Source organism: Gemmatimonadaceae bacterium (assembly GCA_020846935.1).
Classification (GTDB): domain Bacteria; phylum Gemmatimonadota; class Gemmatimonadetes; order Gemmatimonadales; family Gemmatimonadaceae; genus RBC101.
This window is the reverse complement of the sequence record JADLCY010000006.1, coordinates 57,672-115,342: the sequence shown is the minus strand read 5'-3', so window position 1 is coordinate 115,342 and position 57,671 is coordinate 57,672. Positions and strand designations below refer to the sequence as shown.

At 68.2% G+C, this 57,671-nt stretch carries 43 protein-coding genes and 1 pseudogene (2 of these 44 cut by a window edge); 16 read left to right on the top strand and 28 right to left on the bottom strand.

Features of this window, described 5'->3' with window-relative positions:
* Together IT361_08010 and paaZ are read right to left on the bottom strand one after the other, a co-directional pair.
* A protein-coding gene (locus IT361_08010) for an aminotransferase class I/II-fold pyridoxal phosphate-dependent enzyme (protein MCC6317620.1) crosses the window boundary here: on the bottom strand, positions 1–487 show its start. Its footprint begins 689 nt before the window's first position; the window shows 487 of its 1,176 coding nt (coding positions 1–487); it begins with the start codon at positions 485–487; its stop codon lies off the left edge, out of view.
* 43 nt (positions 488–530) lie between these two features.
* A complete protein-coding gene (gene paaZ / locus IT361_08005) occupies positions 531–2,576 on the bottom strand; it encodes a phenylacetic acid degradation bifunctional protein PaaZ (protein ID MCC6317619.1) in 2,046 nt (681 codons plus the stop codon).
* Between the two features lie 218 nt (positions 2,577–2,794).
* On the opposite strand from paaZ, the gene IT361_08000 reads away from it, so the two are divergent.
* The 3 genes from IT361_08000 to ggt all read left to right on the top strand — a co-directional run bounded on the left by IT361_08000 (position 2,795) and on the right by ggt (position 8,014).
* Complete coding sequence (locus tag IT361_08000) at positions 2,795–3,304, top strand: hypothetical protein (GenBank protein MCC6317618.1); 510 nt, start codon at positions 2,795–2,797, stop codon at positions 3,302–3,304.
* A 281-nt stretch (positions 3,305–3,585) separates the two neighbouring features.
* Positions 3,586–6,264 carry a carbohydrate binding family 9 domain-containing protein gene (locus IT361_07995; protein ID MCC6317617.1) on the top strand — a complete coding sequence of 893 codons (2,679 nt, stop codon included), beginning with the start codon at positions 3,586–3,588 and terminating at the stop codon, positions 6,262–6,264.
* A 40-nt stretch (positions 6,265–6,304) separates the two neighbouring features.
* Complete coding sequence (gene ggt / locus IT361_07990; protein ID MCC6317616.1) at positions 6,305–8,014, top strand: gamma-glutamyltransferase; 1,710 nt, start codon at positions 6,305–6,307, stop codon at positions 8,012–8,014.
* Between the two features lie 252 nt (positions 8,015–8,266).
* Here ggt and IT361_07985 read toward each other — a convergent pair whose 3' ends face one another.
* Genes IT361_07985 through IT361_07955 form a run of 7 tightly spaced genes read right to left on the bottom strand, consistent with a single transcriptional unit; the run spans position 8,267 to position 15,177 of the window.
* Positions 8,267–8,812, bottom strand: a complete 546-nt coding sequence (locus IT361_07985) for a GNAT family N-acetyltransferase (protein ID MCC6317615.1) — start codon at positions 8,810–8,812, stop codon at positions 8,267–8,269.
* Positions 8,809–9,414, bottom strand: coding sequence for a gamma carbonic anhydrase family protein (locus tag IT361_07980; GenBank protein MCC6317614.1), 606 nt, complete (start codon positions 9,412–9,414; stop codon positions 8,809–8,811). Before IT361_07980 ends, IT361_07985 begins: the two co-directional genes overlap by 4 nt.
* A gap of 2 nt (positions 9,415–9,416) precedes the next feature.
* On the bottom strand, positions 9,417–10,631 hold the full coding sequence (pcaF, locus tag IT361_07975) for a 3-oxoadipyl-CoA thiolase (GenBank protein ID MCC6317613.1): 1,215 nt from the start codon (positions 10,629–10,631) through the stop codon (positions 9,417–9,419).
* Positions 10,632–10,633: 2 nt separating this feature from the next.
* On the bottom strand, positions 10,634–11,071 hold the full coding sequence (gene paaI, locus IT361_07970) for a hydroxyphenylacetyl-CoA thioesterase PaaI (protein ID MCC6317612.1): 438 nt from the start codon (positions 11,069–11,071) through the stop codon (positions 10,634–10,636).
* Complete coding sequence (locus IT361_07965; GenBank protein ID MCC6317611.1) at positions 11,071–12,234, bottom strand: 3-hydroxybutyryl-CoA dehydrogenase; 1,164 nt, start codon at positions 12,232–12,234, stop codon at positions 11,071–11,073. The genes paaI and IT361_07965 overlap by 1 nt, the downstream gene beginning before the upstream one ends.
* A 17-nt stretch (positions 12,235–12,251) precedes the next feature.
* On the bottom strand, positions 12,252–13,031 hold the full coding sequence (locus tag IT361_07960) for a 2-(1,2-epoxy-1,2-dihydrophenyl)acetyl-CoA isomerase (GenBank protein MCC6317610.1): 780 nt from the start codon (positions 13,029–13,031) through the stop codon (positions 12,252–12,254).
* Positions 13,032–13,047: 16 nt separating this feature from the next.
* Entirely contained in the window at positions 13,048–15,177 is a 2,130-nt protein-coding gene (locus IT361_07955) for a peptidylprolyl isomerase (GenBank protein ID MCC6317609.1), read from the bottom strand.
* 163 nt (positions 15,178–15,340) lie between these two features.
* On the opposite strand from IT361_07955, the gene IT361_07950 reads away from it, so the two are divergent.
* The gene (locus tag IT361_07950) at positions 15,341–17,470 is read left to right on the top strand and encodes a pyruvate dehydrogenase (protein ID MCC6317608.1); all 2,130 of its coding nucleotides are present in this window, start codon (positions 15,341–15,343) and stop codon (positions 17,468–17,470) included.
* On the opposite strand, the gene IT361_07945 is transcribed toward IT361_07950, so the two are convergent.
* The 3 genes from IT361_07945 to IT361_07935 all read right to left on the bottom strand — a co-directional run bounded on the left by IT361_07945 (position 17,467) and on the right by IT361_07935 (position 19,407).
* Positions 17,467–17,949, bottom strand: coding sequence for a GxxExxY protein (locus tag IT361_07945; GenBank protein MCC6317607.1), 483 nt, complete (start codon positions 17,947–17,949; stop codon positions 17,467–17,469). The genes IT361_07950 and IT361_07945 overlap by 4 nt on opposite strands.
* A gap of 158 nt (positions 17,950–18,107) precedes the next feature.
* Complete coding sequence (locus IT361_07940) at positions 18,108–18,641, bottom strand: DUF4331 family protein (protein ID MCC6317606.1); 534 nt, start codon at positions 18,639–18,641, stop codon at positions 18,108–18,110.
* 31 nt (positions 18,642–18,672) lie between these two features.
* Positions 18,673–19,407, bottom strand: a complete 735-nt coding sequence (locus IT361_07935) for a DUF4331 family protein (GenBank protein ID MCC6317605.1) — start codon at positions 19,405–19,407, stop codon at positions 18,673–18,675.
* Positions 19,408–19,600: 193 nt separating this feature from the next.
* On the opposite strand from IT361_07935, the gene IT361_07930 reads away from it, so the two are divergent.
* Positions 19,601–21,133 carry a glycerol-3-phosphate dehydrogenase/oxidase gene (locus tag IT361_07930; GenBank protein ID MCC6317604.1) on the top strand — a complete coding sequence of 511 codons (1,533 nt, stop codon included), beginning with the start codon at positions 19,601–19,603 and terminating at the stop codon, positions 21,131–21,133.
* Positions 21,134–21,344: 211 nt separating this feature from the next.
* Here IT361_07930 and paaJ read toward each other — a convergent pair whose 3' ends face one another.
* From paaJ to paaA, 4 genes are read right to left on the bottom strand one after another with little or no spacing between them, the layout of a single operon-like run.
* On the bottom strand, positions 21,345–21,842 hold the full coding sequence (paaJ, locus tag IT361_07925; GenBank protein ID MCC6317603.1) for a phenylacetate-CoA oxygenase subunit PaaJ: 498 nt from the start codon (positions 21,840–21,842) through the stop codon (positions 21,345–21,347).
* A gap of 2 nt (positions 21,843–21,844) precedes the next feature.
* Positions 21,845–22,678, bottom strand: a complete 834-nt coding sequence (paaC, locus tag IT361_07920) for a phenylacetate-CoA oxygenase subunit PaaC (protein MCC6317602.1) — start codon at positions 22,676–22,678, stop codon at positions 21,845–21,847.
* A complete protein-coding gene (gene paaB, locus IT361_07915; protein ID MCC6317601.1) occupies positions 22,678–22,965 on the bottom strand; it encodes a 1,2-phenylacetyl-CoA epoxidase subunit B in 288 nt (95 codons plus the stop codon). Before paaB ends, paaC begins: the two co-directional genes overlap by 1 nt.
* Positions 22,966–22,998: 33 nt before the next feature.
* Positions 22,999–23,946, bottom strand: coding sequence for a 1,2-phenylacetyl-CoA epoxidase subunit A (gene paaA / locus IT361_07910; GenBank protein MCC6317600.1), 948 nt, complete (start codon positions 23,944–23,946; stop codon positions 22,999–23,001).
* A gap of 195 nt (positions 23,947–24,141) precedes the next feature.
* Here paaA and IT361_07905 point away from each other — a divergent pair, with 195 nt between their 5' ends.
* Together IT361_07905 and IT361_07900 are read left to right on the top strand one after the other, a co-directional pair.
* A complete protein-coding gene (locus IT361_07905) occupies positions 24,142–24,912 on the top strand; it encodes an enoyl-CoA hydratase/isomerase family protein (protein MCC6317599.1) in 771 nt (256 codons plus the stop codon).
* 93 nt (positions 24,913–25,005) lie between these two features.
* Positions 25,006–27,192 carry a cation:proton antiporter gene (locus tag IT361_07900; GenBank protein MCC6317598.1) on the top strand — a complete coding sequence of 729 codons (2,187 nt, stop codon included), beginning with the start codon at positions 25,006–25,008 and terminating at the stop codon, positions 27,190–27,192.
* Positions 27,193–27,283: 91 nt separating this feature from the next.
* On the opposite strand, the gene IT361_07895 is transcribed toward IT361_07900, so the two are convergent.
* From IT361_07895 to hppD, 5 genes are all read right to left on the bottom strand, one after another.
* Positions 27,284–28,351 (bottom strand): LptF/LptG family permease, encoded by a 1,068-nt coding sequence (locus IT361_07895; protein MCC6317597.1) that lies wholly within the window; start codon positions 28,349–28,351, stop codon positions 27,284–27,286.
* 2 nt (positions 28,352–28,353) lie between these two features.
* Positions 28,354–28,635, bottom strand: a complete 282-nt coding sequence (locus tag IT361_07890; protein ID MCC6317596.1) for a helix-turn-helix transcriptional regulator — start codon at positions 28,633–28,635, stop codon at positions 28,354–28,356.
* Between the two features lie 331 nt (positions 28,636–28,966).
* Positions 28,967–30,226 carry a dipeptidase gene (locus IT361_07885; protein ID MCC6317595.1) on the bottom strand — a complete coding sequence of 420 codons (1,260 nt, stop codon included), beginning with the start codon at positions 30,224–30,226 and terminating at the stop codon, positions 28,967–28,969.
* Positions 30,227–30,278: 52 nt separating this feature from the next.
* On the bottom strand, positions 30,279–31,469 hold the full coding sequence (locus IT361_07880) for a homogentisate 1,2-dioxygenase (GenBank protein ID MCC6317594.1): 1,191 nt from the start codon (positions 31,467–31,469) through the stop codon (positions 30,279–30,281).
* A 115-nt stretch (positions 31,470–31,584) separates the two neighbouring features.
* Positions 31,585–32,706 carry a 4-hydroxyphenylpyruvate dioxygenase gene (gene hppD, locus IT361_07875; protein MCC6317593.1) on the bottom strand — a complete coding sequence of 374 codons (1,122 nt, stop codon included), beginning with the start codon at positions 32,704–32,706 and terminating at the stop codon, positions 31,585–31,587.
* 98 nt (positions 32,707–32,804) lie between these two features.
* Between hppD and IT361_07870 the strand changes: the two genes are divergently transcribed.
* Together IT361_07870 and IT361_07865 are read left to right on the top strand one after the other, a co-directional pair.
* Positions 32,805–33,728 carry a LysR family transcriptional regulator gene (locus IT361_07870; GenBank protein MCC6317592.1) on the top strand — a complete coding sequence of 308 codons (924 nt, stop codon included), beginning with the start codon at positions 32,805–32,807 and terminating at the stop codon, positions 33,726–33,728.
* Positions 33,729–33,775: 47 nt separating this feature from the next.
* On the top strand, positions 33,776–35,458 hold the full coding sequence (locus tag IT361_07865) for a serine/threonine protein kinase (GenBank protein ID MCC6317591.1): 1,683 nt from the start codon (positions 33,776–33,778) through the stop codon (positions 35,456–35,458).
* A gap of 110 nt (positions 35,459–35,568) precedes the next feature.
* Here the strand turns inward: IT361_07865 and IT361_07860 are convergent, their stop codons facing one another.
* The 3 genes from IT361_07860 to IT361_07850 form a co-directional block, all read right to left on the bottom strand.
* On the bottom strand, positions 35,569–37,653 hold the full coding sequence (locus IT361_07860) for an acetoacetate--CoA ligase (GenBank protein MCC6317590.1): 2,085 nt from the start codon (positions 37,651–37,653) through the stop codon (positions 35,569–35,571).
* 7 nt (positions 37,654–37,660) lie between these two features.
* On the bottom strand, positions 37,661–38,005 hold the full coding sequence (locus IT361_07855) for an FKBP-type peptidyl-prolyl cis-trans isomerase (protein ID MCC6317589.1): 345 nt from the start codon (positions 38,003–38,005) through the stop codon (positions 37,661–37,663).
* A 198-nt stretch (positions 38,006–38,203) separates the two neighbouring features.
* A complete protein-coding gene (locus tag IT361_07850; GenBank protein ID MCC6317588.1) occupies positions 38,204–39,274 on the bottom strand; it encodes an alpha-hydroxy-acid oxidizing protein in 1,071 nt (356 codons plus the stop codon).
* Between the two features lie 217 nt (positions 39,275–39,491).
* Between IT361_07850 and IT361_07845 the strand changes: the two genes are divergently transcribed.
* From IT361_07845 to IT361_07835, 3 genes are all read left to right on the top strand, one after another.
* On the top strand, positions 39,492–40,721 hold the full coding sequence (locus IT361_07845; protein ID MCC6317587.1) for a M20/M25/M40 family metallo-hydrolase: 1,230 nt from the start codon (positions 39,492–39,494) through the stop codon (positions 40,719–40,721).
* A 181-nt stretch (positions 40,722–40,902) separates the two neighbouring features.
* A complete protein-coding gene (locus IT361_07840) occupies positions 40,903–41,982 on the top strand; it encodes a hypothetical protein (GenBank protein ID MCC6317586.1) in 1,080 nt (359 codons plus the stop codon).
* Positions 41,983–42,317: 335 nt separating this feature from the next.
* The gene (locus IT361_07835; GenBank protein MCC6317585.1) at positions 42,318–43,571 is read left to right on the top strand and encodes a hypothetical protein; all 1,254 of its coding nucleotides are present in this window, start codon (positions 42,318–42,320) and stop codon (positions 43,569–43,571) included.
* Positions 43,572–43,675: 104 nt separating this feature from the next.
* Here the strand turns inward: IT361_07835 and IT361_07830 are convergent, their stop codons facing one another.
* Positions 43,676–46,498 (bottom strand): peptidase, encoded by a 2,823-nt coding sequence (locus IT361_07830; protein ID MCC6317584.1) that lies wholly within the window; start codon positions 46,496–46,498, stop codon positions 43,676–43,678.
* A gap of 154 nt (positions 46,499–46,652) precedes the next feature.
* Between IT361_07830 and thrA the strand changes: the two genes are divergently transcribed.
* From thrA to IT361_07810, 4 genes are all read left to right on the top strand, one after another.
* Positions 46,653–49,151 (top strand): bifunctional aspartate kinase/homoserine dehydrogenase I, encoded by a 2,499-nt coding sequence (gene thrA, locus IT361_07825; GenBank protein MCC6317583.1) that lies wholly within the window; start codon positions 46,653–46,655, stop codon positions 49,149–49,151.
* Between the two features lie 78 nt (positions 49,152–49,229).
* Positions 49,230–50,195 (top strand): homoserine kinase, encoded by a 966-nt coding sequence (locus IT361_07820; protein MCC6317582.1) that lies wholly within the window; start codon positions 49,230–49,232, stop codon positions 50,193–50,195.
* 2 nt (positions 50,196–50,197) lie between these two features.
* Entirely contained in the window at positions 50,198–51,466 is a 1,269-nt protein-coding gene (gene thrC, locus IT361_07815) for a threonine synthase (protein ID MCC6317581.1), read from the top strand.
* Positions 51,467–51,725: 259 nt separating this feature from the next.
* Entirely contained in the window at positions 51,726–53,309 is a 1,584-nt protein-coding gene (locus tag IT361_07810) for an Ig-like domain-containing protein (GenBank protein ID MCC6317580.1), read from the top strand.
* Positions 53,310–53,370: 61 nt separating this feature from the next.
* Here IT361_07810 and pdeM read toward each other — a convergent pair whose 3' ends face one another.
* The 3 genes and pseudogenes from pdeM to IT361_07795 form a co-directional block, all read right to left on the bottom strand.
* A complete protein-coding gene (gene pdeM / locus IT361_07805) occupies positions 53,371–54,027 on the bottom strand; it encodes a ligase-associated DNA damage response endonuclease PdeM (GenBank protein MCC6317579.1) in 657 nt (218 codons plus the stop codon).
* Positions 54,015–56,558, bottom strand: a pseudogene (locus IT361_07800) (ligase-associated DNA damage response DEXH box helicase). The gene pdeM and the pseudogene IT361_07800 overlap by 13 nt, the downstream one beginning before the upstream one ends.
* A 91-nt stretch (positions 56,559–56,649) precedes the next feature.
* A protein-coding gene (locus IT361_07795) for an MFS transporter (protein MCC6317578.1) crosses the window boundary here: on the bottom strand, positions 56,650–57,671 show its 3' portion. 184 nt of this gene lie beyond the right edge of the window; 1,022 of the gene's 1,206 nt are visible here — the last part of the coding sequence; its start codon lies beyond the right edge, outside the window; its stop codon occupies positions 56,650–56,652.

The window sequence follows — 57,671 nt, the reverse complement described above, 5'->3', positions numbered from 1 at the left end:
CGTTGGCGGGCAGCTCTTCGAGCTCGAGCAGGAAGTTCGTGCGCGGCCGCAGCGGATAGACGTGCGGCGTGGCGTCGGACAGGAGCGTGCCCCCGAGGTACGCCTGGTACGCCGGCTCGGGAATCACCGCGATGTCGCCGGGTCCGAGGAACGCAAAGGCGACGTGCGCCAGCCCCTCCTTTGATCCGATGAGCGGCACCACCTCGGTGAGCGGGTCAAACGACTGACCAAAGCGAGTGTGCATCCAGCCGGCGATGGCTTCGCGGTAAGGAACGAAGCCGAGGCCGAATCCATACCGGCTCATCGACGGCGTCGCTGCGGCGCGCTGCAGGGCCTCGATCGCCCGGGCCGGTGGATCGAGGTCGGCGTCGCCGGCGCCCAGATCGATCACGTCGACGCCGCGCTGCAGCAGTTCCCGCTTGCGACCCGGGATATGCGCCAGCGGATAGACGGGGAGCGTGTCGAAGCGCGAGGCAAGACGCGGCATACAGGAGCCCTGAAGTAATGAGGGAAACGGGGGCGCGGAGGGCTCAGGTCGGATCCTGGCACCGAACGAGGGTGAGGATCACGTAGGTGGCGACGAGTTCGCCGTCCTGGTTCCGCACCGCGACGTCCCACGCCACCACGCCCTGCGGCGGCCCGTCGGGCGGAGTCTCCTTCCTCGTCTTGGTCTTGCAGGTGAGCGTGACCTGCAGTGTGTCGCCCGCGTACACCGGCTTGGTGAACCGCAGGTTCTCCATGCCGTAGTTGGCGAGCACGGGGCCCGGCGCCGGATGCACGAACAGCCCGGCAGCGGCCGCGAGCACGAAGTATCCGTGGGCCACGCGGCGTCCAAAGATGGACGCCTTGGCCGCCACGTCATCCATGTGCGCGTAGAAGTGATCGCCGGAGAGGCACGCGAAGTTCACGATGTCCGCCTCGGTGACGGTGCGCCGATGCGTGACCAGCGCTTCGCCGATCTCCAGCTCCTCGAAGTGCTTCCGGAAGGGATGCACGCGGTCCTCACGCTGCGCGGCGCCGCTCGTCCAGTCGTTCGTGATGCGCGTGAGCGTCGTGGGGGACGCCTGCACGGCCGTGCGTTGCAGGTAGTGCATCACTCCGCGCGCGCCGCCCATTTCCTCACCGCCCCCTGCGCGTCCCGGGCCACCATGGACCAGGTGCGGCAAGGGCGAACCGTGCCCGGTCGCTTCCTTTGCGCTGTGTCGGTTGAGCACATACACCCGCCCGTGGTAGGGCGCCACGCCAAAGACGACGTCGCGCGCAACCGTGTCGTCCGCAGTGAACACGGAGCCGACGAGCGACCCGCTGCCAAGACGTGCCAGCGCGACCGCATCGGCAACTTTTGTGTAGGGCATGACCGTGTTCACCGGCCCGAAGGCCTCGACCTCGTGCGGCTGCCGACGGTCGTGCGGGGCGTTGCTCGCGAGCAATGTGATCGGGAAGAAGGCGCCCATCGCACGATCGGCCCCGATCACGTCGAAGTCATCGCGCCCGCCAAAAGCGATCTCGGCGCCACCCCGGATCACGTCGAGCGATCGCTGCACCTCGCCCACCTGCTGCCGTCCGGCGAGGGGGCCCATCTTCACACCGTCGACCGCAGGATTGCCGACCTTCACGTCGCCGAGCCGCGCCGCGAGCGCACGCAGAACGTCGGGCATCATCACGTCGGGCACGATCGTCCGGCGGATCGCCGTGCATTTCTGCCCCGCCTTGGAGGTCATCTCGCGCGTGACCTCCTTGATGAAGAGGTCGAACTCCTCGGTGCCCGGCGACGCGTCCGGACCGAGGATGGCGCAGTTGAGCGAGTCGGCTTCCATGTTGAAGCGGACCGCGTTGGTCACGATGGCGGGATGCGCCTTGAGCGCGCGCCCGGTCGCCGCGGAACCGGTGAACGCCACCACGTCCTGCAGCGTGAGGTGATCGAGCAGGTCGCCGGCACTGCCGCAGATCAGCTGAATGGATCCGGCCGGGAAGATCTGCGACTCCACCATCAGGCGGAACATCGCTTCGGTCAGGAACGACGTGAGCGTCGCGGGCTTCACGATCGCCGGCACGCCGGCGAGCAGCGAAGGCGCAAGCTTCTCCAACATGCCCCAGCAGGGGAAGTTGAACGCGTTGATGTGGACCGCGACGCCCTCCAGCGGCACGCAGACGTGGCGACCGACGAACGTGCCCGTCTTCGAAAGGTTCTCCATCGGTCCGTCGACGTGAAACGACTCGTCGGGGAACTCGCGCCGGCCCTTGCTCGCGTAGACAAACAGCGTGGAGATCCCGCCATCGATATCGATCCACGAATCGGCCTTCGTCGCTCCGGTCGCGGCGGAGATCGCGTACAGCGCGTCCTTCCGCTCCGTGAGGTACTTCGCCATCGCCTTGAGCATGCGCGCACGCTCGTGAAACGTCATGCGACGCAGCGCCGGACCACCCACCGTTCGCGCATGGTGCGCCATGGCACCGAAGTCGAGACCGGCCGACGAGGCTTCGGCGATCTTTTCGCCAGTAACCGCGTGAAAGAGATCCGTGGCGGAGCCGGTGCCGAGCACCCACTCGCCCATGGCGTGGTTCTTCAGTCGCATGACGAAGGCGATGTCCGGGACGACGCGAGCGCGTGCTCCACGCCCGCCGCAGTGCAGCATGGTAAACAAACGAAACGCGCGCCGTCCGGCGAGTCCGGAACAGTCCGCTTGCGTTTTTTCACGAATCATCCCAACTAGAAGCACGACGTGTCCGCGATGGGTGATGACCGGGTTGCGTTGAGACTGTCGCGGGCACGACCCTACGCGGAGGAGGCCCCATGGTCAGTCGGCATCCACTGAAAGAGGGACTGGTCGCCGGAGCGCTCGGTGCCTGTGTCATTGCGGCGTGGACAATGGCCGCGGATGCGCTGACCGATCGCATCGGGATCACGCCCGCCCTGGTCGGCGCGTGGCTGTTCAGTTCGTTCGGCGCCCGGGGGTTCGCCATCAATGTGGCGGGCTATCTGGTGAGTCTCTTCGCCGGTGTGATCACCATCGGCATTGTCGCGAGCTATGTCTACAATGCGTCGGAGGCGCGACCGTCGCGCTGGACCGCGTTCATCGGGCTGGCGATCGTGCTCGAGGTGGTGTTCCTGCTGGTCATCCTGCTCGCGGCCCGCAGTGAGTTGTTCGGCGCGGCGGCGTGGGTGTACGGCCTCGTTGGAAACGCCTTGGGCGCACTCGTCATGGGGCGCTACCTCTGGCGACGGCATCATCCGGAAGCCAACTGGGACTGGGAGCGGGCCAACGATTCGCACTTTCACACCGGTCGCCCACCGGCGACCTGAGCGGGAGCAGCTCACGGGGTACCCAACACGTCGGATCTTTCGCTGATCGCGCCGCGCGGACACACGCGACGCCTTCACGGGCGCCGAACTCGTTTCGGAGCAGCAGTCCCGCGTCGATTGGCCGAAGTCCGACCCCCGTGGGCATCCGCCGTTCCTGCGCCCCCCATCCTCGGGGTCGCTCCTGTCCGATCGATCAGCCACTACCTTGAACGCTGGCACCCGCCCGCGCGTAATTTCAGGGTCGGGAACCTGATCCCGCTCTGAACTCGCGAGCCAGCCACTTGAACGAAACCCGACGACGGATCGCCCTCGCGGCGGTCGCCGCCACTTGCTCGTTTGCGACCCCCAACCTGGCCCGGGCTCAGCCCTCGTCAAAGGTCGCCAAGGCCGTCCGCATCTCCGGCGCTTCGCCGGAAGTGGACGGACGGCTCGACGACGCCGCATGGGCGCAGGCACGCCCGATCGACGAGTTCACCCAACTCCGGCCAAACGAGGGGAGCCCCGTCTCCGAGAAGACCGTCGTCTACCTGCTGTACGACGACGAGGCCCTGTACGTCGGCGCGCGGCTCCAGCGCGCTGAGCCGGATCGCATCTCGCGCACCTTCACTCGGCGAGACGGGATGGGGAACGCCGAGTACCTCGCCGTGGTCCTTGACCCACAGCTGGATCGCCGCACCGGAGTTTCGTTCATCATCTCCGCGGCCGGCGTGCGATCGGACTATCGTCACACGATGGATGCGCGTGACTGGGGCCGCGAGTCCCAATTCGATCCCGTCTGGAGCGCGGACGCGGAAATGTCCAGCGAGGGGTGGACGGCCGAGATGCGGATTCCGTTCTCGCAGCTCCGCTTTCCGGTCGCGCCACGCCAGCGATGGGGCTTGCAGCTCGAGCGCCGCATGCCTGATCGCAACGAAGACGCCTACTGGGTTCATGTACCACAGAACGAGACAGGGTTCATCTCGCGCTTCGGCACGCTCGAGGGCATCGAAGGGATCCGGAGTGCGCGACCGGTCGAGCTGGTGCCCTACGTCGCGGGCGACGCCACGCGACGTTCGACGGCGATGTCCGGGAACCCGTTCAATCAGCCCTACACGGGCCGTATCGGTCTGGACGCCAAGTTCGCCGTTTCGAGTCTCACGCTGGACGCCACGGTCAATCCGGACTTTGGGCAGGTCGAGGCCGATCCCGCCGAGGTGAACCTGAGCGGTTTCGAGACCTTCTTTGAAGAGCGCCGACCGTTCTTCACGGAGGGAAGCGAGCTGCTCCGCGGCAGCGGTGGTGGTGGCGGTGGCGGTGGTGGTGGTGGTGGTGGTGGCGGTGGTGGAGGCGGCTCGGCGTACTTCTATTCGCGGCGCGTCGGCGCGGCCCCGCACGTGGGCGTCAGCGGCGACTTCGTCGACGTCCCGCGGGCCAGCACCATCCTGGGCGCGGCAAAGCTCACCGGCCGGCTTCCGTCCCGCCTGTCGGTGGGCGGACTGGTCGCCGTGACGGCTGCCGAGACAGGACGCGCGTATTTCGTCGACTCATCGGTCACGCAGCGGCACGCGGTGGAACCCCGCACGGCGTACGCAGTGCTTCGCCTGCAACAGGAAGTTGGGAGTCAGGCGTCGACGGTCGGCGCCGCGGTGACGGCGGTGCGTCGCGACTTTGGCGGCGAAGACCGCCTGTCCTCGGCGCTCACGCGCGAGGCGTACTATGCGGGATCAGATTGGCGGCTCCGGTTCCAGCAGGGCCGCTACGCGATCAGCGGCATGGTGGCCGCGAGCCACGTGGCCGGTGACACGGGTGCGATCGGTCGGCTCCAGCGCAGCAGCGCGCGCTTCTTCCAGCGACCGGATGCCGACCACGTCTCCTACGACTCGAGCCGCACCTCGATGTCCGGGTACACGGCCTCACTGCGAGCAGACAAGGATGCCGGACGGCACATCCTGTGGGGCGCGCAGGTCAGCACCAAGTCGCCGGGGTACGAAGTGAACGACCTGGGTCGTCTCACCTCGACGGACGACATCGACTACAACGCCGACATCCAGTTCCGCAATACGGAGCCCGGGCGCCTGTTCCAGAACTGGCGCATCGGCCTGGAAACCCGTGGTGGGTGGAACTACGCGGGCATCAGGCAGGCCCACTCCTGGGAAACGAACACCTCGCTCACGCTGCGGAACTTCTGGAACCTGAACGCCAGCACCGAGGTGGAGTTGCCGGTGCTGAGCGACGGCCTGACGCGCGGTGGCCCCTACATGGCGACGGGGCAACGCTGGCGCCAGGAGCTGCGGCTCAGCTCGCAATTCGGCGCGCGCACGTTCTGGCGCCTTGGCGGGTCACTTGGCGGCGACGTGTTTGGCGCCCGTCGGTCCACCTTTGGTGGCCAGATCTCGATCCGGCCACAGCCGCGCTGGCAGCTGAGCGTGGAGCCCAACGTGCAAAAGCAGGAGGACGCAAGGCAATACGTCACGCAGATCACCGGTGGCGATCGCACGTTTGGTACGCGTTACGTCTTTGCCTGGATCGACCGCACCACGATCTCCACGCGCCTCAGGCTCAACTACGCGTTCTCTCCGACGATGACGCTCGAGGGATACGCCGAGCCGTTCGTCGCCAGTGGCGTCTACTCGCAGTTTGGTGAACTTGAAGCACCCCGCAGTCGCGACCTGCGCTTGTATGGCAGCAGCGGCACGTCGGTCGCGATCGACGAGGACGGCGAGCGAACGATCCGGGACGGGTCCGAGACCTTCACGCTCTCCAACCCGGACTTCCACGTGCGTTCGTTCCGGTCCAACGTCGTGCTGCGCTGGGAGTGGAACCCGGGAAGCACGCTCTTCCTGGTGTGGCAGCAGAACCGCCGGGCGAGCGAAGCCATGGGCGACGTGGTGCGGTTCCGAGAACTCTTCCGAACCACACGAGCCGCAGGCGATAATTTCCTGTCGCTCAAGGTGTCCTACTGGTTGCCGGTGCGCCTGTAGATCGGGCGTGCGGCGCCTCGTCCCGCCGCGGAGAACCACCATGTCCGTCCTGAAGCCTGCACTGCTCGCGCTGCTGGTCCACTCGGCGGGCGCGGTCGGCGCGCAGTCGGCCGATCCGGCATCAACGCGTGGGGTGGTGGTCTCCACATCCGACCTCGCGTCCGACGTGGGCGCGGCGGTGCTTGCCAGGGGCGGCAATGCAGTGGATGCGGCGGTGGCCACCGGATTCGCCCTCGCCGTGACGCACCCGAGTGCCGGCAACATCGGCGGTGGCGGCTTCATGATCGTGCGACTCGCCGATGGGCGGACCACGAGCTTTGACTACCGCGAGAAAGCGCCGCTCCGTGCGACGCGCACCATGTACCTGGGTGCGGACGGAAAGATCAACCGCCAGCTCACCGCCACCGGCTGGCTCGCACCTGGTGTACCAGGCACGGTGCGAGGTCTGTACATGGCGCATCGCAAGTTCGGCAAGCTGCCGTGGGCCGATGTCGTGCAGCCGGCGGCGGATCTCGCCACCAACGGGTTTCGACTCTCCAGGGACCTGAGCGCCAGCCTCAACAGCGCGCTGACACGGCAGCTCAATCGCTACCCGTCGTCCGCGGCCGCCTACGGGAAACCGGGTGGCGGTGCCTGGCAGGAAGGAGACACGCTCAAGCTGCGCGACCTTGGTCGGGCACTCGGCGACATCGCGCGACTGGGGCCGGACGTGTTCTACACCGGCTGGATCGCCGACTCGATCGCGCGGCAGATGCGCGCACACGGCGGCATCATCACGCGCCGCGATTTGGCGGCATACCGCGCCGTGGAGCGCGCGCCGGTGCGAGGCACGTTCCTTGGCCACGAGATCATCGGCATGGCGCCCCCAAGCTCGGGCGGAACCGTGGTCATCGAGACGCTGAACATGCTGGAGGCGCTGGGCGTGCAGCGGTTCTCGAGTGCCAATGACCATGCGCTGCTCCACCTGCGGATCGAAGCCGCACGGCGCGCCTATCGCGATCGTGCCCAGTGGATGGGCGACCCCGACTTCGTGCGTGTGCCCGTTGCGCGACTCACGTCAAAGGCCTACGCCCGCACGCTGGCCGCGCGAATCGACACCGCCCGCGCCACCACATCGCTGGAACTGGGCGCCGGCATCGTCTCGTCCTCCGTCGCGGAATCCGATGAGACGACGCATTTCTCCGTGGTGGACGCCGAGGGCAATGCCGTTTCCAATACCTACACGCTCGAAGGCGGATACGGGTCCGGCGTCGTGGTGCAGGGCGCCGGCTTCATCCTCAACAACGAGATGGGCGACTTCAACAAGAAGCCGGGCGAGACCAACACGACCGGCGACATCGGCACGAAGCCCAACCTGATTGCGCCCGGAAAGCGGATGCTGAGCTCCATGTCCCCGGTGATCGTCACGCGGGACGGTCAGCTGCGCCTGGTGACTGGATCACCCGGCGGCCGAACCATCCCAAACACGGTCCTGAGCGTGGTGCTCGGCGTCACGGCGTTCAACCTTTCGGCGCGTGACGCGGTCGATCTTCCGCGCCTGCACCACCAGTGGTTCCCGGACGTCGCGAGTCTCGAGCCTGGCGCCGTGGATTCGCTCGGCCTCGCCGCACTCAAGGCGAAGGGCCAGTCCGTGCGCGTGGGGGGCCGTCAGGGCGACGCGCACTCCATCGTGTGGGACGCCTCGACAAAGACGGCGTACGGCGCCGCGGATCGCCGCACACCGGACGCGAAGGCCAGCGTGCCACGCTAGCGGCGGAGAGTTTGGGATCCGGGCGCGCGGCTGCAGTTCCGTGCGGCAGACCTTCATGGCAGGATCATCGTGGTCCGGATACGAACCGGATCGCGTTCATGCGCGCGCGGCGGGCCACCGAGCACGCGCCGCCTCGCAGGTCGGGCATTCGTCGGACGCACCACGCGGATCGGGAACTGGCTCTGTCACATCGGGCCCGTGCCCGCCTATCGAGCCCGCGTTGACGGTCCGGCACGCACCCGAGGTGCGGGATCACCCCGCGGGTGGTCGCACACCAGACCCCACGTCGTCCCGTCCCCGACCGTAGATCCTGACCGGCGCAGCGCCGTCGGTGAGCGCCGCGTCGCGCTCCCACGTAAAGCCAAGACGCTCCAGAACGTTGATCGAGCGCGTGTTGGCGGGATCGGTGATGGCCTGCACGCGAGCCAGCCCGATGTCGTGCCAGGCGTGTGCAAGGACGGCCACTCCGGCTTCGGTGGCATAGCCCTGGGCCCGGTGAGCCGGCAGGAAGGCATACCCGAGGTCGGGGTGGTCGAGGGTGTCGCGCCTGACGAGTCCGCACATGCCGACTCTCGTCCCGTCATGACGGGCCGCCATGTAGAGGCCAAAGCCGTTCGCGGTATAGCTGGCGCACGGGCCTGCGCGCAGGTAGGCCACCGCATCGGCAAGCGTGCGCACGCCGCGATCGCCGATGAACCGCAGCCACGCGTCGTCGTTGAGCAGCTCCAGGATGAAGGGCGCATCGTCGCTCGTGAACTGCCGCAGCTCGAGCCGTCCGGTCCTGGCGACGGTCGTCATGGGGCTTCGCGCGTCGCCTTCCACGGGCGAAGGCCCGCGGAAGGCACACGCCGGTTGATGGGCACCTCGCGGAGCGGCTCGACGGGCACGAGCGTCTCGCGGAGCGCCTGCGGCAGCCGTTGATAGAGCTTCGTACCTTCGGTCTTCCACTCGAGCATCTCGTCGGTCACGTCCTTCACGACTTTCGCCGGGTTGCCCACCGCGACCTTGCGTTCGGGGATGACCATGCCGGTCGGCACAAAGCAGAGCGCGCCCACGACGGCGCCCGCGCCGACCACGGCATTGTCCATGATGACCGCGTTCATGCCGACGAGGGCATTGCGACCGACGCGCGCGCCATGCACGATGGCCCCGTGCCCGATGTGCGCGGACTCCTCGAGCACCACCGTGACGCCGGGGAACATGTGGATCGTGCAGTTCTCCTGCACGTTGCAACCATCGTGGATCTCGATGGCGCCCCAGTCGCCGCGGATGGCGGCGCCCGGCCCGATGTACACGTCCCGTCCGATCGTGACATGCCCCGTCACGGTGGCATTCGGGTGGATCCACGCGCTCTCGTGGATCACCGGGATCATGCCGTCGAAGGCGAAGATGTTGGCCATCGTCAGGCGCGCTCGATCACCATGGCCATCCCCTGCCCCACGCCGATGCACATGGTGCAGAGGGCATACCGACCAGCGCGGCGGTGCAACTCGTGCGTGGCCGTCAACACGAGCCGTGCGCCGGACATACCGAGCGGATGGCCCAGGGCGATCGCGCCGCCATTCGGGTTCACGCGCACGTCGTCGTCCGCGATCCCGAGTTCGCGGGTACAGGCGATGGCCTGGGCAGCAAACGCTTCATTCAGCTCGATGACCGCCATGTCGCCCAGGGCGAGCCCAGCGCGCTTGAGCGCGAGCCTGGTCGCCGGCACCGGGCCGAGCCCCATCAGCCGCGGCTCGACGCCCGCGGCCGCCGTCGCGACAATCCGGGCCTTTGGCGTGAGATGATGCGCACGGAGGGCAGACTCCGATGCCACCAGCAATGCGCAGGCTCCGTCGTTGATACCTGACGAGTTCCCGGCCGTCACCGACCCTTCGCCGTCGCTACGGAAGGCGGGGCGCAGCCTGGCCAGTCCCTCGAGCGTGGAGTCGGTGCGAATGAACTCGTCGGTCGCGAACTCAACGGAGCTACCGCGTTTCGGGCCGGGGATCGTCACCGGTACGATCTCGGGCGCCAGGCGACCCGCGTCCCGCGCCGCCGCGGCCCGCTGCTGCGAACGCAACGCGAATGCGTCCTGGTCCGCGCGGCTGATGGTCATGAGTGCCGCGACGTTTTCGGCCGTTTGTCCCATGGAGTCGATCCCATGTAGCGCCTGGATCCGCGGATTGACAAACCGCCAGCCGAGGCTCGTGTCGAACAGCTGTGCGTCGCGCGCCCACGCCGAGCCGGCCTTGGACATGACGTACGGCGCGCGGGTCATGTGCTCCACGCCGCCGGCCACAAACAGGTCGCCTTCCCCGCTGCGAATGCTTCGCGCGGCAGACGCCACCGCGCTCAATCCCGACGCGCACAGGCGATTCACCGTCTCGCCCGGGACGGTGACCGGCAGCCCGGCCAGGAGCAGCGCCATGCGGGCCACGTTGCGGTTGTCTTCGCCCGCCTGGTTCGCACACCCCAGCACCACGTCCGTCACGGCGGCGAGATCGAGCGTGGGATGGCGGCCGACCAGCTGTGCGATCGCGTGCGCGGCGAGATCGTCCGTGCGTACGCCGGACAGCGAGCCACCGAACGACCCGATCGGCGTGCGCACGCCGTCCACGATGTATGCCTGCTCCATGCTCAGCCTTCCGGAAAGTGAGGGCGGGACGTTCGATACGCCGTCCCGCGGAACGCGGCGACGAGCGCCGCATCCTGGTTGCGCACGTCGACGCGGTAATACGCCAGTCGATTGGAGCCCGCCTCTTCGTCGGCAACCGCCGTGAGCACGTCGCCCGGCCGTACCGGTGCCGGATACGTGACCGAGTTCCCGACGCTGACCGTCACGCGACCGTGCGTGTTGCACGCGAATGCAAACGCGGAATCGGCCAGCGAAAAGACAATGCCCCCGTGCGCAACCCCGAAGCCGTTGACCATGTCATCCCGCACGGTCATGCGGCACGTCGCGTGACGCGGGGCAATGCGCAACACCTCGAGTCCCAGCCAGCGCGACAGGGCGTCCCGGGCCAGCATCGCCGCCACGACCCGCTCGGCCAGCCCCTGCTCCTCGGCTTCCGTCATCATGTGGGCAGGGGCAGTCCATCGCGCACACAACGGCGCAGCAGCGCGCTCGGCCGATAGCGATCGTCGCCCGAGTCGGACTGGAGACGTTCCAGTTCCTCCAGGATCGCCCCAACGCCGATCGCATTGCCCCACGCGAGGAGTCCACGCGGGTAGTTCACGCCGCGCGTCATGGCCACTTCGACGTCTCGCGCAGACGCGATCCGCAGGTTCACGGCATCGGCCGCTTCGTTGACCAGCAGCGCGACGATCCGACGCACCAGGCGATCCGCCAGGGCGGCGTCCTGCACAGGATCGGGCCGAGTGGCGCCTTCGCCGTAGTCGTAAAACCCGCGACCGGCCTTGCGGCCGAGCAGTCCCGCCTCGAGCAGGCGCTTCTGCGTGAGCGAGGGACGGTAGCGCGGATCGTAGTACATCGCGGTCCAGACCGACTCGGTCACGAGGTAGTTCACGTCATGGCCGATGAAGTCCATGAGCTCAAACGGCCCCATGCGAAAGCCGCCACGCTCGCGCATCGCCCAGTCGATCGTCGCGACGTCGGCTTCGCCTTCCTCGAGCACGCGCAGCGCCTCGCCATAGTACGGACGCGCGATGCGGTTCACGATGAATCCCGGCGTGTCCGCCGCGCGCACGGTGACTTTTCCCCACCCATCGATGAGGGCGCGTGCATCGTCGGTAACCCCCTCGGTGGTGCGAACCCCCGGCACGATCTCGACCAGGGGCATCACCGGGGCGGGGTTGAAGAAATGGATCCCGATCACGCGATGTGGCGCGTCGCACGCGGCGCCGATGGACGCGATCGACAGCGACGACGTGTTGGTCGCGAGGATGCAGTCGCGCCCGACGACGGACTCGAGAGCGCGGAACACCTCGCGTTTGGCCTCCAGGCGCTCGACGATCGCCTCGAACACGAGGCTACACGTGGCCAGGTCGTCGAACCCCGTGTCGGCGTCGGCGATCCGGAGACGCTCGATGGCCAGGGCCATCGCGTCAGCCGTGAGGCGCCCCCGTTCCATCTCGCGTGAGAGCGCACGCTCGATCGTCTCCTGTGCCTTCGTCAGCGTGGGAGCGTGTGCGTCAGCGAGCACGACGGGATGCCCATGGGCCAGCGCGACCTGTGCGATGCCGGCCCCCATCGCGCCGGCGCCCACCACGCCAATCATTGCCTCAGGCCCGATCACTATCGACCCTCGAACACGGGGGCGCGCTTCTGGCGGAAGGCCTGCACGCCCTCCACAAAGTCCGCGGTATGGCCCGCCTCACGCTGCAACGACTCTTCCATGTTCAGCTGTGTAGCAAGGTCGTGGTCAAACGACGCGTTGAGGAGCCGCTTGGTGAGGGCGAACGCTCGCGTGGGTTGCGTGGCGAGCTGCCCGGCGAGGGCCATCGCGTCGTCAAGCAACGTGTCCGCCGCGCACACCTTCCAGACCAGCCCGAGGTCGCGCGCCTGCGCCGCGGTGATCTTCTCTCCCAGCAGCATCAGCGAGGAGGCACGCGCGAGCCCCACAAGGCGCGGGAGCAGCCACGTGCCGCCACTGTCGGGCACGAGGCCGATCTTCGTGAACGACTGAATGAACGACGCCTCGGACGACGCGAGCACGATGTCGCAGGCAAAGGCGATGTTGGCCCCCGCACCTGCCGCGACGCCGTTGACCGCGCAGACGACGGGCTTTTCCAGGGCGCGCAGTCGAGTGACGATCGGGTTGTATTGCGCCTTCACCACGTCGCCGAGGTCCGGGCGAGGTTGGCCTTCGCCCATGGGCACCGACGCGAGGTCCTGGCCGGCGCAGAACCCGCGGCCGCTGCCGGTCAGCACCACCGCGCGTATCGTCGCATCGGCCGCGGCGTCGTCGAGTGCCGCCTGCAGCGCACGTGCCATGTCGAGGTTGAACGCGTTCAGGACGTCGGGACGGTCCAGCGTAAGGCGTAGGACGCCACCATGTCGTTCGGTACGCAGCATGGTCAGGGGAGAGCGGTCAGCGGGGCACGCGGACGATCTCGATGCGCTCGATCACATCGGCTTCGAGAACGCCCTCCGCCACCTCGCGCCCGCGCGTGATGGCAGCAAACGGTGTGTAGTCGTGATCGAGCCGGAAGTTGTCCGTCAGGTTCACGTAGATCTGCGCGTCGCCCGTGTCGCGGCCCCGGGTGGAGATGCCAAGCGTGCCGCGGGTCAGGCTCCGGAGGCCGAGTTCGTCGCGCAGGTACGCGGCGTCGCCGACGTATTCGTTCGCTGCCGGGCTCCCGCCCTGGATCACGAACCCCGGTTCCACCCGATGGAACGTGAGGCCGTTGTAGTAGCCCGCGCGGGCGAGGCGGATGAACCTGGCGACGGTATACGGGGCTTCGCGGCCGAACAGTTCGATCTCGAAAGTGCCGCCACCCGTGGCGGCGGCCATGGTGATCCGCGCGCGCCAGCGATCACGCAGCAGCGTCGCGATATCCTCCCTCGGGAGTGGGAGCGGGCTCGGCGCTGCGGTCACGGGGCGGCCGGACCAGTGCGACAGGACGGCCGCGGCCTTCCGGGCCACCGTGGAGTCGAAGTCGCTTCGGAGGGGCTCGATGCGCGGCACCAGCGCTGAGGATCCGAGTTCATCCAGGCGATCGAGGATCGCCACACGCGCATCGTGGGAGTTCTCGCGCCGCTCGGCGGTGATGCGATCGAGTGCGGCGAGGAGGGCGGCAACGGCCGCGTCGCGCCCCGGCGACCCCTTCAGGTGTGCAGCCGCGTCCATCACCACGTGATTCTCCGGCGCGCTGAGCGCTTCGATGAAGCGCGCATCGTCCGCATGGCCGGTGGTGGCGGCAAGGCCGCCTAACGCTGCCTGTTTTACGTTGCCGTTGCGGTCAGCGGCGAGTGCGCGCAGGGTGGCGGTGTCACGGAGCACGGTGGCCGCCCGTGCAATCCACGTGCGCAGCGGCCAGGGCGCCGGGGCCGCGGCGTCACGACGAACGATCGGCAAGGCCCGGTCCGGAGCCGTGCGCGCGAGCGCCATGAGCGCGTGGGCGTGAACGTGCCACCCCGGGCGGCCCGACGAGCGCGACGGACTGTCGCTTCGGTGCGTATCGATCAGCCCGAGGAGCACGCCGACCACGCGATCGCGATCGACGCACGTCGACGAGAGGCCATCGATCGCCGCCAGCATCACGTGCGCATTGTCGTCCCCGATGGCCGTCGTGATGACGCCGCACCCCTCCGTGCCAGCGAGCGTCCGCGCCGCGCGGACGGCTTCCACGCGCACCATCGGCGAGGCATCGCGCAGACCCAGCGCCAGCGTGGGCCGCCGTGTGGCGGCATCGAGCAGCGGCAACGCGAGCTGCGCGAGACGGCGGACCTGTTCATCACGATCCTTCTGGGCCTGCTGCACGTCGGCAGCATTGGCGACCCGCGCTGTCGTCAGGCCGAGCATCGCGAGGCGTCGTACGCGGGCCGGCGCTTCGGCAAACCCGCCAGCATCAAGTCGAAGGCCGCGGCGCATCACCTCCACCGCGGCGGCTCCCGGAGCGCCCGTCGTGCGCGCCTGACGTGCGAGGGTATACAAACCGTGAAGGCTCCCTTCGAGGCGCGCGGGCGCACGGCGCCCCTCCCCTCGTGGCGAGGCGATCACGACGATGGCCGCTTCGCCGCGGCGTGCGAGCGCCGAGTCTCCGTATGGGAGCCGACCAATCGTGCGAGCGGCAACGCCGGCTTCTGCGTCGGAGGCGCGGGGACCGGCGGCGCGTGCGAGTGAGTCCACGGCCGCGAGCAAGTTCGGTCGCGCGAGGCTCGCCGATGGTCCGCGCCGTCCCTGCAATGCCTGCCCGACGGCATTCATGGCCTCCATGCGCACGGCGGGCGACGCGTCACGCAGCAACGGATAGATCGCCGGCAACCATCGTTCGGATTGCTGGCGGCCGAGCGCGCGGACCGCGGCAGCGCGCAGCGTAGCGTCCGGGCGCGTCAGGTACGTGGTGAGCGCGGACAGGTCGTGGCCCTGCGTCCCGCGCGAGTCCTCGAGCAACGCGATGCGGGCAAGGTCCGTCGCCAGTGACTGGGAGACCGATGACTGGGCTCCTGCCACGTGAGGCGCGAGCCCGAGCCAGGCTGCGAACATCGCGGTTCGCATGAGCGCCGCTCCGCCAATCGAAGCATCCCCTGACATGCACCCTCTCTGGCTAGATTTCACGAACCCGACCCGCCGACGAGGGTGAAACTTACCGACTCCTCCGGCAGTCGATCAGTCGGTTCGGCGCCGCGCGCGGCCCTGACCTGCCTCTCATCCCGAGTCGATGCCTGTTCAGCCCAGGGAAAAGCGCCGCCGCTCATCGGACCCCAAGGTCCACCCTGACTTCGACTGGCGGCGCATTGCCTACCTCACGCTCGCGTCCCGTGCCCTGGACGATATCGAGGAGGACACGAACCGGAACCGCGCGAGCATCCCGAAGGACCATGTCGTGCTCTACCAGTTTTCGGCGCGGGGCCACGACATGGCACAGGCGATCCTGGGCTCGCTCATTACGCACCCTCACGATGGCGTTGGTGCGTACTATCGGTCGCGACCCACGCTGCTCGCCCTCGGCCTGACGCTCGACGACGCCTTTGGCAGTCCACTCGGCCGCGCGGGCGGATTCAGCGACGGGCGCGACATCGGCATCGTCTGCAATCTTCCGAATCGCGGGGGCCCGACAGTGCTGCCAATGTCCGGCGACGTGGGCTCACAGTACACCCCCACGGCCGGCTGGGCGCAGTCCATCTGCTATCATCGCGATACGCTCGCCGATCCGACCTGGCGCGGCGCGATTGGCATCGCCCTGGGCGGCGACGCCTCGGTGGCCACGAGCGGTTTCTGGTCGGCGCTCACGATCGCGACGACGCTCGAGCTCCCGATGCTGTTCTACATCGAGGACAATGACCTCGGCATCTCGGTGCGTGGGGACATGCAGACGCCCGGCGGCAACATTGCGCGCAATCTCGCGTCGTTCGCCAACCTCTTCGTGCGCGATGGAGACGGGACGGACCCGCACCAGAGCGCGCTCCTGCTCGCCGAGTGCGTGGAGCACGTGCGCGAAGGTCGCGGACCGGCACTCGTCAGACTCACCGTTCCGCGACTGTCGAGCCATTCGGGGCCGGACAACCAGAAGGGCTACCGGAGCGACGCCGAAATCGCCGGCGACTGGGCGCGCGATCCCCTGCCGCGTCTGAAGAACTATCTCGTGCCCGCGTTCATGGCGGCGAGCGAGTGGTCCGCGCTGGAGGCGGAGGTGACGCGCGACGTGAACGCCGCACTCGATCGGGCGCGCCAGCGATCCGCGCCCGATCCGGCCGATGTTGCGCGGTTCGTGTACGAGGAGGCGGACCTGCGCGGCGGCATCGACGCGTTTGGCGGCCTGCCGCGCGAAGTGACCGACGCGCTCCCTGCGACCACGGAGCCGGACCTCGACGGCCCGATGGTGCGGTTCGCGGAGGGCGTGCGCCGCACGCTGCGCCACGAACTGACCGTGAACCCCCGGGTGCTCGTGTTTGGCGAAGACGTGGGCTTGAAGGGAGGTGTCCACCTCGTGTCGGAGGGCCTGCAGAAGCAGTTCGGCGAGTCGCGGGTGTTTGACACGAGTCTTTCCGAAGAAGGCATCATCGGCCGATCAGTCGGGCTCGCGATTTCGGGGCTCATGCCGGTGGCGGAGATCCAGTTCCGGAAGTATGCCGACCCGGCCACGGAGCAGCTGAACAACTGCGGTACGATGCGATGGCGCACGGCCAACCGCTTTTGCGCGCCCATCGTTGTGCGCATGCCGGGTGGCTTTGGGAAGGACGTCGGCGATCCGTGGCATTCATTGAGCGCCGAGGTGGTGTTTGCGCACGCCGTGGGCTGGCAGGTGATCATGCCCTCCAACGCGGCCGATGCGGTCGGGCTCCTGCGGACCGCGATGCGTTCGCGCAATCCGAGCATCTTCTTTGAGCATCGTTCGTTGCTCATGACCTCGGACGGGAGCTCGCGGTACCCGGGTGACGCGTACGCACTGCCGTTGGGCGTTGGCCGCACCGTGCGTGAGGGAACGGACGTGACGCTCGTCAGCTGGGGCGCGATGGTGCACCGCTGCGTTGCAGCGGCGGCGCGCTCGAGCGCGTCGCTCGAGGTGATCGACCTGCGCACGATCGCGCCCTGGGACCGTGAGCTGGTGCTCGCTTCGGTGCGGCGCACGGGCCGCTGTCTCGTGGTGCACGAGGACACGATCACGGCGGGTTTTGGTGCGGAAATCGCCGCCACGCTGGCCAGGGAAGCGTTCTGGCACCTGGACGCCCCGGTGGAGCGCTTGGCCGTCGCGGACGTCCCGATGCCGTACCATCCGACGCTCCTCGCGGCGGTGCTGCCTTCGGTGGAGCAGATCGCCGCAGCAGCGGACCGGATCGCCACGACCTAACTCGCACCAACAGGCCGGCGCGTCGGCAGACATGACGCGCCCGTGGCTCCATCCCGTTCGATGTGTCGGAACGTCGCCGCGGGACCGAAAAGCAGCAGGAGCCCGGCCTCACACGCCGTCGCGCGCAGCCCCTGGGCGAGCAGACGCTCGTCGAGCGGGTCGAGTCGGTGGCCCGCGCGCAGGTCGACGACGACGCGCCGCTCGACGATGAACGGGACGCGGTGCTGCCCGACGCGCGTGCCCTTGTAGAACACGCCGATGCTGGCGTCCTGCTCCACGTCGACGCGGCGAGTGGCCAGCTCGAGGGCGAGTGCGCGCTGGTAGATGGGCTCCGTGAACCCGTGGCCCAGTTCGCGGTGGACGGCGAAGAACGCGGCCACGACGATCCCGATTGCGCGATCGTGCAGTACGCGCGGAATGCGTGCGCCGGCAGCCGTGTCGGCGTGTGCCGGGTCTGGAGCGGTAAGCGGAGAGAGCACGGGATCGCCTCCGAAGGGTGGAGGCACACGATGCACGATGCGGGGCGCGTTCCCGTCATCGAAACCTTGCGGCCTGGACCGAAATGTCGCCACGACGCGCGATGGCGGACGAACGCGCAGTGTTCACGCGTTCGTCCGCCATCGGGTCACGCTCGGGACTAGAGCGACGGAGCCGCCAGGTACGGGAAGGTCGTCCCGAATGGCTTGTCGTTCGCGTTCACGTTGTCGGTCGACAGCGCCGGCGAAACGTTTGCCGGGCTGAGGAGCGGGCCAAAGATCGCGGCGAGCCCCGCATCGACGACGTCGTCGGCGAGCTTGCGACCGCCGTAGCCGTCGGCGAGCGCCCAGGTGAGCCAGCCGGCGGTATTGGCCGGCTTGTTGGTCTGGACGATGAGCATGTCGGGCAGGAGGACCGCGGCGAGCGTGTTCGCCACGGTGTCGTTGCGACCGGCCACGGTCTTCACGAATGCGCGGACCTCGGCGCTGTGGTTGGCGACGTCGGTCGACGGCTTGCCGACGTTGTGGAAGGCGTGGTTCCGCTTGGCGAGGAGCACTTCGCTCACGAGCGGGTTGCCGAGTCGCTCCACCTGATTGTACACCCGGGGGGTGTTGCCCGGGCCGGTGGTGTCGTCATCGGAACCGCACGCGGAGAGCGCGCCAACGGCGGCGAGACTGAGGATGAGGCGGCGCATGGATGGAGTCGAGTGGGTGGGAAGCATGGCGTCAGCGGGAGATCGTGGCCCACAGGCCGATCTTGCCCGTGCCGGCGCCCGTGAGCTGATTCGCCGGCAGTTCCACGACGAAGGCCAGGGTGTTGAGCCCTCGGAGGTAGTCCGCAGCTTGTCCGGCCGGGCGGAACCCGGTGGCAGTTGGTGTGTCCGGGAGCTGGGAGAGCGGGCCACTCACTGGCTTGCGATCCGGCACGATGCGGAAGAACTGCTCCAGATCGAGGAAGAACGGATCGTCGCGAATGCCGGCGAACAGCTGCACGCCGCCGGCGCTGCCTAACGTGACATTGGTGGCACCCGTGAGCGTCGGACCCGACGTTACCAGGGTGGAGGTCGCACCGGTCATGGCCGGGGCCACCGGCCCGCGCATGGTCACGCGCTGGTTCGTGCCGCTGCCGTCGAAGGTGAATTGCAGCACGCGATCCTCGACGCCATCGCCGGTATTGTCGACCTTGATCTGGTAGAGAAGATCGGGGTCGAAGGCCGCGGTCGCGGCGCCAGCCGGCGTGATCGGGGACGAGGTGGTCAGGACGAGCGCGATGCGATCGGGAGCCGAGCCGGGGAACGCATACACGTCGTTGATGTCCATGCGCGGACTCAGTTCGACGTCGGGCGTATCCTGGTGATCTGACGCCAGGACGACGCCGGCCGACGCCACGGCGGCGAACGCGGCCACCGCAAGTACACGCCGCGGCGAAACGAGCCGTCGCAACGTCGAGGGGGACCTCATGGAACCTCCTTGGGAGTAGCAGGTTGGAGCCGCCCACGCAGGCGCGCGCTGGGCGTCACGCCTCGATTACGCCGGCGGGTGCTCCGTGGATTGCCCGGCTTCGTGCACGCGGCCAAGTTCACGAGTCACTTTCCATTCTCCCCTGCAGCGCTCCCTCGAGGCGTTCGAGTCGTCCGTCTTCGACCTCGCGATCGTGGGCGGCGGCATCACCGGATGCTGCATCGCCCGCGACGCGGCGCGCCGGGGACTCACGGTCGCGCTCGTCGAGCGCAACGACTTCTCGTGCGGGACGAGCGCCGCGACATCGAAGATGGTCCACGGCGGCCTTCGCTACCTGCAGTCGCTCGACGTCGGCGTGGTGCGTGAATCGCTGCGGGAGCGGCGTGCCTGGCAACACGTGGCGCCGCACCTGGTACAGCCGCTCACCTTTCTCCTGCCCACACGCACCCGTCGGGAGGACTGGACCTACCGCCTCGCGCTCTCGGTGTACGATGGTCTGTCGTGGGATCGCGACCGTCTCCCCGCGTCGGCTCGTCACCTGCGACCCACGTCGCACGTCGCCGCCCGCGACCTGATCGACCTCGAGCCGGTGCTCGACCAACCGCTGCGAGGCGGCCTCCGGTACGACGACTGCCACGCCTTCGCGCCCGAGCGCGCGGCCCTCGGGTGCGTCATGGATGCCGTCGCACATGGCGCGTGTGTGGCAAACCACGTAGAGGTTGTCGGCCTCACCGGAGACGCGCCGCAACAGCTCCAGGTGCTCGATCGCCTGACGCACACCCGCCTGACGATACGTGCCCGGCACATCGTCAACGCCACGGGCCCGTGGAGCGACCTCATCGCCGATCGGCTCGGCGTCGCCGCGCCGCGACGACTGGTGCGATCGAAGGGCATCCACCTCGTGACCCGCGCGATCACCGGTCGGCACGCGCTCACCGTTCCGGTGGGCGGGCGACACTTTTTTGTGATCCCGTGGCGCGACCACTCCCTCATCGGCACGACGGACGTCCCGTACGACGGATCCCCCGATGACGTCGGAGTGAGTGAGACGGACATCGACGACTTCCTCGGAACGATCAACCGCGGTTTGCCGGCCGCGCGCCTCACGCGCGCCGACGTGCGGTGGGCCTACGCCGGCCTGCGGCCGCTGATCGCGCCGCGCCGTGGCGGCACATATCGGGCAAGCCGTCGCGCCGACATCGTTCGCGAGCGTCCCGGCCTCCATTCAGCCATTGGCGGCAAGTGGACGACCTCGCGGGCGCTCGCGGAAGGTTGCGTGGACGCCGTCATCGGATCCCTCGGCATCGCCGCGCGTCCGTGTGACACCGCGACAGCGCCACTTCCCGGTGCGTCGCTGGACGATGGACCCCTCGTGCCCGACGCGCTCGATCGGCGCGCCGCCGACGAGACCCGGCGACTGCTCGGTTCGCACGCGGAACGGGTCTTCGCGCTCGCCCGAGGCACGCCAGCGTTAGGCGCCGTCATCGCCGCTCGCACGTTTGCCGCCGCCATCGTCGTCGCGGTGCGAGACGAGATGGCCTGCACGCTGGGCGACATCGTCTTCCGGCGCACGGGACTGTCGACCCTGGCGCCGCTCCCACGCGCCACGTTATCCCACGTCGCGCGACTCGCCCAGTCTGAGCTGGGCTGGAGCGACGCACGATGTTCCGCGGAAGTCGCGGACGTCGAAGCCGCCTACGCGCGCGTGTCGATGGCTCCTTCGTGACCCCGATCGCGATCGACGCGATCGCCACGACCGATGGCCTTCCGGCCTGCACGAATGGCGTAACGACCTGGGCACTGTTGCGACCACGTACTCGGCGCACTTGCGGTCCCGGTGCCTGTCTCGCGTGGCCACCAGCTTCCGCTCGAACCCCGCGATACTCGGCGGCCCACGGTTGGGGCACCGCCCAACGGTCCGGGCCCTGAGGCGCCGATCAGATCGCCTTGAAATGGTCGAACGGCTGTCGACAGTCGCTGCACACATGGATCGACTTGCACGCCGTCGATCCGAACTCGCTCTTGAGCACCGTTCGCGGTGAACCGCAATGTGGACAAGCGACGGTGTGCTGCCGACGCAGCGCCACGAGCCCGGGCGCCGCGATCGCTTCGGGCTCCGGCGGTGCAATGCCGTACGCGCGCAGCTTCTCGCGCGAGGCGTCCGACATCCACGCCGTGGTCCATGGCTCGCGAAACACGAGGCGCACCTGCGCGATGATGCCGTGGGCGCCGAGTGCCGCGCGAATCTCGTCTTCCATCACGTGCATCGCCGGACACCCCGAGTACGTGGGTGTGATCTCCACGATGACGCTCTCGTCGCCGATGATCACGTCGCGCACCACGCCGAGTTCCACGACGCTCAGCACCGGGATCTCGGGATCCTTCACCACGTCCAGCCAGGCGAGCACCTGCTCGCGCGTGAGCGGCGCCGCCATGACTACCAGCTGGCGCCCGGGTGCGAACGGGGGAGGATCTGCATTTCGGCGAGCATGTGGCCAAGGAACTCCGAATGCCGTCCGCGACGCCCGCCGGTTACGACGCGCGGATCGGCGGGCACCACGAGTGTTGCCTGAGCCATCGTTTCGCGCACGGCGAGTTCCCACGGCGCACGCAGCGCGGGCAGGTCGACGCCAATGCCCTGCTCCATCATCGTCGCATCCACCGCGTCGCCCTCGAACAGCTCGCCGGCAAAGGCCCAGAGGCGATCGACGGCGTCCTGCATGCGCTGGCGGCTCTCGTCGGTACCGTCGCCCAGCCGCACGACCCACGCCGCGCTGTGCCGCACGTGATACGTCGCTTCCTTGAGCGCCTTGGCGGCGATCCCCGCCATCACCGGATGGCGCGAGCTGGCCAGGCGCGCCATGAACAGGACGTCGAACGCGTCGAACAGGTACTGCCTGACGATGGTGAACGCGAAGTCGCCGATTGGCAGCTCGACGAGTTGTGCGTTGCGGAAGTGAAACTCGTCGCGCAGGAATGCCAGCGCGTCCGCGTCCCGCCCTGCGCCCTCGGCTTCGCCCGCCAGGCCAAGGAAGGCAGACGCCTGCCCAATGAAGTCGAGCGCGAAGTTGGCGAGCGCGATGTCCTCTTCGAGGATCGGCGCGTGGCCGCACCACTGCGAAAGCCGGTGTCCCAGCACGAGCCGGTCGTCGCCGATACGGCAGCAGTATTCGAAGAGCGGATGCTGCGCCGTCCCGGACGTGGGCCCTCGCGGCACCGTCCCCGCGACGTCGGTCGGCGCTCCCGTCACGCGCGTTGGCTCGACGGTCATCAGAAGACCTTCACGCCGCGCGGCGACTTGTAGAACTGCGGGTGGCGATAGGCCTTGTCGCTGCCTGGGTCAAAGAAGGGGCCCGCGTCACCAGGGCTCGACGCGACGATCGATTCGGTCGGCACGACCCACAGGCTCTGGACCTTGCCGCGACGCGCATACACGTCGCGAGCGTTCTGCATCGCGTGCTCGGCGTCGACGGCGTGTACGCTCCCGGCGTGTTCGTGGGGCGCCCCTTCACCCTCCTGGGTGAAGACTTCCCACAGCGGCCATTGCGTATCGGACATGCGGGTCACGGAGAAAGTGAATGGCGATGTGAGTCAGGCGGCGGACTCGCGCGCGCGTGCGGCCTGCTTTTCCGCGTGCGCCGCGGCGGCCTCGCGCACCCAGCCCCCGTCTTCGTGCGCTTTGCGACGCGCCGCCATGCGTTCGCGGTTGCACGGGCCGTTGCCGGCAATCACCTGCTGAAACTCCGCCCAGTCGATCGCGCCGAAACTCCAGCGCTCGGCGGCCTCGTCCCAGCGCAGGTCAGGGTCCGGTACCGTCACGCCAATGGCCCGGGCCTGGGGGATCGTGAGATCCACGAATCGCTGTCGCAACACGTCGTTTGTTTCCCGCTTCACCCGCCATCGCAGGAGTTCGGCCGAGTTGGGCGACACCGCGTCGCTCGGCCCGAACATCATCAGGGACGGCCACCACCAGCGATTCACCGCGTCCTGCAGCATTTCCCGCTGGGCCGGCGTCCCCCTGGAGAGAACGGTGCAGATCTCGTAGCCCTGTCGCTTGTGGAAGTTCTCCTCCTTGCAGATGCGCACCATCGCGCGCGCGTACGGACCATACGAGGTCTTGGCGAGCATCGTCTGGTTCACGATCGCCGCGCCATCCACAAACCATCCGATGACGCCGATATCCGCCCAGGTGAGCGTCGGATAGTTGAAGATGCTCGAGTACTTCGCCTTGCCGGTCAGGAACTGGTCGACCAGTTCTTCACGCGAGATGTCGAGCGTCTCGGTTCCGCAGTAGATGTACAGGCCATGGCCCGCCTCGTCCTGCACCTTGGCGATCAGCACCATCTTTCGGCGCAGGCTTGGTGCACGCGTGATCCAGTTGCCCTCGGGCAGCATGCCCACGATCTCCGAATGGGCGTGCTGGGACATCATACGGATCAGTTGCCGGCGATAGCGCTCCGGCATCCAGTCTTTGGGTTCGATGCTCTCGCCGCGATTGAGTCTTGCCTCGAACTCGGCGAGCTTGACCGGGTCTTCCATGGGAGGGGTCCCGACGGACATGACAGGCTCCGGACTGCGGGGGGCTCGGCGCCCAACTCTCGACGCCACAACAGCTTCCCCAATGTAATACCTGCGTCGCGTCGGCGGGCAAACCCGCCGCGGAGAGGGGGCGCAACCCGGTTGCCGCCCTTCGCCCCCGCCGCTTGATTGGCCAGCACCCTCCCCAAGGTCGCCATGTCCACCACCGCTCCCGACGCCGGTCATGTCAGTCTCGATGTAGCCGACAGCATCGGTACCATCACCTTCGGCCACCCACGCGGCAACTCCCTGCCCGGCCAGCTCCTGCGAAAGCTCGCGGCCACGATCGAGGAGGCGGGACATCGGCACGACGTACAGGTCGTGCGGCTCCAGAGCAGCGGCACGGGGCCGTTCTGCGCCGGGGCCTCGTTCGACGAACTCCAGGCGATCGCCACGCCCGACCAGGGACAGGTCTTCTTTTCCGGATTCGCCAGCGTAATCCTCGCGATGCGGGCCTGCCCGCGCTTTGTCGTCACGCGTGTCCACGGCAAGGCGGCCGGAGGAGCCGTCGGGCTGATCGCCGCGTCCGACTACTGCATCGCCCATGAGAGCGCGTCCGTGCGGCTCAGCGAACTCGCGATCGGCATCGGACCGTTTGTCGTTGGACCGCCGATCGCGCACAGGATTGGCCTGGCGCACTACACCGCCCTGACGGTGGACCACGACTGGCGGGATGCCGCGTGGGCGCATCGCGTGGGCCTCTATGCGCGCACCTGCGACACGATCCCGGCGCTCGACGACGCGGTCACGAGCCTGGTGCGGCGGCTGGCGCGCTGTCACCCCGCAGCGATGGCGCGGCTCAAGCAGGTGTTCTGGGAAGGCACCGACCACTGGCCGGAACTTCTCGAAGAACGCGCGGCGATGAGCGGCGCCCTCGTGCTGTCCGAGTTCACCCGGGATGCCATCGCCGCCTTTGGCACGCGCTGAGGCCGGGCGAACGCTCGCCAGGTCGCCGGCAGGTCGCGTGGACGTGCCCGACCGCCGACGACACCTTGATCACGAACCCGCTCGCCGACCCTGATGAGTCAGTTCCTCGCGCACCTCGGCCAGGAGTTCCAGCTCCCGCTCCAGAACCCGGTGCTGGTGTTCGCGCTGATCCTTTCGATCATCCTCCTCGCGCCCATCGTCCTCAAGCGGCTGAACATCCCCGGAATCATCGGGCTCATCATCTCCGGGGTCATCATCGGCCCGCACGCGCTGAACCTGCTCGACAACAACGCGGCCATCAATCTGTTCTCCACGATCGGCCTGCTGTACATCATGTTCATCGCCGGACTCGAACTCGACCTCAATGAGTTCAGGGCGCACCGCAACAAGAGCCTGCTCTTCGGGCTGTTCACGTTCGCCATCCCGCTCGCGATCGGGTATCCGGTGTGCCGGTACCTGCTGGGCTACGACTTCAATGCGAGCCTCCTGACCGCCAGCATGTTCGCGACGCACACGCTGGTGGCGTACCCGATCGTGAGCCGGCTCGGCGTCTCCAAGAACCAGGCCGTTGCCGTCACCGTGGGCGGTACGATCCTGACGGATACCGCGGTCATGATCGTGCTTGCGGTGATCGCGGGCAACAACCGCGGCACGCTGGATTCGCAGTTCTGGGTGCGGCTCGTCCTGTCACTCGCGGCGTTCTCGGCGGTCATGTTCCTCGTGGCGCCGCGCGTGGCCAAGTGGTTCTTCCGCACACTCGAGAACGAGAAGCACTCGCACTACATCTTCGTGCTCACGGTGGTCTTTCTCGCCGCGTTCATGGCCGAACTGATCGGCATCGAAGCCATCATTGGCGCCTTCGTGGCCGGCCTGGCGCTCAATCGGCTGATCCCGCATTCGTCGGCGCTCATGAACCGCATCGAGTTCATCGGCAACGCGCTCTTCATCCCGTTCTTCCTCATCAGCGTGGGCATGCTGGTGGATGTCGGTGTGCTCGCCAGCGGCAATCGCGCGCTCATCATCGCGGCGGTGCTGACCGTCGTGGCGATCGCCGGCAAGTGGCTGGCGGCCTGGCTCACGCAGGTCGTGTTCAGCTACAGCCGGTCGCAGCGCGGCCTGATCTTCGGTCTGAGCGGCGCACACGCCGCGGCCACGCTGGCCGTAATCCTCGTGGGGTACCGGGAGAACATCCTCGACGAAAACATCCTCAACGGCACCATCCTGCTGATCCTGGTCACCTGCACGGTCGCCTCCTTTGCGACCGAGCGCGCGGCACGACGCGTGGTGGTGGAATCACCCGAGGACGGCAGCGACCTGCTCCCGGCGACCACGCAGCCCGGGGAGCGCATCCTGCTCCCCAGCGCCGCCATCGCGACCATCGAGAAGCAGCTGGAGTTCGCAATCCTGCTCAAGGACAAGGCGTCCACGGAACCGCTGTCGATCCTCACCGTGGTCTCCAACGACAGCGAAGCCGAGCTCAACATCCTCAAGGTACGCAACAAGCTGGACGAGTTCGTCAGGCAGGCGGCGGCGTCCGAGGTGAAGCTGAACGTCGTGACCACGATCGACCACAACATCGCCAGCGGCATCGTGCGCACCTCGCGCGAAGCGATGGTGGATCTGATCGTCCTGCGCTGGCCCAAGCGTACGGGGTTTCTCGATCGCCTGCTGGGCGAAACGAAGCTCGGCGCGATCCTGCAGAACGTGGATAAGGCGGTGTTCGTGGCCCATATCGCCGAGCCGTTGGTGACGCACAAGCGACTCGTGTGCGTGGTGCCGCCGCTCGCTGAATACGAGCAGGGCTTTGAGCAATGGACGGGGAAGCTCTGGAAGCTGGCGCAGGAGCTGTCATTGCCGGTGGTGGTGCACTGCAACGCAGCGACCGGCGAGGCGGTGACAAAAGCGATGGAGCGCGCCAGGTCGACCGTGGCGCTCGGCGTCATTCCCTTCGAGGACTGGGAGGACTTCCTGATTCTCGCGCGCGACGTGCGCCCGTCGGACCTCCTCGTGCTCGTGTCGGCACGAAAGGGATCCACGTCCTACCTCGGCGTGCTGGACAACCTACCGGCGAAGCTGGAGAAGTACTTTGCCTCGAACAACCGCGTGGTCATCTATCCGCATCAGCCCATCGGGCGACACGGCATCGAGGACTACTCGGACTTCAACGCCGAGCCACTGCAGATGGGCATCGATGCCGTGCAGCGGATCGGGAAGACCATCGGCAGTGTCTTCAGGAAGGAGTCACGGGACGATACACCGCGGCGAGGCGGCGAGCACTGACCGCCGCCGACTGCATGACGCTCGGGGAACGCGCCGACGTCCACCGTGCGGTCGCCGTTCTCCCGTGCGCGCGGGATCGTTCGCGCGACGGTCACGCGGATGGCGATCGCGACGGCCTGAGCACGGTGGCCGCAACAAGGAGCAGCACCACGTTCGCGAACCACATACCCATTGCCGGCGGCAACCTCCGCGCATCGACGAGTTGCTCGCCGGCTACGAGGCACACGTAGTAGCCCACGAATACCACGAGGCTCGAGGCGGCCACACGCACGGGGCCGGCGCCGGGGAACCGCACGCCGAACGCGGCAGCTGCCAGTGCCAGCACCATGCACGCAGCCGCCAGCGCGTACTTCTTGTGAATCTCCACCTCATACGCGGGCGCCATGGCGCGCGCGCTCGGGTGTACTGATGCGCGCGCGTCACGGGCCGCCGCGCGCAGCTCGCCGACGGTCATCTCGCGATCACTTTTGAACTGCGCCGTCGGGGCTGTGGATGGCCGCGGCGACATCGCAAGACGAAGCTGGTGGTTCGCGTAGGGAAGGACCTGCGTGTTGGAGATGAGCGCCAGCAGCGAGAGCGCAGCCGCCGCAGAAAGCACTGGAGCGAGCAGGCGTCGCAGTCGGCCACGGCCTCGTGTGGCGTCAGCACCAGGCTCTGTGTCACCGAGTCGCGTGAACACCCATGCGACCGCCAGGTAGACGCCCATCGGGAGGGTCATCGCCAGGATGAACGGCACCGAGAGCATGAGCAGTCTGGCCATCGCGCCGGGCCCCGCCACGCCGCCACCCAGCTGAGGTACGGCGCGCGTCGCGTAGTTCGTGAGCTGGAGCGCCGTGAGCACACCCAGCGACGCAACGAACGGACTCACGTGCCGCCTCAGAAGCTCCCTCGGTGCAAGGGTCGGGTTCACCCCGCCCCGCGCGACGCCGCTCACCTCCGGGGCGAACACGCCGATATCGACCAGCAGAGCGGTCGCCTGCGCGCTTACCGCCAGTCGCAAGACGGTGAACAGGACGCCCACGCGAAAGCGCCGCCGTTCGGCCTCATCGGGAATCGCGGCCGACTCGGCGAGCATCCCTCGAACGAGATCCTCGTGGCGAGGGTCCACCAGCCCGGCCAGGCGGCGCGTCGCACGCTCCATCGGAGTGAATGCGTTCATGCTCAGGTCTCGCGCGCTGAGGGAGCCGGCAACCAGGATGCGTGCGCCCGTTCCAGCGCCCGGCGTGCCTGTGCCCGGCCGGTCGCTGTGAGCCGGTAGAGCTGTCGCGGCGGCTTGCCCGGGAACTCGGACTCTTCCCATCGCGACTCGAGCCATCCGTCTTCGGTCAGGCGCGCCAGGAGCGGGTACAGCGTGCCTGACGAGAGGTCGGCGACCTTCATGAGGTCGTAGCCGTACCGCCAGCCCCTCGGGGCCTCAAGGAATGCGGCAAGCGCGCGCGTCATCGTGCGGGTGAGTCGCTGCACGGTCGTTATTCTACATATGCCGGTTACTGTACGCAAGTACCCCTCGGCTCGGCGTGCGCTTCACGAGGATCCGTGCGGCAGGGAACCGTATCCGGGTGAGCGAACGCGACCTGGTGGACCAGGGCACGCGCACGGCGCGCATCCAAGGCGTGGGCCAGCGCCCCCTCGCCAGGCGTCGTGCCCGCACCACGCAGTGGGGCCCGGTGGAGAGCTGCCGCTCGAGACGACGCTCACGGAGCCACCGAGCCGCCTGGTGCGCACGATTTCGGGCCCCCGGCTCCGTTCGGCGGTCCATGTCCCGAGCGTCGGCCTACGGAACGACGCCTGACCCCTCGAGGCGAGTCGTCAGTGGCTTGCCGGTGCGCTGGAGGCGACGCGCGGTCGCTTCCGTCTTCCGCATCACGCGCAGCAGGTTTCCACCCATCACCCGCTTCACCTGTGCATCCGTGTACCCGCGGCGGAGCAGCTCCGCGACCACGTTCGGGAACATCGAGATGTCGTCGAGGCCCCTGGGGTGCTGCTCGAGGGCGCCGAGATCGGCGCCGATGCCCACGTGGTCGATCCCGATGAACCGGATGATGTACTCGATGTGGTCGACGTAACGCTCGAGGGTGGTTCCGGGCACGTTGTTGATGTAGACGCCGAACGCCGAGTCGGCCTTCGCCTGATCGTCTGCGAACTCCGCGCGCAGGCGTCGCTCCACCTCGAACACGTCACGCATGAGCCGCGCGCCCGTGGAGTCCACGAACGCGGGATAGGCGTTGACCATGACCACGCCGTCCTTCTGTTTCACGAGCCGAAGGATCGAGTCGGGCACGTTTCTCGGGTGGTCGGCGAGGGCGCGGACGGAGGAATGGCTGAAGAAGAGCGGCGCTTCGCTGATCCGCGCGACATCGCTCATCACGCCGTCCGAGACGTGCGAGAGGTCGACCATCATGCCCAGCCGATTCATCTCGCGGACGACGTCCTCGCCGAACGCACTGAGTCCGCTGTGCCGGGGCGCATCGGTGGACGCGTCCGCCCACGCGGTCGTCGACCCGTGGGTGAGCGTCATGTAGCGCACGCCTAACGCGTAGCTCTGCCGCAGCACCCCGAGCGAGTTGTCGATGGCGTGGCCGCCCTCGATGCCGATGAGGGACGCGATCTTCCGGCGCCGGTGGATGCGCACGACCTCGTCCGCGGTCGACGCGAACGCGAGTCGCGGCGACCGCGCGATCATCCGGTGGATCATGTCGATCTGTTCGAGCACCATGGTCCCGGCGCCTTTTCCCTCGTAGGCAGAAGGCACGAACGCCGCCCAGAACTGTCCGCCAACGCCCCCTTTCACGGCGCGTGGCAGGTCCGTGTCGAGGTCAGGCAATGGCCGATCGGGATCGTAGCGCTCGAGGTCGTACCGTGACCGCTGGTACGACATCCACGGCAGGTCGTTGTGCGTGTCGATGAACGGTGCCTCACGCATCAGGCGGCGAGCGCGCGGGAGAAATGCATCTCGCCCCTGCGCCGCGAGGGCAACAGGGGCGAGGAGCGCCAGGATGATCGGAACGCGGACGCACCGCGAGGCAAGGCGCATGGGAGTCTCAGCGACGCTGCGGGAGGATGGGCCGTGGAGCCGGGAGTCGAGGCTACGACGTTGGCGGGTTGAACGCGGCGTGCTGCTGTTCCAGCCAGCTCTGATGGTACGCGTGATCCTCGAACTCCATGGCAAGCTTCGCGACCTTGAGCGGCCGGAAGGAGTCCATCATGACCGCCAGCTCGTTGGTATACGTCGCACCGATGCTCGCTTCGGCGCGGCCGGGGTGCGGGCCGTGCGGCAGGCCGTCCGGGTGGTGTGTGACCGATCCGTACTCGATGCCCTTGCGACTCATGAACTCACTCGACGCGTAGAACAGCACCTCGTCGGAATCGACGTTCGAGTGGTTGTACGGCGCGGGCACTGCCTGCGGATCAAAGTCGTACGGCCGCGGGCAGAACGAGCAGATGACGAAACCATCGCCCTGGAACGTCTGGTGCACCGGCGGCGGCTGGTGAATGCGCCCGACGATCGGCTCGAAGTCGTGGATGTTGAACGCCCAGGGATAGAAATGGCCATCCCATCCGACGACATCGATCGGATGGTGGTCGAGGATCAGCTCGTTGAGCGCGCCATACTGCTTCACGAGGAGCGGGAAGTCGCCGCGCTCATCGTGCGGCGCGAGCGCCGACGGACGGCGGATGTCACGCTCGGAGAACGGCGCGCCTTCGACGAGCTGGCCGACGTCGTTGAGATAGCGCCGCGGCCACCGCACGTGCCCCGCGCTCTCAAACACCACGAACTTCTGCGCCACGCCCGGATCGAGCCGCCACCGGTGGAGGATGTTGCGGTGGATGACGACGTAGTCCCCCGGCTGGTACGGCAGATCGCCAAACACGGACTCGAGCACCCCCGACCCCTCGGCGACGTACACGACTTCGTCAGCCTGTGAGTTGCGGTAGTGGTGCGCATCGACGATGGTCGGCTCGACATAGAGCATCGCGATGTCCTTGTTGAAGAGCATCGGGATGCGGTCGAGCGTTGGGCTGCCCCCCTTGGCCGAACGGGCGGTGCGAAAGTGGCGGTGTCGAAGCGACGTGGACTCATCAGCCTCCCATACCACGTCGCGCACCCTGCGCGCCGACTTCACGGTGGTCGGAGGATGGACGTGATACAGGAGGGACGACGTCCCGGTGAACCCCTCGTGCCCCATCAACTCCTCGGCGTACAGCCCACCGTCCGGGCGACGGAAGACGATGTGGCGCTTGCGGGGGATGGTGCCTAACGTGTGGTAGATCGGCATCCTGATGGACGAGTGAACGTGTGGACGGATCGACGGACGGGCGGACGCCTGGACAGAGGGTCGGGCGAAGGTCGCGGCGGCTGGGCCCCTCCGTCCGCGCGTCCTGCGTCCGCCGCTACAGGTTTCCTCTCAGTGCCTGCTCCCGCTCGATCGACTCGAAGAGCGCCTTGAAGTTGCCCTTGCCAAAGCTCTTCGCACCCTTTCGCTGGATGATCTCGTAGAACAGCGTGGGACGATCCTGCACCGGCTTGGTGAAGATCTGCAGCAGGTACCCCTCATCGTCGCGGTCCACGAGGATGCCCAGCTCGCGCAGTGGAGCGACGTTCTCGTCGATCGTTCCGACGCGATCGAGCAGGTCGTGATAGTAGGTCTCGGGTGTCCGCAGGAACTCGATCCCGCGCGCCTTGAGCGCCCGAACGGTACCGATGATGTCGTCGGTGGCGACGGCGATGTGCTGGACGCCCGGACCACCGTAGAAGTCGAGGTACTCGTCGATCTGTGACTTCTTCTTGCCCGCCGCCGGTTCGTTGATCGGGAACTTGATCCGCCCGTTCCCATTCGACATCACCTTCGACATCAGCGCCGAATACTCGGTGGAGATGTCCTTGTCGTCGAACGTGAGCAGGTTGTGGAACCCGAGGACCGAGGCGTAGAAGTCCACCCAGACGTTCATCTTGCCCAACTCGACGTTGCCGACGCAGTGGTCGACGTACTTGAGGCCCACCGGTGACGGCGCATAAGGCGAGCTCACCGGCACGAAGCCCGGCATGAACAGACCGCGGTAGTTCCGGCGTTCGACGATCGAGTGCACGGTGTCGCCGTACGTGCAGATCCCGGCGACCACGACCTCGCCGTGTTCGTCGCGGCTCGCCACCGGCTCCTGGGCCGAGCGGGCGCCGCGCGCGATCGCCGTCGCGTAGGCCTCCCGCGCATCGTCGACCCAGAACGCAATGTCGCGCACGCCGTCGCCGTGTCGTCGCACGTGGTCGGCGATCGCGCCGTCCGTGGTGAGCGGCGTCGTGAAGACGAAGCGCAGCTTGTCCTGCACGAGCAGGTAGCTCGCGCGATCGCGCACACCGGTCTCCGGGCCGCGATAGGCCACCAGTTCGAACCCGAAGGCCGAGCGGTAGAAGTGCGAGACCTGCTTGGCGTTGCCGACCCAGAACTCGACATAGTCGGTCCCGTTGATCGGGAAGGCGTCATGCACCGTCTCGGGCGAAGGCAGGGTCGAAGTCATGGACGGGGTCAGGGGTCAGCGGGATGCCTTCATGATTCACGCGGCATCAATGAATGTCCAATATATCGCCAGGCATTGTGTGATATCGTTCGCGTATCATGAGCTTCGAACTCCGACACCTCCGATACTTCGTCGCGGTCGCCGAAGAACTCCACTTCGGACGGGCCGCCAGCCGGCTCGGCATCGCCCAGCCGCCGCTCAGCCAGCAGATCCAGGCGCTCGAGAAGGCCCTCGGCGTGCGCCTGCTCGAGCGATCCCGCCGGCACGTCGCCCTCACCCCCGCCGGCGCCCAACTCCTCGGCGACGCCCGTCGCGTCCTGCGCGACGTCCGTGAGGCCGCGACCGCCGCGCGCCGCGCCGCACGTGGGGAGACCGGAACCCTGTCGGTCGCGTTCGCCGCGTCCGTCATGTTTCTCGCCCTGCCGCGCATCATCCGCCGGTTCCGCGAACAGTTCCCCGGCGTGCATCTCGAACTGCGCGAACTGGCGACCGGGCCACAACTCGCCGCCCTCCGCAGCGGCGAACTCGACGTCGGCTTCCTCCGGCAGCCCCCGCCGGACCCCATGCTCGTGACCGAAACCGTCATGACCGAGCCCCTCATGATCGCCGTCAGTCGCCGACACCCGCTCGCGACCCGGCGGCGCCTGGTGCTCAAGGAACTTGCCACGCAGGACTTTGTGCTTTTCCCGAGCGACCTGGCCCCCGGGCTCCACGCGCAGGTGCTGTCCCTGTGCACCGCGGCCGGTTTCACGCCCGGCATTCGGCAGGTCAGCCGCGAGCTCTACACCACCGTGTCCCTGGTCGAGGCCGGAATGGGGGTCACGATCATTCCGTCGTCGGTGCGCAAGATGGGCTGGCGCGGCGTGCGCTACTTTCCGATTGCCGGGCCGGGCGCGACCACGCACATCGACGCCGCACGTCGGGCAGACAACAGCAATCCCGTGGTGCGGGCCTTCCTTGACCTCGTTCGCGCCGCTGTCCGGACCGCTCGAAGCGAATCAGTGGGTGCCGGACTGCCGTAGTTCCGTTGCGCCGTTCCGCCGCCGATTCGTCACGCTACCGTCCCGCCATGTCGCACACCTGGGAATTGACCCGTCTTCGAGAAGCGTTGGCAGGCCAGTACGAAGTCGAGCGCGAGATCGGCCGCGGCGGGATGGGCATGGTGTTCCTGGCCCGCGACATCACGCTCGATCGACGGGTCGCGATCAAGACACTCCCGGCGCACCTCGCGTTCGACGACGTGGTGCGTGAACGCTTCCTGCGCGAGGCGCGCACCGCGGCCTCGCTTTCGCATCCGAACATCGTCCCGATCCACCGCGCCGAGCAGGCACAGGAGATCGTGTACTTCGTCATGGGGTTGGTTGATGGTCCGTCCGTGGCTCAACGGATGCGTCAGGGACCATTCTCGCCCGCGGAGACGATCGCGATCCTTGCCGACGTTGCGGACGCGCTCGGCTATGCGCACGGGCGAGGGGTGATCCACCGCGACGTGAAGGCAGAGAACATCCTGCTCGACCCGCATCAGGGCCGAGCGATGGTGACCGATTTCGGGATCGCGCGCCTCGCCGAGGCGGCGCCGATGACCGCCACGGGGACAGTGCTGGGGACGGTGCACTACATGAGCCCGGAACAGGTGGCCGGCCAAACGATCGATGGCCGCAGCGACCTGTATTCGCTGGGCGTCCTGGCGTTCTACATGCTCTCCGGTCGCTTTCCCTTCGAACACGCGGCGCCATCGGCTGTGCTGGTGGCTCACGTGATGTCTCACGCGCCGGCGCTGTCCACCGTGGCGCCCGACGTGCCGGCATCGCTCGCCGCGGTCGTCGATCGGTTGCTGGCGCGCGATCCGCATCGCCGGTACGAGTCCGCCGCGCAGGCCGGCCTGGCACTGAGCGGCGCCCTGGCCGGGATCGGTACGCAGGTCTCAGCCGCGCAGCCGCGTCTTTCGAGTGCAGCGGCCGCCGCGGTGTGGGAGCGCGCGGCGCTGCTGCAGGAGTACACGGGACGCGAGGCGCCGCCGCCAGTGCCCATGCGGAGCGAGGCCGACGCCAGCGCCGGGACGACGGGCTACCGACTCGACCAGGTGCGCGAAGCCGCCGAGCAGGCGGGCATCGATGCGCGCTATGTGGAGCGTGCTCTCGCCGAGCGCGCTGGTCGGCCTGAGACCACCTTGCGCGTGCGACCCGGGGCGATGATGTCGGAGCCGGTCAACCGCTGGCTCGGCGCGCGCACGAAGCTCGAATACGAGGCGGTGCTCGAGGGCGATCTCACCGAGGAGGAACTCGAGGAGATCGTCGACGAGATGCGGCGGAGCCTCGGCGTCTTCGGGAGCGTGAGCACGGTGGGTCGCACCCTCACGTTCACGTCGCAGCAGTCGTCGTGGTCGGAGAGCTCTCCACGCCGGCTGCAGGTGTCGGTGACCTCACGGGGAGGGCGAACGACGTTGCGCGCGTATGAAGACCTGCGCCAGATGTCGCACGGCATCGTTTGGGGCGTGACGGGCGGTGCGGGTGGCGGGCTCGGGGGCGCCGCGTTCGGCGCCGTCATGGCCGCGTCCAAGGGGGCGCTGATCGCCGTCGCGCCACTGGCGTTCGTGGGCGTCGCGGCGGCCGCCTACGCGTCGTCGCGAGTGATCCTGCGCACGGTCATCGCCCGACGGGAGCGCGAGATCGTGACATCGATGGAGCGACTGGTGCAGCGCGCGCAGGAACTGCTGGATGCCCGGCGGCGGCTGGCGGGTCCTGCGGCGTAGCCTCGGGGGCTGGTTCGCTCGAGCCTCGCCAGGTCCAGCGAGCGCGATCGTGCCGCACACGACTCGCAGCGCGCGCCGGGCCGCAACGCGCCCGACCCCTGGGACGCTCGCTAACGTCTGAGTGCCGGCAGGTCGCGATACAGCTCGAGCGACGCCGGATTGGCCAGGGCTTCGGTGTTCTTCACCGGTCGACCGTGGATCACTTCGCGGACCGCCAGTTCGCTGATCTTGCCCGAGATCGTGCGCGGGATGTCGCTGACCTGCACGATCACCTTCGGCACGTGGTGCGGACTCGTGTTCGCGCGGATCGCCACCCTGATGCGCTCGCGCAGGGCGTCGTCGAGCGTGAGGCCTTCACGCAATCGCACGAAGAGCACGATGCGAACGTCGGGGTCACGCGCGTCGCCGATCTCCTGTCCGACGACGATGCTCTCGACGATCTCGGGAAGTTGTTCGACCTGGCGATAGAGTTCGGCGGTACCGATGCGCACGCCACCGGGGTTGAGGGTCGCGTCACTGCGGCCGGTGATGACGAGCCCTCCATGCGGCGTGAGTTCCGCCCAGTCCCCATGGCGCCAGACGCCGGGCCAGGCGTCGAAGTACGCGGCGCGATACTTCGCGCCATCGGGGTCGTTCCAGAACGCCACCGGCATCGACGGGAACGGACGCGTGCACACGAGTTCCCCGGGTTCACCGCGGACCGGGCGCCCCTCGGCACCGAACACCTCCACGGCCATGCCGAGGCCGCGCGCCTGCAGTTCGCCGCGCCAGACGGGTCCGGTCGGATCGCCTAACGCGAAACACGAAATGATGTCGGTCCCGCCGGAGATCGAGGCGAGGTGCACATCGGCCTTGATGTCGCGGTACACGTAGTCGAACGAGGGCGGCGCCAGTGGGCTTCCGGTGGAGAGGACCGCACGCAGCGCGCCGAGGTCGCGGGTGCGGCCGGGCCGGAGCCCTTCTTTCTCGGCGAGTGCGAGGTACTTCGCACTCGTCCCGAAAACGGTGATCCGTTCGTCTTCGGCCAGCTGCCAGAGCAGGTCGGGTCCGGCGTCGGCGTCGCCGTGTCCGGGTCGGAGGGCGCGGTGCAGCGGCGCACCGTCATAGAGGACGATGGTCGCGCCGACGGCGAGGGCGCTCACCAGCCAGTTCCACATCATCCAGCCGCAGGTGGTGAAGTAGAAGAGGCGGTCGTCGCGCGTGAGGTCGACGTGGAGGCGGTGCTCCTTGAGGTGTTGGAGGAGCGTGCCGCCAGCGCCATGCACCATGGCCTTGGGGAGGCCGGTGGTGCCTGACGAGTACATGATGAAGAGCGGGTGATCGAAGGGGAGGCGTTCGAAGGCGAGCGCGGCGTGACGCGGACGTGATGGATCGCCGGTAGATTCGCTATCGGGGGGGGCCCCCCGGTGCCCGGACGCGACCCATTCCCCCCACACCGCCGCCGCACGGATCCCCTCCACGGCCGGTGCCTCGGAGAGAAACGGCACCACCACCACCCGCTCCACCGCCGGGATCGACGCCGCCACCTCCTGCACCCGCGCCCGCAGGTCGATGGCCTTGCCGGCGTAGCGATACCCATCGGTCACGAAAAGGACGCGGGGCGCGATCTGCCCGAAACGATCCAGCACGCCGCGCACACCAAAATCGGGCGAGCAGGACGACCACACCGCGCCGATCGACGCCGTCGCCAGCATCGCGATCACCGCCTCCGGAATGTTCGGCAGGTAGCCCGCGACGCGATCCCCGGCGCCCACCCCGTGCACGCGGAGCGCCGCCGCCACCTCGGCCACCGCCTCGGCAAGCTGTGCGTATGTCAGCGCCGATCGGCGCCCCTGCTCCGTCCAACTGACGATCGCCTCATGCGCATCTCGGCGCCGCAGCAGATGTTCGGCGTAGTTGAGTCGCGAGTCGGTGAACCACCGCGGGCCGGACTGCGCGTCGGGAGGCGCCATGCGGTCGAGCCCCAACACGACCTCGCGCCACGGCTCACCGTCCCGCGGCGCCGCGATGATGTCACTCCAGCGCCAGAACGCCCCCCAGAACGCGGCCGGGTCTGCCACCGACCATCGCCAAAGTGCGTCGTACGAATACTCCCACGTGACCAGGCCGCGATCTCGCAGGTACGCGTGGAACGCGACGAGCTGCGAGCCTGCGACCCGAGCGGGCGACGGCGCCCACAACGGTTGCTCCGTCATGATCGGCTCAGTTGATGCCGACCAGCTCGATGTCGAAGACGAGGTTCGAGTTCGCCGGAATCGGCCCGTTCGCCACCGTCCCGTAGCCCTGCGACGAGGGAATCACGAGTCGTCGCTTGCCACCGACCTTCATGCCCTGCATCCCCACCTTCCATCCGGGAATCAGACCGCCAAGCGGGAACGATGCTGGCGTACCCGTTCCCACGTTGCCGTCGAACCTGGACCCGTTGGCCAGGAATCCGTTGTAGTACACACGCACTTGCGGCGTCCCGGCAAGCGCCGCCCCGCCACCCACGACGGAATCGAGGATGTAGACCCCCGACGGCAACTTGGTCATGGCCGCGAGGTTGATGTTGAGCGACGATGCCCAGACCTGAGACTCGAGCGAGGTGACCGGCTGCACGGGAGCGGAGGAATCGTTGGGAGAGCAGGCCGCGAGGCACAGGGCGGCGAGTACGGATCGAGCGAACGACATCAGGTGCACCCACGGTGAAGGAGACAGGGTGGCGTCCACCGCCCCCCGCAGCGACCCGCAAGATACATCAACCCCTCAGCGGGCGATCAGGTCGGGCGTGATTTCGTCGAGGGTCCGGCACCCGGCGAGCGCCATCGCCAGGTCGAGTTCCTTGCGCAACAGATCGAGGACGCGGCGGGCGCCCTCCGCACCGCCGACCGCGAGTCCCCACACCGGCGGCCTGCCGAGGAGCACGGCGCGCGCGCCTAACGCGATGGCCTTGAGCACGTCGGTCCCCCGACGGATGCCACCATCCACGTAGACTTCGGCGCGACCGTTCGCGGCCGCCACGACCTCCGGGAGCGCACGCGCCGTGGCGATCGCCGTGTCGAGTTGCCGACCGCCGTGGTTCGACACGATGATCCCGGCCGCGCCGTGATCGATGGCCCGCGCGGCGTCGTCGCCGCGCACGATCCCCTTCACCACCACCGGCAGTCCGCTGATCTCGCGCAGCCATGCGATGTCCCGCGGCGTGAGCGATGGGTCGTGCAGGCCACGGAAGTGTTGCATGAGCCCCGACGCGTCGCCGGTGGCCGATGGCACGGCTTCCATGCCCGCGATTTCGGCATTCGCGATGTGGAGCCCCGATGGAAGCGTGAAGGCGTTGCGGATGTCCCGCTCCCGACGGCCCAGCATCGGCGCATCGACCGTAAGGACGAGGGCGCGATACCCTGCCTCCACCGCTCGCTCGACCAGCCGCTGCGTATACGTCCTCGATTGATAGATGTAGACCTGGAACCACTTCGGCGCGCTCGTCGCCGCCGCGACGTCCGCGAGCCCGATCGTGGCCGTGGTGCTGACGATCATCAGCGTCTCGGCCAACGCCGCCGCGCGCGCCATGCCCAGCTCACCGTCGGGATGCACGAGCTTCTGCATCGCGGTCGGCGCAATGAGCACCGGCAGCGACACGGGCGTGCCCAGGACAGTCGTCGCGAGCGAGCGCGTCGTCACGTCCACCATGGTCCGATACCGCACGGCGATCTCGTCCCAGGCTCGGCGATTGTCACCAACCGTGATTTCGTCGTTGGCTCCGCCGACGAGGTATCCCCAGGCCGCGGCGTCCGTCTGCTCCCGCGCGGCGCGTTCATACTCGAACAGATTCAGCATGTGTCTGGACGTGTCAGTGTGCAGTCCGATGCTCGCACGCGGTACCTGCTCGCGAAAGGGGCACGGTGAAGCCACGCGGGGCCGGGCCGACCCACTGGCGCAGTCCGCGTCCGCTGGCGCCGAGCGCCCGTGCAGCGCCGACGGTCGCAATGCGCGATGGGGTAACCGTGGTCGGGTCCGCCGCTAACTTCTGACTGACGACTTTCCCGGAGCCTGTATGAAGCAGATGGTGGTCCGTCGAGCCCTGAGCGCCGCGTTGCTCGCCATGGTCCCGTCCCCTGCCCTGACACAGGGCCGACCGGCGGCCGCCGACTCAACCGACCCGATCGAGACGCTCGTTGCCCGACTCGACCTCGAGCGCTACAAGGCCACGATCAAGGGCCTCACGCAGTTCGGCGACCGCCGTCAGGGCACGGATCGCAATCGTCAGGCGCTCGACTGGATCGAAGCCCAGCTCAAGAGTTCGGGCTGCACGAACACCGAGCGCCTCACCTATCAGTACAACCCACCGGCGCCCACGCCACGACCGGCCGGCGCCGCCGGAGCCCCACCGCAAGGGCAACGCCCAACTCCGCGATTTGGCGCCGGAGGCAGCCGGCCCAGGGGCACCCGGGCCCGGACCGGCGTCAACAATGACTCATTGGCCCAGCGCGATGCGCGGCTGCGCGCACTCAACGCGCAACCCAGCACGCCCGGCGAGCGCCAGAACGTGTACTGCACCAAGATCGGGACCACGCGACCCGACGAGATGTACATCGTGGGCGCCCACATGGACGGCATCGGTTGGGGTGAGGCCGCCAATGACGATGGCTCGGGCACGGCGATCGTGATGGAGCTGGCGCGCATCTTCAGCAGCCCTGACGTACAGACGGAACGTTCGATCCGTTTCGTGCTCTGGAACAACGAGGAGACCGGCCTCAACGGCGCGCGCGCCTACGTGGAACAGCGGCAGGCCCTGCAGGGAAAGGAGAACCCGGCGGGATCCGGCAGGTATCCGGAGCCGCGCTGGCTCGGCATGATCCAGCACGACATGATGATGTTCGACCACGGGATGCCGCGCGCAGACGGCACCCTCGCGCCCGAGCAGCGGCCGGAGGCCGACGTGAACATCGAGTTCCAGTCGAACTCGAAAATGGCGGCGGCCTCACAGTCGCTGGCGTGGGCCGTGCACACCGCCAGTGAGCGCTACGCCACGGACTACCCGGCGACCGTCGGTCCGCACATGACCAACACCGATTCGGCGCCGTTCCAGGACATCGTCGCGTCCATCTCCCTGCGCGAGAACGAGCGCGGTGCGCACACCGGCAATGGGTGGAACCCTCACTGGCACCAGCCCACCGACCTGTTCGCCACGTATAGCGACAAAGACTTCCGGCTGGGGCTGAACGCCGCCCAGAGCACGCTTGGCGGGCTTGGAATGCTGACGGGAGTGACGCTCCGGAAATAGCTCTACGGACAATGACGCGCGCGGCGAGGCGCCGCCGCGTGCACTGGAGCGGCAGGCGTCGCGGATGCGCGTCCGGCGATGCGCTTCCTCTGCGACGGACTGCCGCTCCTACGTCGGCTGACGTATGGGGCGGCTGGCCCCAATCGGCGCACCTTCGGGCGACCTCCACCCGGAGAACAGTATGCGCGCCGCCGTCGGCATCGTGATCGTGATCTCGTGCCTCCCCTTGCGCATCCTCGTCGCACAGGGGTCGGCCCCCTCGCGCCATGACGTGTTCCTCCCCGTCATCGGATCCGCCCCGGAAACGGGACTGCAGCTGGGCGCCACGTGGCTCCGAGCCTACTGGCGCGGACCAGGGGAGACGACCCGGCCCTCTCGCATCCAGGTAGCGCTCATCGCGACGACGCACCACCAACGGCGCATCTCGGCGTCCGTGGATACGTGGTCGTCGGGCAATGCGCGACGCCACCGCGTGAGCGTCGAGGCCCAATACTACCCGTTGCCCGTATTTGGGATCGGCGCCGAAGCGCCTGACGAGGCCGAGGGGCGCTACACCGCCACGGGCATCGACGCACAGTGGCTGTTCCAGCAGCGGGTCATCGGGCCGATCTACGCCGGTGCGACGCTGCGCTATGACGGGCTGCGCGCTCGGGACGAAGATTTCTCGGCCTGGGAGTCGCTCTATCCCCGTCCGCCCCTGCGCACACACCCGCAGGTGAAGGCGCAGGCGATGCTGGTTCGGGACACCCGGGACCATCAGGTAGCGGCTCGCGCCGGCGCCCTGCTGCAAGTCGTTGGAGGTACGGCGACTGACCGCTCCGCTGGCAGCACACGCACGTCAGCCAGACTCAGCACCGACTTCCGACGCTATTTGTCGCTCCCCGCGCACGGCGTGCTGGCCCTTCAGGCGGCCGGAACCGCAATGCTCCGTGATGGCGATGTCCCGGACTACTTCGCGGCACTGGGCGCCGACACGCTGATGCGCGGATACGTTCGCGACCGCTTCCGGGACAAGGCGGCGGTGGCCGCGCAGGCCGAGTGGCGTTCGGGTTTCGTGGGGCGCGTGGGGTTCGTCGCCTTTGGCTCCGCCGGCGCGCTGGGTGCACGCATCGGCGACCTCGGCTCACACGGTGCCGTGTTTGCCGGTGGCGCCGGATTGCGGTTCCGACTCTCGGAAGCCGACCGGTCGCGCATCCGCGTGGACTATGCCCGCGGGCGCCAGGGTGGTGCGCTCTACGTCGCGCTGGGAGAGGCGTTCTAGCATCCACTGTTCTTCGGTTGGCGCGGTCGGCGGCATCCAGGTGCTGCCGCATGCGTCGGTCGAAAGCGGCCCGCCTTCACGGGCCGCTTTGCTTTGGCGCGTCTGCCCCCCGTCATCACCGGTGCCGCCGCTCCTTCGTCGCCCGACGGCTCCAATGGCGCGCCGCCGGGAGCGTCTCGAGCGCGCTGCCGGCGTCCCACGGCAGCCTCGCACGCCGTGGAGAGACTCTGCCTGACCTCCTACGTCATTCGACGGATCGTGGCGCTGCGCAGCCTACACGAGAATAGCGCACGTCCACTCCGGACGAGGATCACCACACCTTGGAGGGTACGCGTATGCAGACGAGACTCCTCACCATCATGCTGGGCGTCGTGCTGGCGGCGTGTGCCGAAGCACCGGACCGGGCCGTCAGCCCCACCGCTCCCCGGACGACCACGACGGATGCCGACGTGTTCGATCGGTACGTGGCCATCGGCACCAGCGTGAGCATGGGCTGGCAGTCCGATGGACTGACGGCATCCATCCAGCAACAGTCGTGGCCCGCGCAGGTCGCGGCCGCCGCAGGGCGTCCAATGTCGCTGCCGCTCATCAGCGGCGTGGGATGCCGTTCGCCGATCGCCGCGCCGCTTGCGCTGGGCAGACGCGAAAGCGGAGAGCCGGTGAGTCCGCCGCCTGGCGTCACGCTGGCCTGCGACCCACTGCAGAGTGGCATCGCGTTGCCGACGCGGAACGTCGCCATCGCCTCGGCCACGACGCAGAACGTGGTGCAGTCCACGCCGGCGTCGATCACGGACCCGTTCTACCAGCAGCTCTTCGGACGCGTGCTGCCACCCGGCATGACGCCCCTGGCCGCGGCGCTCTCGCAAGCCCCGACGTTCGTCTCCGTGGAACTCGGGGCCAACGAGCTGCTGGGGGCGCGTACCGGCGTCGCCATCCCGGGACAGACCATGTTCCCCTATGGTCCATGGACGCAGCTGTTCGATGTCGTCGTGTCGAACGTCACCCGTGCGGCCCCGAAGGGACTCTTCGTGGCGCTGATCAGGGACGTGGCGTCCTTCCCGAGCTTCCGGCGAGGCGCGGAGATCTGGGCCGACCGCGCGGCCCTGCTGAATGCATTCCACGTCGCGGTTTCGTCCGACTGCGTCGACAACCGCAACCTCGTGTTTGTTCCGGTCCGCATTCCCGTTGCGGTCGCCACGGGCGCGGCCCATCGAAAGAACGGGTTGCCCGCGTATTCGTTCAGCTGCGCGGACGGCGGTCCGACCACGCAGGACTGGGTGCTCTCGCCCGCCGAGGCCGGCATCGTCAATACGCAGATGCGCCAGATGGATCAGTACATCCGCGTTGCCGCGGATCGCGCCGGCTTCGCGATCACGTCGCTCGATGCGCTGTACGGGCTCAATGGTCTCAAGCCCGCGTTCTCCAGCGTGCAGCTGATGACGAGCCAGCAACCGTATGGCCCCTACATCAGCCTTGACGGGATCCATCCCTCCAACGCCGGTCACACCATTCTCGCCCGCGCGGCAAGCAGCGCGATCGCGAGGCGGTACGGGCAGGGGGTGTTCTCGACCGTGGTTGCCGCACGCTGAGACACCCGTACAAGTACGATGCACATGAAGAAGCGGCGGCGCGCCTGGTGGCGCACCGCCGCTCTTTCATCGCGAGGTCGTTCTGCGACCCGGCGATTCGTCTCCTACTGCACCGCCTCGACCTTGTCCGAAGGCGCGTAGATGCCGTTGAAGAAGAACTTGAACGTGCCGTGCGGCTGACCGCGGAAGAGGATTTCGGGTCCGAAGAGGTAGACCTTCCCCTTCCCATAGCTGGCCTCGGCCATCGACACGCCGCCTTCGAGGTAGTTCTGGCCCCACGCCCAACCCGAGCGCAGCGTGTGATCCGAGCCGAACCACGCGATCGGCTTCACACCCTTTGCCGCGGCGTCCGGCGCCAGGCGGAACACCGGCGACTCGTCGAAGAAGACATCGGCCTCGGCACCCATGCCCGCCGCCACCGACAGCGAATTGTCGACGTTCACCTTCATGATCGACCCGGGGATGTAGAACTTCTCGCGAGGCAGCTCGCGCTCCTGACCCGTGGGCGAGCGCTCGACCATGTAGTCCGACACCGGCAAGCCGAGGTGCTGCGCCAGGTTGGTGGAGGTCCCGATCGTGATGACGGTACCGCCTTCGTCGAGGAAGCGCTTGATTTCGGGGATCGTCTTTTCCTCGTTCACGCGGCCCAGCCAGCCGCGGAACTCGGCGGGCACGTCGTCCGTCCGCGGCTGACGGCCGAAGAACGCGGCCATCTGCGCGGCTTCGGAGTTGGCCGCGTCGGGTCGTTTGGCCGGGATCGCGCCCGTCACGAACACGAGGACGTCGTACTTCGCGCGGAGGCCACCGGCGTCGAGCGCCTGCGGGTACACCACTTCGAACGGGAACTCGAACTGCTCGAGCAGCCAGCGCGTGTGGCCCGACGGCATGGATCCACCGTACTGGTCCCAGAGGCCGATGCGCTGTGGCTTGAGCTTCACCGCCCCGGCGCCCGGTCCGGCCGCGGTCGCGTCGAACGCCAGGCCCAGGTCCTTCGCGGCCTTCGTGACCAGGTCACGATTGCCCTCGATGTAGAACGATCCTGCCGGGTACGTTCGACCGTTGACCGTTGCTGGCGTGCGCGTCCAGTACACCGATGCCCCCGCCTTCATCGCGCGGTTCACGGCGAGGAACGCGTCGTTCGCCGCGTGACCGAGGAAGTACCCGCGCCCCGAGCCGGCCACGACGCCAGCCGGGGCCACGGCCATGCCCGTGATGGGCTCGCAGGGGCAGTCGAAACCGTCGAGCAGGCGATCGAACTTCACGCCCATCTGGTAGGCCAGCGTCCAACCCGCGTTGTCGTACGGCGGCTTCGGCGGCCCGCCCGGATACGCAAAGTCGTTCGGGTGGTCCTGCGGCTCGAACATGTCGAGCACGTGCGCGCGGAACGGCTGCGCGGTCTTTACCACATACGAGCCGGCCGGATACGTCTTGCCCCCTGCCGAGAACGAACGCGTCGCGCGCTGCACGGACACATTCACCTTGCGCAGCGCGGTCATGAACTTGGTCGCCGTGGGGAAGTCCGGCTGATCGCTCGGCAGGATGTACCCGCGCGGATCCCGGTGTTCGGGCTTGCGCAGCTCGGCGTAGTAGCTGGCGTTGACGCTGCCACCGAACGGATTGAGTGCCGCCGAGATGCGATCGCGCCCGTTGCCCACGGCGTTCGCGGCCGCGCGGTCGGCCGCGATCTTGGCCTGCAGGTTGGCGACCTCGGTGGGCGTCGTGGTCCATGAGTCGCGGTTGCCGCGATCGATCATGTTCTTCCCCATCCGGTAGATGTTGAAGAGGAAGTCCTCGCGACGCTTGGATGCGATGTCGAACACGGCGTAGTTGGCCGTGACGGAGTAGTCGATCGACTGACGGAAGTGCCACTTCTGCGGCGCGATCGGGAACGGCAGGTCGCCGCGCGGCAGCTGGTTGTTGACCACCAGCGGCAGGTCCATCGGCGTCGGGCTGCCGATGGTCTCGGTGAGGAGGCCGATCATGTTGTGGAAGTAGACCGTCGTGCGCAGGCCGCCGTTCCACCACGTCGAGTAGCTCGAACCCGAGCGCATGGTGATGCCCGGCTTGTTCTCCACCGCAAAGCGCGTGTGCATCGCGGCGCCGACCATGTCCACGCCCAGCGGCACGAGCGGATCGAAGTTGTAGTTGAACGGGTCACGGAACGGCGGCGCAAACATCACCGTGCCGGCCGGCCCCGTCTGGTGGTGATTGTACACGATCTGCGGGAACCACTCGTGGTACTGGATCCGCGCGATGTTGACCGATTCGGGCTGGTTCAGGATGTAGAAGTCGCGGTTGTTGTCGTGCCCGATGTACTTCTGGTAGAGGCGCGGGATGCTCGTGTTGCGCTTGAGCGTGTCCTTCTCCTGCATGTACCAGTTGGACACCAGCTCCATGCCGTCGGGGTTTGCGTGCACGGCGAGGATGATCAGGTCCTTGAGGAGGCGCTGCGTTTCCTCGTCGTTGCGCGAGATCAACTGATAGGTCGTCTCGATCAGCTGCTGCGCGCCAAGGACCTCGGTCGCGTGCAGGCCGCCGTCGAACCACACCACGGCCTTCCCTTCCTTGGCCAGCGCTTTGGCCTGTTCGTCCGTGAGCCCCTCGGCCAGCGCGAGCCGACGCGAGATGTCCTTGTATCGCGCCAGGTTCCGGAAGTTCTCCGGCGATGTGATGATGGCCATCAGCTGCGGCCGGCCCTCGGCCGTCTTGCCGATTTCCTCCACCACCATCTTGTCCGACTCGCCGTCGATCTTGCGCCAGTAGTCGGAGAACTGCGTGTAGTTGGAGAGGTACCAGTCGTCGCCGACGTTGTGGCCGAAGAACTCCTTCGGACTGGTGACCTTGGCCTGTGCGGCGGCCGTCGTGGCGACCAGCGCGAGGGCAGCGGCCGCGAACCCGACCTGACGCCAACGAGGGAAGTGCAGCATGGCGAACCTGGGGCAAGGGTGAAACGGTGGTGGCACCGCGCCCTACGTTACCGGCCGGACCCCCGGCAGTCGAGCGCTCGACACGCTTACGCCCGGCGGCCCCTTCCCGCTGACGCGCTGCCTCCGCTGCCCCGCTCCAATAGATTGCCGCGCCATGCCCTTGCACATCCACAAGCTCGGCGGTGCCTCCCTGGCCGACACCGCCGCGATTCGACACGCCGTCGAAATCCTGTCCTCGCGCCCGCGCCCCATCGTCGTGGTCGTCTCGGCGATGGCTGGGGTGACCGATATCCTGCTCGACGCCGCCCGGCAGGCGGCCACCGGCAACGAGGCCGCCCTCGTCACCGCGGCGAACGACCTGCAGGCCCGGCACCTCGCCGCCTGCAACGCGCTCGTCCCGGCCGGGCCCGCGCGCCACGCCCTCCGCGAGGCGATCACCCGATCGTTCACCGAGTTGCAGTCGTTCGCCCATGGACTTGCCATTCTGCGTGAACTGACCACCAAGACCACCGACTACGTGGTCGCGCGCGGGGAGCGCCTCAGCGCGCGCCTGATGGCCGGTGCGCTCCAGGCCGCGGGCGTCGACGCCGACTACGTCGATGCCGTGGACGTCATTGCCTGCGACGAGCACTTCGGGAGTGCCTCGCCCGAACTAGCGCTCACCGACCGTACCGCCCGCAAGGTCCTCGGCCCCATGATTCGGCGCGGCGTGGTCCCGGTGGTTCCCGGGTTCATCGGCCGCACCCCCGAGGGTCACGTGGCCACCCTCGGCCGGGGCGGTTCGGACCTTTCGGCGACCCTGCTCGCCCGCGCCCTCGGCGCCTCCGACGTCACCCTCTGGAAAGACGTCCCGGGCCTGCTGACCGCAGACCCGCGTATCGTGCCCGACGCGCGCGTCATTCCGCAGCTCACGCCGCGCGAAGCGGCCGAACTCGCCTATTACGGCGCCAAGGTGCTGCACCCCCGCGCCCTGATCCCGCTCGGGGACCGGCGCATTCCCGTGCGGGTGCGGCCGTTCGGCGACCCTGAGGCGACGGGGAGCGAGGTCTCACCTCGGCGCACGCTCCGACGCTATCCGGTCAAGGCGTTGTCGTCGATCGGTCAGCAGGCCCTGGTGACCGTAAGCGGCAACGGAATGCTCGGCGTCCCCGGCATCGCCGCGCGTACCTTTGCGGCCATGCACGACGCCGGTGTGTCGGTGTCGCTGATTTCGCAGGCGTCGTCGGAGCATTCGATCTGCTTTTCGGTGCCGCAGGCAAGCGCCGGGGTGGCGCGGGTCGCGCTCGAGCGGGCCTTCGCCAACGAGTTTCGCCATCGCGAGGTCGACGGCATCGAAGTGGAGTCGGGCATGACCACCATCGCCGTCGTGGGCATGGGCATGGCGGGCACGCCGGGCATCGCCGCCCGCGTCTTCGAGTCGCTCGCTGCCGGTGGCATCAACCTCGTGGCGATCGCGCAGGGCTCGTCGGAACTCAACATCTCGTTCGTTGTGCGGGATCGCGACGCCGTGGCGGCGGTGCGGCGCGTGCACGGCGCCTTCCAGCTCAATCGACTTGGAGGAGGCGCCGTCACGCGCCCGGAGGTGTCCGACGTCATCCTGCTCGGTTTTGGACAGATCGGGCGCGCCCTCGCGCGAATGATCCCGCGAGCCAAGACGCGAGGCGTGCGGCTGCGCATCGTTGGGGTGATCGACCGGTCCGGCCATGTGTTCGACCCCGCGGGCCTCACCCCGCGCGCGCTGACCGATCTGGTGCGCCGCAAGGAGATGACCGGGCGTGTCGCGCCGGCCAACGCCCCGCGACTCGGTGACGGCGCCGCCAACGCCGTCCAGGAGATGGCGCGCCATGCGCTCTCGCACCCCATCCTTGTCGACGTCACCGCCGATGACACCGTGGCCACACAACGGTTCGCCCTCGAGGCCGGCATGGACGTGGTGACGGCCAACAAGCGTCCACTCGGCGGCCCGATCGGCGACGCGCGCCTCCTGCTCGATACCGCCGACGCACACGGTCGACGCCTGCTCCACGAGACCACGGTGGGCGCCGGGCTTCCGATCATCGACACGTTGCACAAGTTGCTCGAGTCCGGGGACACCATCCACCGGATCGAAGGCTGCACGTCGGGCACGCTGGGCTACGTTTTCACCGAGCTGCAGCACGGGCGCCGGTTCTCGGACGTCGTCCGCAAAGCGATGCAACTCGGGTACACGGAGCCCGACCCGCGCGATGACTTCTCCGGAATGGACGTGGCCCGCAAAGCGCTCATCCTCGCCCGCCTGCTCGGCTTTCGCGGCGACCTCGGCGACGTGCGGGTGCAGCCCCTCCTGCCTGACGAGGCCCTCGCGTGGTCGCGCGACGAATTCGTGCGTCGACTTGGCGAGCTCGATGAGGCGTGGGCGGCGCGCGTGCACGAGGCCACCACGGCGGGGCTCGTGCTCCGCTATGTCGCGACCGCGACGCGTCGCAAGGTCACGGTCGACCTGCGCGCCGTTCCATCGACATCTCCGTTCGCCGGTCTGCGCGGCACCGACAACCAGGTCGTCTTCACCACCACCCGCTATCGCGACAACCCAATGATCATCACGGGCCCGGGCGCGGGACCTGCAGTGACCGCGGCCGGCGTGTTGAACGACATTCTCAAAGCCGCCGGCTGATCGCTGAGGCCGCGCGAAACGCGCGCATGTCATCGGGCCCTCTTGCCCGCCAGCGCCCCTCTCCCGTTGCTTACCTGAATGACGTTCCTCCTGCGTGCGACCGCACACGCCTCCGGCTCGATCGGAAACCTCGGGCCGGGCCTCGACGTGCTGGGCGCCGCGATTACCGGCGCCGGCGACTCGGTCACGGCGGAGTGGTGGGCCACGCCCGGCGTGGTCGTGCTCGACAGCGGCCATCCCGACCTTCCCACTGACGTGGAGCGCCATGCTTCGGCGCTTGCGGCGCGCGCCGTCCTGCGCATGGCCGAAACCCTCGAGCTGCGACTGCCGCCACGCGGCATCGCGCTCACCGTCCGCAAGGGACTTCCCCTGTCCGGCGGTCAGGGCGGTAGTGCCGCGAGTGCGGTCGCCGGAGCGGTCGCGGTGAACGCGCTCATCGGGTCACCGCTCGAGCGACACGATTTGCTCTCTGCGTGCCTGTCCGCCGAGGAGGCGCTGGCGGGGCGGCATCTCGACAACATCGCTCCGTCGCTTATCGGCGGTATCTGTCTCATTCGCAGCCTCGACCCGATGGACGTCGTCTCGCTTCCGGTCCCCCCGCGCCTTCGCGTCGTGCTCGCGCACCCTGACCAGCACCTGCGCACCGCCGAGGCGCGCGCCGTGCTCCCTGCCACACTCGACCGACGCATTGCCGTCGAACAGATGGCGAACGTCGCGGCCGTGGTGGCCGCGCTCCACACGGGCGATCTCCCGTTGCTCGGGCGTGCCCTGCACGACCAGATCGCTGAGCCGCCACGTCGCTGCCTGATCCCCGGATTTGACCAGGCAAAGGAAGCCGCCCTCGAAGCGGGCGCGCTGGGCGCCTCGATCTCCGGCGCGGGACCCACGACCTTTGCGCTCTGCGACAGCGACGTCGGTGCGCACCGCGTGGCGCACGGCATGCGCTCGGCGTACGAACGGGCCGGGGTCGCGGCGCAGGTGCGCGTCGCGCGCGTCGACGTGCAGGGCGTGCGCGTCGACGCCGAACCTGCTGCGGCCCGCTAGGTATGACTCCAGGTCCAGTGCTCCGCTGCGCGAGCTGCGCCAGCGAACTGCCCGACACCGCCGCGGCCACGTCATGCCCGGGGTGTCGCGGACTCCTCGACGTCGCGCATCCGGCGCCGACGGTTGCGGGCGCGAAACTCGCCGCCACCTTCGCGCGGCCCGTCGGTGGTCCCGGTGACAGCGGCGTGTGGCGCTTCCGTTCCGTGGTACACCCGTCCGCCGTCACGCCGGTCAGCTGGCCCGAAGGCAACACGCCGCTGCTCGCGCGCGGCAGCGTGGCGCGCTACGCCGGAGTTGAGGGGCTTGTGCTCAAGCACGAGGGCATGAATCCCACGGGATCGTTCAAGGATCGCGGGATGACCGTCGCCGCCACGCAGGCCGCACGAGTGGGCGCGTCCGCGGTGGCGTGCGCATCGACCGGCAACACCTCGGCGTCGCTCGCCGCGTACGCCGCACTCGCCGGGCTCAAGGCGCTCGTGTTCGTTCCCGACGGGCAGATCGCGCTCGGCAAGTTGTCGCAGACCATGGCATATGGCGCGCGCACGCTGCTCGTACGCGGCGACTTCGACGCCTGCCTCGCCCTCGCGCGCGAGTCCGCCGACCGGCTCGGCGTTTATCTGCTCAACTCGATCAATCCGTGGCGCGTCGAGGGGCAGAAAACGATCGTCCTGGAACTGTTGCAGCAGCTCGACTGGGATCCGCCGGACTGGATCGCGCTCCCCGCCGGCAACCTCGGCAATACGGCGGCGTTCGGGAAGGCGCTCGAAGAAGCGCATGCCTGGGGGCTCATCCCGCGGATGCCGCGGCTCTTGCTCGTGCAGGCCGAAGGCGCGGCGCCGTTTCACGCGAGTTACGTGAGTAACTTCGCCGTTCGGCATCGTGTGAAGGCCGAAACCGTCGCGACAGCCATCCGCATTGGCGACCCGGCGTCGTACGATCGTGCGGTGAGCGTGCTGCGGGCCACGCGCGGCGTGGTGGCGCGCGTGAACGATACCGAGATCCTCGATGCGAAGGCCGTGATCGACGCGGCCGGGGTCGGGTGCGAGCCCGCCAGCGCGGCCAGCGTGGCCGGAGTGCGGCAGCTGGTGCGGCGGGGCGACATACGACCTTCGGAGCGTGTCGCGGCGATCCTTACGGGGCATGTGTTGAAAGATCCGGGCACGGTGCAGTGGTACCATCAGGAGCTGGAGCCTCGCCCGGAGCGTTCAAACCGCCCCATCAAGATCGATGCAACCCTCAGCGCGGTGGAGAGCGTGCTTCGCGGCACGTGATGAACTGGCCGGTGCGGAAGCGCGCACGCGCCACCGACGCGGCTGGCTCACTGGCAACCGGCGGTGCGTAGTCGTCTCGCGGCCAGACGCTGTGCCTCTCGATTCCGGACACGGGACCGCCTGACGATGCCTCTTGGTCGAAGGCAGGCTAATGCGTTATAATGCTTCGACTTCTGGCGTGACCCGCCTGACGTGTGCGGCTACCAGCGCTGCTGAGTGTTTGACAGCGCACACAACGCCCCATCCACCAGAGGAATCCATGCACAAACGACTTGTTGGAGCCGCGCTGCTCCTGGCGGCGTTCGCGCCCTCGGTTTCGGCGCAACGACCGCTGAACATCGAGGTCGGCGCGTTCGGTCAGTTCACGATGCACGACAAGGACCTGAACCTCAGCAACGGTCCCACGATCGGCGGTCGCATCGCGATCTACATGCTGCACAACCTCGCGACCGAAATCGACGGCCAGCTCGGCAAGAGCGACTGGGACTTCTCGGGGTCGACCAAGTCCCTCACGCTGCGTCCGTGGGCCGTTCGCCTGATCTATGGCATTCCGCTCAGCGAGCGCACAAGGCTGGAAGTGGGCGCCGGCTACCAGCAGAACCAGTACGTCGGCCGCACGCAGGCCCTGTTCAACGGCGTGGTGAGCGCGAACGAATACGAAGACGCGTTCACCGGACTCGTTGGCCTCAAGTTCTGCATGAACGAGCGCCTCAACTTCCGGGTGGATGGCGTCGCGGACTACAACCCGTCGCCGAACTTCAACGGTTCGGCGAATGATCCGCTCGACGGCACGGCGCTGAACTACGGCATTCGCGCCGGCCTCGGGACCGCGATCCGTGGCAGGTGCCCGGGCGCGCCCTACACCTGGGCGCTCGCGGTGGCTCCGGCCAGCAGCCGTCACCGCGTGGGCGAGACCGAAGCGCTGCAGATCTCCGCACGCGACGGCGAAGGCAACCCGATCGAACTCTCCAGCCTGCGCAACTACCGTTGCTCGTCGGACAACCCGAACGTCGCCACGGTCGATCAGAACGGTCGCGTGTCGGCCGTCTCGCCCGGCACGGCGACGATCACCTGCTCGGGCATGAAGAACGGGGTGACGCAGTCGGGCACGCACACGATCACGGTTCGTCGCCCCGAGTGGCGCCTGACGGTGACCGGTGGTGGCACGCACCTGGTGGGCCAGGGTGGAACCGCGTCGGCCTCGGCCGCTGACGAGGACAACCGTCCGGTCACTGGCGCCACGGCGTGGACGTCCAGCAACCCGTCGGTTGCGACCGTCGACAACAACGGCGCGTATCGCTGCGTGGCCGCTGGCACCGCGACAATCACCGCCACGATGACCCGTGGAGACGAAACGCGCACCGGCTCGGTGCAGGTCACCTGCAACGCGCCGCCGCCACCACCGCCCCCGCCGGCTCGCCTCGTCGCGAGCCTCAGCGACGTGCACTTCGGCTTCAACCAGTCCTCGTTGACGCGTGCGGGCCGCGACACCCTTGACTGGGTGCTCGGCCAGCTCAAGTCGGCCGCAGGCGCCAACTGGGTGGTCTCGATCGAGGGCCACACCGATCCGTACGGCAGCGATGCCTACAACGATCGCCTGTCGCGGGCCCGCGCCCAGAGCGTCTTCACCTACCTCACGCGCCGCGGCGCCGGCGTGGAAGCCTCGCGCATCGCTGCGCAGCAGGGCTTTGGCGAAGCGTGCCTGCTGCTCGACGACGATCACGATCGCCCGCAGCGGCCAAAGGCCGAACACCTGCGCAACCGCCGCGTGGAGATCTGGAACCTCAACGGAACGGCCGTCCCGACGGGATGCCGGCCGATGTCGGACTACCAGAACCGCTGACGGACCAGGCGAGTGCAGGAAACCCCGGGGCCAGTGCCCCGGGGTTTCCTGCATTCAGGCCTCAAGCGACGATAGGTATGACGAAGCCCTGCACGACGGCAACTGCCAGCTCACCGCGCGCGGGCGCCACGGGTGCGCCCGCGGTCAGCGTGGAGAAGGCCGGCAGCGTCATCGCGCGCTCCCCAACGTGAAAGCACGGCACGCGTACGCCGTCTCCACCGCCGGAGAGCCGGATCGAGGGGTGGACGTGCCCGAGAAGGGTGTACCTGCCGCGCACGGGATCGTCATGCGAAAAGGCCAACGGCGACTCCACCAGGGCCGGGTCATGGCACACGATCTCCCACTCGTCAGGCAACGTCGGCACGCGCCGATCGTGGTTCCCGATCACGAGGTCGAGGCGGCAGGGCACCGTGCGCCGCCACCGCGCCACGAACGCACGCACCACTGGCGTGAGCCCGCGCGCGTCGTGCACGAAGTCGCCGATCACGATCACCCGGTTTGCCCCGGTGTCCTCGATGGCCGCGCTGAGGCGCACGAGGTCGTCGAACATCGATCCATCCGGAACGGCCACGCCGTCGCCGCGGAGGCTTTCCGTCTTCCCGACGTGCAGGTCGGCCACGACCAGCGTGCGAACCCGTGGCCAGAAGACCGAGCGATCGCCGCGAACACTCAGATGCTCGCCAGCCACCTCGAGGTCGTACGCGGTCAGTCGCGCCACTGTCCGATCATCCGTTCGACTCGCGTGATGAGATCTTCGGTGGAGAGGCGCGAGCCAAGTCGATCGATGAAGAGCGGAAACCCGAGCGGCGTCGGATGGTGCACGTCGCACACCACCAATTCCGCCCGCGACAACCGCTCGAGCGAGGCCTCGAGGCGCCCCAGTTCGAACTGCTGATCGAGCACCTCGCGGTGCGCCTGCTCGATCAGGAGGTTCTCGGGATCATACCGCGTGAACACGTCATAGACGAGCGAGGAGGTGAGCTGCACCTGCCGCGTGCCCTTGGGCGCTCCGGGGTAGCCGGCGAAGACGAGTCCGGCCACACGCGCAATGTCCCTGAACTGCCGGCGCGCCATCTCGCCCATGTTCACGCTCGCCGCGACGTCGTCGAGCAGCTCCGAACGCGAAAGTCCTTCGGCCGACAGCAGCTCGCCGGGCTCGACCTCGTCGGCTGAGAGGAACTCCATGCCATAGTCATTGACCGTGAGCGTGAATGTGGCGGGCCGGCGACGCGCAGACCGGAACGCGAGGAGTGAGGCGAGCGCCTGGTGGGCGAGCCGCCCTTCGAACGGGTAGACGTACAGATGGTGTCCCTCTCGCGACTTCCATCGTTCCACCAGCACCTGATGCTCGAGGGGAATGACGGCGAGTCGCTGTTGCTCCCCCAGGATCGGCGCCGCAGCCGACATCTCCACATGGTCGCCGGCACCGTGTCGCGCGAAGCTGGCGAGGCGGCGACGCACGGCCCCGCCTAACGAGGTCGACATCGGAAACCGGCTGCCCGCCCAGATGGGCGTGAGCGACGGCCGCACGGCGGAACGGCGCACCTGAGCGACCATGTCGCGTACGCGCACGAACTCGAGGGCGCGCCCGGCAAACGTGAATCGGTCCCCCGGACGCAATCTCGCGATGAAGTCCTCCTCGATCGTGCCGATCCGCCCGCCGCTCTGGTAGCGGATCTCCATGGTCGCCTCGGCGGTGATGGTTCCGATCCCGAGGCGATGGAATCGGGCCACGCGCGGCGAGGCCACCACGTAGGCGCCATCCACCTCGACCACCCGGTGATGCTGCTCGTACGCGCGGAGCGTGGAGCCCCCGTGTTCGACCATGGCGAGCGCCCAGTCGAATGCTTCGCGCCTGAGGTTCCGGTACGACCACGCGGTGCGCACTTCGTCGTACAAGTCCACGGGAACAAACCCGCCGCCCATCGCACACGTGACGAGGTGCTGCACGAGTACATCGAGTGGGGCCGACAACGGCTCGCGCGGCTCGATCTCCTGGTGACCGAGCGCATCGCGGGCTGCGGCAAACTCGACCAGTTCGAGCGCGTGCGTCGGGACGCAGACGATGTGCGCCGGCTCGCCGGGCCGGTGCGCCGAGCGCCCTGCGCGCTGCAGCAAACGTGCGATGCCCTTGGGCGATCCGATCTGCACGACCCGATCGACCGGGGCAAAGTCGACGCCGAGGTCCAGCGACGAGGTCGCCACGACGACCGAGATGGTCCCTCCCTTGATCCCGGCCTCCACGCGCTCGCGTTCGTCGCGATCGATCGAACCGTGATGGAGCGCCGCGCGCTCGGCCCAGTCGGGGCGAGCTTCGACGATCGCACGATACCAGCGCTCGGCCTGCGATCGCGTGTTGGTGAAGGCGATCGTCGTCCGGCCGTCCTCGATCAGCGCAAGCACACGGGGCAGCATCGCAAGGCCGAGGCGGCCGGCCCATGGGAAGCGCTCCACGCGTTCAGGCAGCACGGTCTCTATCACCGTGCGCCGAGCGAACGCGCCGCGCACCAGACGCCACGCGCGACCGGTCCCAACGACGCACTGCGCCGCAGCTTCGGGCGAGTGCAGCGTCGCCGACAGCGCCCACGTCCGCACGTGCGGAGCCCAGTGACGGAGTCGCGCGAGAGCCAGTTCGGTCTGCGTGCCTCGCTTCGTCGAGAGCAGTTCGTGCCATTCGTCGACGATCACGAGCCGAAGCCCCGCACAACGCTCCCGTGCGTCAGGATGCGAGAGCAGGACGGTCAACGATTCCGGCGTCGTGATGAGCGCGTGCGGAAGCCGCGCGCGTTGGCGCGTGCGCACCGCCGACGCCGTATCACCGGTCCGCGTTTCAACACGCATGGCGAGACCAAGGTCGAGTACCGGGCGCTGCATCGCGAGCTGGATGTCGCGCGCAAGCGCTCGCAGCGGGGTCACGTAGGCGACGGTCAGGCCCTCGACAGGCTCGTCGATCCACTCGGCGAGCGCGGCGAGCCACGCGGCGTACGTCTTTCCAGCGCCAGTGGGCACGTGGAGCAGGCCGCTCTCCCCCGAGGTATACGCGGCCCACGCCTCCTCCTGGAACGCAAAGGGCGACCACCCCTGTGCAGCGATCCACGCGCGCACGCGCGCCGCGCCGTCAGACATCCTCGTGGTTCCGCGTCACGATGTGGCCGAGCCGCACGCAATCGAGGCCACCGCGGCCGGCCGCTCGACAGGCTCCCGCTTCGGTCGCACTGGGCGGCGGATCGCTGTCACCTGCGCACCCATCTCGCCCTGGCTGCCATCGGGTCGAACGTGAGCCAATGCCGGCGGTATCTTCGCACGACGCCTGGATGGACGGGCCGACAGAACAGGCCGCTCAGGCTCCTGAGTCGGCGAGCGCGGAGGAAGCCGCTACACCGCCGTCGCGCACCTCACGAGAGAGCCGGCGCCCGGCCGACCAGCAGACCACCGCGAAGAGCGCGGCCACCACGCCGACGCCACCAAAGATCGCCGCATACGCCGGGCGCCCGAGGCTCTCACGCGTCAGCGCGACCAGCGTTCCGCCAACGATGGGCCCAACAAGAAAACCGAGCGACCCCGCCACCTGGAACGCGCCAAACAGGCCCTCGCCGTGACCCCTGCGCGCGAGATCCGAGATGAGCAGGAGATTGGGCGCATACATGAGTGCGCTGAACACGCCTGATGCCACCATGGCCACCGGGAGCCACGAGGGCGCAACCACGCCGTAGAGCGCGAACGTCATCCCAAACAGCACGTTGCCGACAAGCAACGGCCAGAACCAACCCATCCGGTCCGCCAGTCGGCCCGCAGGATAGCACAGCATGGCGAATGGGAGCATGAAGAGCGCAACGAGAGCGCCGCGCTGCGGGGCGCTCAGCCCCACCTCATTGGTCAGGTACAGCGTGAACGTCGACACGAAGACGCCGATCGAGAAGCGGTCCAGAAATCCGTAACCGAGCGGGATCCACGACGCGAACGAACGGCGATTCCACGCATATCGACTCCCTTCGCCGAGTTGTACCTCCTGCCGCGGCATCCCGGCGCACACGCCGGCGGCGACGAGCAGCAGCACCGCACCCGTGAGGTACACCGTCATCGGGCCGCGCGGAACGAGCCAACCTCCCAGCGGTGATCCGATCGCGACGCCCACCATGATGGCTGATGCGAGCGCGCCCAGCGCACCACCGCGCCCCTCATTGGTGAGTCGATTGCTGGCGACCATCAGGAGCGTGATCGCCGGAAGATGCGCCGCGCCATCGAGTACTCGGAACACGTACAGCACGCCAAGCGACGGCGCGAACGCCATACCGGCGAAGGCGACCGCGTCAGCCAGGAGTGCGATCGCTGCCCACCGACGCACGTCGCCGGGCGATCGGC

Excerpts from the sequence above, each read along its gene's own strand:
- paaI (MCC6317612.1), bottom strand. The coding sequence starts at position 11,071 with ATGACGGAAGCCGAGGAGCAGGGGCTGGCCGAGCGGGTCGTGGCGGCG.
- IT361_07835 (MCC6317585.1), top strand. The coding sequence starts at position 42,318 with ATGCAGACGAGACTCCTCACCATCATGCTGGGCGTCGTGCTGGCGGCG.
- paaB (MCC6317601.1), bottom strand. The coding sequence starts at position 22,965 with ATGTCCGATACGCAATGGCCGCTGTGGGAAGTCTTCACCCAGGAGGGT.
- IT361_07905 (MCC6317599.1), top strand. The coding sequence starts at position 24,142 with ATGTCCACCACCGCTCCCGACGCCGGTCATGTCAGTCTCGATGTAGCC.
- IT361_07890 (MCC6317596.1), bottom strand. The coding sequence starts at position 28,635 with ATGACGCGCGCGCTTGCCGCATTCCTTGAGGCCCCGAGGGGCTGGCGG.
- IT361_07870 (MCC6317592.1), top strand. The coding sequence starts at position 32,805 with ATGAGCTTCGAACTCCGACACCTCCGATACTTCGTCGCGGTCGCCGAA.
- IT361_07935 (MCC6317605.1), bottom strand. The coding sequence starts at position 19,407 with ATGAGGTCCCCCTCGACGTTGCGACGGCTCGTTTCGCCGCGGCGTGTA.
- IT361_07885 (MCC6317595.1), bottom strand. The coding sequence starts at position 30,226 with ATGCGCCTTGCCTCGCGGTGCGTCCGCGTTCCGATCATCCTGGCGCTC.
- IT361_07940 (MCC6317606.1), bottom strand. The coding sequence starts at position 18,641 with ATGCGCCGCCTCATCCTCAGTCTCGCCGCCGTTGGCGCGCTCTCCGCG.
- paaJ (MCC6317603.1), bottom strand. The coding sequence starts at position 21,842 with ATGGCGGCGCCGCTCACGCGCGAGCAGGTGCTCGCCTGGCTGGACGTG.
- hppD (MCC6317593.1), bottom strand. The coding sequence starts at position 32,706 with ATGACTTCGACCCTGCCTTCGCCCGAGACGGTGCATGACGCCTTCCCG.
- paaA (MCC6317600.1), bottom strand. The coding sequence starts at position 23,946 with ATGGAAGACCCGGTCAAGCTCGCCGAGTTCGAGGCAAGACTCAATCGC.
- ggt (MCC6317616.1), top strand. The coding sequence starts at position 6,305 with ATGTCCGTCCTGAAGCCTGCACTGCTCGCGCTGCTGGTCCACTCGGCG.
- IT361_07960 (MCC6317610.1), bottom strand. The coding sequence starts at position 13,031 with ATGCTGCGTACCGAACGACATGGTGGCGTCCTACGCCTTACGCTGGAC.
- IT361_07860 (MCC6317590.1), bottom strand. The coding sequence starts at position 37,653 with ATGACGGAGCAACCGTTGTGGGCGCCGTCGCCCGCTCGGGTCGCAGGC.
- pcaF (MCC6317613.1), bottom strand. The coding sequence starts at position 10,631 with ATGGAGCAGGCATACATCGTGGACGGCGTGCGCACGCCGATCGGGTCG.
- IT361_07845 (MCC6317587.1), top strand. The coding sequence starts at position 39,492 with ATGAAGCAGATGGTGGTCCGTCGAGCCCTGAGCGCCGCGTTGCTCGCC.
- IT361_07880 (MCC6317594.1), bottom strand. The coding sequence starts at position 31,469 with ATGCCGATCTACCACACGTTAGGCACCATCCCCCGCAAGCGCCACATC.
- IT361_07980 (MCC6317614.1), bottom strand. The coding sequence starts at position 9,414 with ATGGCCAACATCTTCGCCTTCGACGGCATGATCCCGGTGATCCACGAG.
- paaZ (MCC6317619.1), bottom strand. The coding sequence starts at position 2,576 with ATGCGACTGAAGAACCACGCCATGGGCGAGTGGGTGCTCGGCACCGGC.
- thrA (MCC6317583.1), top strand. The coding sequence starts at position 46,653 with ATGCCCTTGCACATCCACAAGCTCGGCGGTGCCTCCCTGGCCGACACC.
- IT361_07865 (MCC6317591.1), top strand. The coding sequence starts at position 33,776 with ATGTCGCACACCTGGGAATTGACCCGTCTTCGAGAAGCGTTGGCAGGC.
- IT361_07895 (MCC6317597.1), bottom strand. The coding sequence starts at position 28,351 with ATGAACGCATTCACTCCGATGGAGCGTGCGACGCGCCGCCTGGCCGGG.
- IT361_08000 (MCC6317618.1), top strand. The coding sequence starts at position 2,795 with ATGGTCAGTCGGCATCCACTGAAAGAGGGACTGGTCGCCGGAGCGCTC.
- IT361_07840 (MCC6317586.1), top strand. The coding sequence starts at position 40,903 with ATGCGCGCCGCCGTCGGCATCGTGATCGTGATCTCGTGCCTCCCCTTG.
- paaC (MCC6317602.1), bottom strand. The coding sequence starts at position 22,678 with ATGACCGTCGAGCCAACGCGCGTGACGGGAGCGCCGACCGACGTCGCG.
- IT361_07985 (MCC6317615.1), bottom strand. The coding sequence starts at position 8,812 with ATGACGACCGTCGCCAGGACCGGACGGCTCGAGCTGCGGCAGTTCACG.
- IT361_07810 (MCC6317580.1), top strand. The coding sequence starts at position 51,726 with ATGCACAAACGACTTGTTGGAGCCGCGCTGCTCCTGGCGGCGTTCGCG.
- thrC (MCC6317581.1), top strand. The coding sequence starts at position 50,198 with ATGACTCCAGGTCCAGTGCTCCGCTGCGCGAGCTGCGCCAGCGAACTG.
- IT361_07830 (MCC6317584.1), bottom strand. The coding sequence starts at position 46,498 with ATGCTGCACTTCCCTCGTTGGCGTCAGGTCGGGTTCGCGGCCGCTGCC.
- IT361_07965 (MCC6317611.1), bottom strand. The coding sequence starts at position 12,234 with ATGATTGGCGTGGTGGGCGCCGGCGCGATGGGGGCCGGCATCGCACAG.
- IT361_07850 (MCC6317588.1), bottom strand. The coding sequence starts at position 39,274 with ATGCTGAATCTGTTCGAGTATGAACGCGCCGCGCGGGAGCAGACGGAC.
- IT361_07950 (MCC6317608.1), top strand. The coding sequence starts at position 15,341 with ATGCCTGTTCAGCCCAGGGAAAAGCGCCGCCGCTCATCGGACCCCAAG.
- IT361_07900 (MCC6317598.1), top strand. The coding sequence starts at position 25,006 with ATGAGTCAGTTCCTCGCGCACCTCGGCCAGGAGTTCCAGCTCCCGCTC.
- IT361_07820 (MCC6317582.1), top strand. The coding sequence starts at position 49,230 with ATGACGTTCCTCCTGCGTGCGACCGCACACGCCTCCGGCTCGATCGGA.
- IT361_07955 (MCC6317609.1), bottom strand. The coding sequence starts at position 15,177 with ATGCGAACCGCGATGTTCGCAGCCTGGCTCGGGCTCGCGCCTCACGTG.